The organism is Acidobacteriota bacterium, from assembly GCA_016184105.1.
Classification (GTDB): domain Bacteria; phylum Acidobacteriota; class Vicinamibacteria; order Vicinamibacterales; family 2-12-FULL-66-21; genus JACPDI01.
In genome coordinates this window covers 57,672-115,342 of sequence record JACPDI010000007.1, presented here as the reverse complement: position 1 = coordinate 115,342, position 57,671 = coordinate 57,672, and the positions used below count along the sequence as shown (strand labels likewise).

Below are 57,671 nucleotides of genomic sequence, written 5' to 3'. Positions count from 1 at the left end.
GCGGGCGCGCGCGCGCTGCTCGCGCAGGCCGTGGAGCTGGCGCCGCAACTCGAGACCGCGTGGGCGGCCCTGGCGCACTTCAGTGACGACCCCGCGCAGCGGCTGGACGCGCTCCGCCACGCGGCCGCGGTGGCGCCGCACCGCCAGGAATTCCGCACCAGACTGCACGAGGCGGTGCTGCACCAGGCGGTGTTGTGCGCCAAGACCGCGAAGATCGCCGAGGCGCGCGCGCTGTTCCGCGAGGCGGCGACGATCAACCCGGAGGACCCGCGCGTCTGGCAGGCGCTCGCGCGGCTGGCGGAGCGTCCCGCCGACGCGGTGAGCGCGTGCCGCGAGCTGCTGCGGGTGGCCCCCGCGCATCCCGGCGGCGGCGCCGCGCTGAAGAAGGCGCTCGTCGCCGACGCCACCGCGCTTGGCGCCGCGGGGCAGCAGGGCGAGGCGCACGAGCGCTGGCGCGAAGCGCTGTCGCTCGACGAGCGCGACCCGGACGCCTGGCTCGGCATCGCGTCCACGTCGGCCGACGAGGCCGAGATCCGCAACGCGGTCGAGACCGCGTGCCGCATCGACCCCGCGCACAAGCGCGCCGCCGCGTGGCTCGCGCGGCTCCAGGCGCGTGCGACGGCAGCGCCGGCGCCGGCGCCCGCCGCACCCGCGTCCGCTGCGCGCCGAAAGGGGCCGGCCGCGCGTGCCACCGCCGCGGCGGAGCGGCGCACCGTCATGGTCGTCGACGACAGCGCGACGATCCGCAAGATTCTCGGCATGACGCTCGAGCGCGCGGGCTACGCCGTCGTGGCGGAGCCGGACGGCGAGCGCGCCGTCGAGCGGCTCGCGCAGTTCGTGCCCGACCTGATCCTGCTCGACATCACGATGCCGAAACTCGACGGCTACGAGGTCTGCAAGCGGATCAGGAAGGACCCGCGCACGGCGCACGTGCCCGTCGTGATGCTCTCGGGCAAGGACGGGTTCTTCGACAAGGTCAAGGGACGCATGGTGGGCGCGACCGAGTACCTGACCAAGCCGTTCCAGGCGCCCGCCGTGCTCGCGGTGATCGCGACGCACTGCCCGGGCGGCCCGGAGGTGGCGCATGGCTAGACCGCGCGAATGCTCAAGGAGAGGCCAATGTCCAAGAAAGTGCTCGTCGTGGATGACAGTCCGACGGATCTGCAGATGCTCGTCTCGCTGCTCAAGAAGCACGGGTACGAGGTGACGACCGCGGTCGATGGCGAGGAAGCGATCGACAAGGCATCGGCGACCCACCCGCCGATCGTGGTGCTCGACATCATCCTGCCGAAGAAGAACGGCTTCCAGGTGTGCCGGCAGCTCAAGACGACGGCGGGAACGAGCGACATCAAGATCATCCTCGTCAGCAGCAAAAACCAGGAGAGCGATCGGTTCTGGGGCATGAAGCAGGGGGCGGACGAGTACATCGCCAAACCCTACCAGGATGCCGATCTGCTCGCCGCGGTGGCGAGACAGTCGTGATGGACGACCGACGTCATCACGAGCCGGAGATCGATCCGTCGTCGCTGCTGGAGGACTGGCTGGCGTCGCCCGGCGACGCGATGCCGCCTCCGGCGCCGGCGCCCGGCGAATCGGCGGAAGCGCCGCCGCTTGCCGGTGGCGACGGCGATCGTTCGTTGCTCGACGCGCTGTCGTCCGACGCGGCCGCGCCGCTCGCGGCAGACGCCGCGCCGGCGGAGGCCGCGAGCCCGCGCACGCGGCTGATCCTGTTTGGCGTGGCGGGGTCGATGTACGGCGTCTCGCAGGCGCTGGTCTCCGAGGTCGCGCGCGTGCCCGGCATCACGGCGGTGCCCCACGTGCCCGCCTGGGTGCGGGGCGTGGTGAACCTGCGCGGCGATGTCGTGTCGGTGATCGACCTGAGAGCGCTCCTCGGGCTCGAGGCGGTCTCCCCCTATACCGGACGCCTGCTCGTCGTCCGGCTGGCCGACGAGGAATTCACGGCGGGCCTGCTCGTGGACTCGGTCGAGCAGATCGTCGGCGTGGCGCTCGACTCGGTGAAGCCCCCGTCCGGGCCCATCGAGGGAGCGCTGGCGCCCTATCTCACGGGCGTGTCGCAGGTGGGCGAGCGGCTCGTCGCCGTGCTCGACCTCGAGCGACTGCTGCGTTCGGCGGACATCCGGCAGTTCGAAGATCGGAGAGAGGAAGCATCATGCGAAGCAAGAACCTGAAAATCAGAAGCCGGCTGCTCCTGACGGTCGCCGTGCTGGCCGTCATGCTGGCGGGCGGCACGGCGGCGGGGCTGTGGAGCATCCGGACCGTCGACCAGCAGGCGAGACAGCTCGTGCACAAGGACGCGCAGATGGCGGGCGCCGCCGCGCAGTTCGCGCTGCACGTCGCCGAGCTGGTCCGATTCGAGCGCACGTTCTTCCTGGACGACGCGCCGCGGTCGCGCGAGGCGATGGCCCAGCTGCAGAACTGGAGAACGGCGCACGGACACGCGGTCGAGCGCCTGAAGGAAATCGACTCGCTGGCCACCGAACCGGACGAGCAGGCGACCGCGAAGGCCATTCGCGCCGCGCTCGCCACGTACCAGCAGGAGTTCGAGGGCGCGCGCGAGGCCGCGCAGAGCGGCAGCTTCATGGCGGCGGACCCGACCGGGCCGGAAGCGAAGGCGATGCGCGCCACGGTCGACCAGCTGCAGTCGCTGTCGAGCGCGTTCTTCGTCCGGTACCGCGACCGGATGGCGGCCGGCGGCCGCCAGGTGGAGCAGGGGATCGGCCGCGCGTACGTGGGCGTGATCCTCGCGCTGCTGCTGGCGTTCGTCGTCCTCCTGCCGTTCATGAAGTACTTCGTCCAGGGCCCGATCCTGAATGAAGCGAACTCGCTCGTGAAGGTGTGCGACGCCATCACGGTCGGCGACTTCACGAGCCGCGTCGAGAATCCCGGGAAGAGCGAGCTGGGCATGGTGGGCCGGTCGCTCAACACGATGCTCGACAACACGGTCGCCCTCGTGCAGTCGCGCCAGGAGCGCGACGCGATGCAGGCCGCCATCATGAAGCTGCTCGACGAGGTGAGCGGCGTGGCGGACGGCGACCTCACGGCGCAGGCGGAGGTCACCGCGGACATGACCGGCGCGCTCGCCGACTCCTTCAACTTCATGATCGCCGAGCTGCGGGGCATCATCGGCCACGTGCAGGGGGCGACGCACGACGTCTCCCGCTCGCTCGTCGAGCTGCGGTCGTTCACCTCGTCGCTCGCCTCCGGCACGGAGGCGCAGGCGTCGCAGGCGATCGAGGCGTCGGCCGCGATCGAGGAGATGGCGACGTCGATCAACCAGGTGTCTGAAAACGCGTCCTCGTCGGCGGCGGTCGCCGAGCAGGCGCGCGCGAACGCGGAGCAGGGCGCCCGCGCCGTCGCCCGCACGATCGAGGGGATGAAAGCCGTCCGCGACCAGGTGCAGGAGACCGCGAAGCGGATCAAGCGGCTCGGCGAGAGCTCGCAGGAGATCGGCGAGATCGTCGAGCTCATCGGCGACATCGCGGACCGCACGAGCATCCTCGCGCTGAACGCGTCGATCCAGGCGGCGATGGCCGGCGAGGCGGGCCGCGGGTTCGGCGTGGTCGCCGAAGAAGTCGAACGGCTCGCGGACCGCGCGACCGAGGCGACCAAGAAGGCCGCGATGCTCGTCAAGACGACGCAGAGCGAGACGGCGGAAGTCATGTCGGCGATGGAAGACACGACGCGGGAGGTCGTGAACCGGTCGGCCATCGCGAACGAGGCGGGCGTCGCGCTCACCGAAATCCAGGGCGTGTCGAACCGCCTCGCCGAGCTGATCCAGGCGATCTCCGACGCCGCGCAGCAGCAGGCGCGCGGGTCGCAGCAGATCGCGCGGTCGATGAACGAGATGTCCTCGGTCACGCGCACGACGGCGACGAGCACGAAGGAGACGGCCGTCGCGATCGGATCGCTCTCGGCGCTGGCCGACGGCCTCAACAAGTCGGTCGCGCGGTTCAAGCTGCCGACCAACGGCAACGGCAACGGAAGCGGCTACGTCGTGCCGATGGCTGACGCGGCCAGGCAGGCCGAATCGGCGGCGCGATGATCGGCTTCCCGACGCCGGCCGACACGGAGTCCTGCGGGCCGTGGGGCGACCTGCTCCTGCGGCACTGCGGGCTCGCGCTGCGGGAGCCGCAGCTCTCGGCGCTCGCCGGCCTCGTGCCCGCGCGGATGCGCGCGCGCGGGCTGGCCAGCTGCGACGAGTACTACGAGCTGCTCGAGGAGGAGAGCAAGGGGGGGAGCGAGTGGACGGAGCTGATCGATCAGCTGATCAGCCACGAAACCTCGTTCTTCCGCCACCCGCCGTCATTCGAGGCGCTGCGCACGCACATCCTGCCGGAGCTGCGGCGGCGGCCGGACATCGGGCGGAACCTCCTCAGTTTGTGGAGCGCGGGATGCTCCACGGGCGAGGAGGCGTACTCGCTCGCGATGACGGCGATGTCGGATCCGGCATTCGGCGGAGAGTTCCTGGTGTGGGGGGCCGACATCAGCCGCCGCACCGTGGAAGCGGCGCGGATCGGGCGGTACAGCGAGAAGGCCGTGTCGGCGATCCCGGCCGAGTACCGCCGGAAGTTCGTTCGAGCCGCCGGGGGCGGCGGGGCATGGGGCATCGATCCGGAGCTGTGCCGCCGTGTGCGGTTTCTCGCGATCAATCTCTATTCGGCGTGCGACATCTTTCTCAACCACGACGTCATCTTCTGTCAGAACGTCCTGATCTATTTCGCGCCGCCGGCGGTCACACCGTTCGTCGCGATGCTGGGGTCACGGCTCACGCCGGGAGGGTATCTCCTCCTCGGCCCCGGTGAAGCGCCGTTCGAGTGCCCGGCGGGGTTGGAACCGGTCGCGCTGCCCGGCGTCCGGGCGTTCCGGCGCGTCGGCCGAGTGAGCAGAGAGGTACGGCCATGACGGCGATCACCAGACCGCTCGACATCATCGCGGTCGCGGCATTCTCCGAGGAAGTGCGCTCGAGCGTGCCGCGCGTGCTCGCGGCGCTCGACGTGGCGGAACGGGAAGGCGCGCCGAGTCCCGCGGCGCACGAGGCGTTCCGCCTGATCCACGCGCTCAAGGGCGCGGCATCGATGGTCGGACTGGCCGCCCTCGGCCACGTGCTGAACCAGGCGGAGGAGATGCTCGACGTGCCGGTCAACGAAGGGCGCGCCGTGCCGGAGCCCGTCCTGGCGCTGCTGCGAGTGACGGTGCCGAAGTGTCCCGCGTACGTCGAGGCCGCGTGCCGCGGCGAGTGCGCCAGCGACGTCGCGCTCGAGCTGTCGAAGGCGTACAGGGATTTCGCCGGCTGCAATCCGGAGGAGCCGGACGCGATGCTGCTCGATCTCATCGAGCTGGATCGCCGCGGGCTCGAGCAGCACGCGCCCGCCGCGGCGCCGGCGCCGCCTCCCAGGGGCGATGACGACCTGGACCTGGACCTGGTTCCCGCCGAACCCGTCCCACAGGAGCTCGCCGAGGTATTCGCGCAGGAGGCCCAGGAGAATCTGCAGGCCATCGCGCGCCTGACGGCGCACATCTGCTCGACGCCCGACGATCGGGACGCGCTGCAGGAACTGCGTCGCGCGGTTCATACCATCAAAGGGGCGGCGGGCATCGTGGGCTACAAGGCCGCCTCGCGGCTGGCCCACCGGATGGAGGACCTGCTCGATCGCCTGTACGACGGCACCGCCGCCGCCACTCCAGAGGCGATGCGGCTCATCACCAGTTCCTCCGACGCGCTGGACGATCTCATTGCCTCGCCTCCCGACGATCCCGCGACGCTTCGCGAGATCCTCGTTCGCCTCCTCGCCGAGTACGACCGCACCGTCGGCTGGACGGGCACGGCGCCGGCCGTCGCGACAACCGCCGGCCAGGCGCCCGGCGCGATCGCTGGCAGCGCCGCGCCGGCAGCACCCGCTGTCGCTGCGGAACCCCGCGAGCCCGAGCGCCGTACACGGCCGGATCGCCGCCGCAACGCGGAGGACCGGCGTCGGGGCGGCTCGCAGGTGGTACGCGTGCCGTTCGAACGCCTCGGCGAACTCGTGCGGTCGGTCAGCGAGCTCGTCATCAACCGGTCCTCGTTCGACCAGCACTACGCCGGCCTCGTCGAGCAGGTGGACGAGTTGAAGCTGAGCACCGCGCGCCTGCGCCGCCTCGCGCTCAAGCTCGAGACCGATTACGAAGTGCGCGCGCTGGCGGGCAACGTCGCGGCCTCGGCCGGGCCGGGGGGCCATGGCTTCGACGAACTGGAGTTCGATCGGTACACCGACTTTCACCTGCTGTCGCGGGAGATGACCGAAACGGCGAGCGACATCGGCACGATCAGCACCCGCCTCTCCGAGACGATCGGCAACTTCGACGGCGATCTCACGCGCCTCGGCCGGCTCACGCGCGAAGTCCAGGACAAGGTCATGGAGTTCCGCATGGTGCCGCTCGTCACGCTGGCGGCACGGCTCGAGCGCGCGGTGCGCGTCACCGCCGAGGAGTGCGGCAAGGCGGCCGATCTCGTGCTCGAGGGGGAGAACGTCGCGCTCGACAAGACGCTGCTCGAAGAGATGAGCGACCCGCTGCTGCACCTGCTTCGCAACGCGGTCGATCACGGGATCGAGACGCCGGCCGAGCGCCTCGCCGCCGGCAAGCCGGCGCGCGGGCGCATTGCCGTGCGCGCGTCTCACGAGGGCACCGACGTCCTCATCGAAGTTCAAGACGACGGCGCCGGCCTGGATCTCGAGCGCATCCGCCGCACGGCCGTCGAGCGCGGGTACGCGTCGGAGGCGGACGCCGGGACGCTCTCGGAAGAAGAGCTCATCGCGCTCGTGTTCGAGCCCGGCTTCAGCACCGCGCGCCGGCTGAGCGAGGTCTCGGGGCGCGGTGTGGGCCTCGACATCGTGAAGGCGAAGGTCACGCGGCTCGGCGGCCGGCTGAGCATCGCCTCCCGCCCGAACGCAGGCGCGACGCTGACCGTCCGCGTCCCGATGACGCTGGCGATCACCCGCATCCTGCTCGTGCGCACGGGCGGGCAGACCGTCGGCCTGCCGCTCGGCGCGGTCCTCCAGATCGCGCGGCCTGACGCGCCGGCCATCACCTCGGTCGGCACCGAGCGCGTCGTGGAGGTCGACGGGCGCACATACCCGCTCCGCGACCTGTCGTCGCTGCTCGATCTGCCGCGTGCGGCCGAGACGTCCGTCAATCGCCCCGTGCTCATCGCGAACCTGGGCGGCCGGCGCATGGCGCTCGTCGTCGACGAGATCGTGCAGAGCCGCGATGCGGTCGTGAAGACGCTCGGGACGCATCTCCGGCGCGTGACGGGCGTCTGGGGCGCCACGCTGCTGGGCGACGGCACCGTCATCCTGATCCTCAATCCAACCGACCTGGCCGGCACCGCCGACCAACCGCGCGTGCGCCCCGCGGCGCCGCGCGCCGCCGCCATCGAGCTGCAGTCGTACACGGTGATGGTGGTGGACGACTCGTTGAGCATGCGTCACGTGCTGTCGAACGCGCTCAAGAAGGCCGGCTGGAACCCGGTGCAGGCACGCGACGGCGTCGAGGCGCTCGAGCTGATCCACCGCGCGTCGGATCCGCCCGACCTGATCCTGCTCGACATCGAGATGCCCCGCATGGACGGCTACGAATTCCTGGCGACGATACGCGCGCAGAGCCAGTACCGCTCGGTGCCGATCGTGATGCTGACCTCGCGCGGCGGCGACAAGCATCGCGAGAAAGCCATGGGGCTCGGCGCCACCGGCTACATCGTGAAGCCGTTCCAGGAGGAGGCGTTGATCCAGCAGGCGGGCGACCTGATCAAAGCCTCGCGCGCGGCACAGAGGAAGGCATCGTGATCCGAGTGGCCGTCGCCGACGACTCGGCATTCACCTGCCGCCTGCTGGCCTCGTACCTCGAGTGCGCCGGCGACTGCGAGGTGGTCGGCACCGCGCACAACGCGGCGTCGACGATGGATCTCGTCCGCCGCACGTCGCCCGACGTGCTCACGCTGGACCTCGAGATGCCTGGAGCCGAAGGCCTCGGGCTGCTGCGGCAAATCGTGGCCGAAACCTCCGCCGCCGTCGTGGTCGTGAGCGGCGTGTCGCGCCGCGCGGCCGCGACGACGCTGCGGGCGCTGGAGGTGGGAGCGGTGGACTTCGTCCTGAAGTACACGCCGGGCGCGCCCGTCAGCCCCGCGACGCTGCGCAGGGAGATCGTGAGCAAGGTCATGACGGCCGCCACCGTCCGGCCGCGCCATGCGCGGAAACCGGAACGGGCCGTCGCGCGTCCGCCCGTCCGTCACCCCGACCCGCGCGGGCGCCTGCACGGCCCGAGGACCGCGCCAGGTCACGAAGGGATCATCGTGATCGGGGCCTCGACGGGCGGTCCGGCGGCGCTCCGCGAGCTCCTCGCGCAGCTGCCGTCCGATTTCCGGATCCCCTGCGTGGTGGTCCAGCACCTCCCCGCGACGTTTACGACCGCCTTCGCCGCGGAACTTGGGCGCTATGCCCGCTTGCCGGTCCGAGAGGCGGACGCGGGGGTCGGGCTCGCCCGCGGATCGATCATCGTCACGCCCGGCTCGCGCCACCTGCTGGTGCGCCCCGGAGGCCGGCTGGAATTGCGGCCGACGGCAGAAGAGGAACTGTACCGGCCCTCCATCGACTTCGCGATGGTTTCGGCGGCGGAAAGCTACGGCGCATCGAGCGTGGGCGTCGTGCTGTCAGGCATGGGGCGCGACGGGGCCGAGGGGCTGAAGCGCGTGCGGCAGCGCGGCGGCGACGCGTACGTGCAGGAGCCCTCGAGCTGCGTGATCGACAGCATGCCGACGCAGGCGCTCGAACGCGCGGGCGCCGACTTCGTCGGCACGCCCGATGTCATCGGCTCGATGCTCGCCATGCGGGGGCAGTCGTCATGACAGGTGAACGGAAATCCGGACTTGGTGGCTTCATCTGCTGCGTCGTGGGAATGGAACAGTACGCGCTCGCCGGCGCCGACATCCGCGTCGTCGCCCGCGCGGAATACGTGAAGAAAGGGGCGGGGCCTGCGAACCGCGTCGGCACGTTGCGGTACGGCGCCGAAACGCTGCCGGTCTACGGCCTGTCGGGACTGTTCGGACGCGCGCCCGAGTCGTCGGTCGCCGACCGCTACGTCATCGTGACGCGAGGCGACGGCGAGTCGTTCGGCCTGCTCGTCGATCGCATCGTGCGCACTCCTGCCGGATCGCCCGCGCTGCTGCCGCTCCCCGCGGCGGCCGGCGCGACGCCCTCGGCGTGGTTCGACGGGCTGTTGCGGATGGGGGACGTCGTGTTCTGCCTCGTTCTCTCGCCACGGGGCATCGATCCGCTGGCGCCCGCCGCGCCGCGCCGCGCCACGCCGCCGATCGCGCAGCCAGCGGGCGGGAGGACGGGTGCGGTCGCCTCCGGCATGGCGCTGACGTTCACGAGCGCCGCGTTGCCGAGCGTGCACGCAGCGAGGTACGCCCTGGCCGCGGATCGCGTGGGAGGCATCGTCCAGTCGCTGCCCTGGATCCCGCTGCCGGGTGCGGCGCCGCACATCCATGCGGTCGGATGGTGGCGGGACCACGCCGTGCCGATCCTGCGGTTCAACGGGGAACACGGCGCGGACGTCAACGGCTCGGAACGGTTCCTGGTGGCGCGATCCGGAGGTCGCGGCCGCGGCGGCTTCTTCGCGTTCCGCGTCGGGGCGGACGTCGCGCTCCATCGTGCGACCGCGGCCGATCGGCGGCACGCTGAGGTCGAGCGCCGCGAGTGGTTCACGCGCGGAATCTTCTCGGTCGCGGGCGACGCGGTCGCCTTGCTGGATGTCGACGCCATCATCGCGGGTCCCGGCGCCGTGCCGCAGGACGCGGACGGCCGGGTGGCCGCGGCAGTGTGAACATGGCTCGCGCCCTGGATCGCTCCGATCTCGTCGACAAGGCGGCCCGCCTCGTCACGCGCGGCGACCTGGACGGCGCGGTCACACTGTACGAAAAGTTGTTTCAGAACGATTCGAAGGACTGGAGCATCGGCAACACGCTGGGGGATTTGTACATTCGCACCGGCAAGGCGGACGCCGCCATCGCGCACTTCACGTCGCTTGCCGAGCACCTGGCGGCCGACGGGTTCGCGGCGAAGTCGCGCGCCCTCTATCGGAAGATTCTTCGCATCCAGCCTGACAACGAGACCGCCCGCCGCCGCGTGGACGAACTCGAGCGCAACGAATCGGCCCAGGTCAGCCCGTTCCTCAAACGGGTACTCGAGACCGCGAGGGCCGCACGCGAGAGCGCGGTCGTGGAGCCGGACGCTCCGCCGGAGCCGATGCGCGTCGAGGAGACACGGCTGCCCGCGCCGCCGCCGCCGCGCGACGTTCCGGCGGCGGCGGCGATGCCCGCGAGTTCCAGCGAGTGGGCGGACGAGTGGGCGGCGGTCCTGGCGCCTGATCAGGAGGCGGTCGAGTCCGGTGTCGTGCCGGCGCCGGACCCGTCACCGGCGGTGGCAGTCGATGACGACCTGTACGATTTCCGCCAGGTGATCCTCGCGGCCGACGGCGAAGTGGCGCGTCGCAATTTCACCGGCGCCGTGTCGGCGATCGAGCAGTTCCTCGCCTCGCAGCCGCAGCACATCGAGGCGCTCGAGAAGCTCATCGACGTCGGCGTCGAGGGGCGGCTCGACCGCGCGCTCATCTCGGCGCAGGCGCGCCTCGCGGGCGCGTGCTACGACTGCGGGCGCACGGAACAGGCCTACAACATCGCGGTCGATCTGACCGAGCGCGAGCCCGACGCCGCCGCGCATCGCGGGCTGCTGGCGCGGGTCAGCCGGGCACGAGACGTCAGCGAAGCGGTGCCGGACGTCCCGCCCAAGCCGGCACCGGCGAGCGACGTGGACTCGGCCTTCGAGGAGATTCGCACGGCGCTCATCGAAGAGGCGGCGGCTGCCGCGGAGGAGCGGCTCACGGAGGCGGAGCGCCTGATCGAGTCGCAGCAGTTCGACGCGGCAGTCGCATCGCTCGAGGAAGCCATGTGCGCGCCGCACCTGCGCGCGAGCGCCGGCTCGCGCCTCGCGGGCGTGTACCGCGATCGCGGCGCCCCGATGGACGCGCTTGCGTGCCTCGAGTGGGTCGCGCAGGTGCCGCCAGCCACGGAGGAAGGCGGGCACGAGCTTGCCTATCAGCTCGCCCTGACGCTCGAGGCGATCGGCCAGGAGTCGCAGGCACTCGGTGTCTATCGCGAATTGCTCGCGGAGGTCGGTCCCCAGTTCCGGGACGTGGCCACGAGGGCCGAAAGGCTGGCAGCGGCGTGAACCCGCTCGTCCCGGATCTGGACGCGAATCCGAACCACGGACGTGCCGTGCCAGCGCACGCACCGCGCCGCGGCCACTTGCCGCTCGCAACTGCTGACGGGCAAACAGGTTGTCTGAGTCGATGCCACCGCAAACAGGGAGGCACGGCAGTTGCCCTCCATCCTTCCGCGCTCGCATCGGCCTGCGGCGCGAGGAGCACATCATGACGCCATCCAACACGCCCGCGAGGGCGCACCTGCTTCGGCGGGTGCCGAGCCGTCCGGCTGTCGCGATCGTCGCGGGGGTCATCTGCTGGACTTTTGCCGCGATGGTGAGCCTGGCGTTCTCCGCCCCGCAGACGCCACCGCCGCAGCCGCCGCCATCGGGCCAGGCGGCGCCGAAGCCCGCGCCGTCCGCACCGGAACCGGCGCCCGCGCCGGAGCCGAAACGCAATCCATTTCTCGATCCGGACGAGGAGGAAGAAGAGGAAGAAGAGGGCGCGGCGCCGGGACAGAAGGCGGCCAAGCCGACGAATCCTTTCGAGGCCGATGACGAGGAGCCGGACGCGCCCCGGACGCGCAGGTTCACCTACACGGGCACGGCGAAGTGCGCGCGGTGCCACATGAAGCAGTTGAAGGCGTACCGCGAAGGGCCGCACGGCCGCGAGTGGGACGAGCGGACGCCGGCCGCGTCGCTCGGCTGCGAGACCTGCCACGGCCCGGGCCAGGCGCACGACGACGAGCCGGCGGAGAAAGGGCTCCTGCTGCGCCCGTTCGTCAAGATGTCGCCGCGCGAGGCCAGCGAGTTCTGCCTCTCGTGCCACAACCGCGGCGAGCACGCGCAGTGGCAGGGCAGCGTGCATGCCTCGCGCAACGTGCCGTGCGCCGGCTGCCACAGCATCCACGATCCGAAATCCACGGACGGCCACCTGCGCGGGGCGACGATTGTCGCCACCTGCGCGCGATGCCACCGCGAGAAGGCCGCGAAGCTCCAGCGCTCGGCGCACATGCCGGTGCGCGAGGGCAAGATGGACTGCACCTCCTGCCACGGCCCGCACGGCACGACGAACGTGCGCCTGCTGAAGGCGGGCAACACGATCAACGAATCCTGCCTGAGCTGCCACGCCGAGAAGCGCGGCCCGTTCATGTGGGAGCACGCGCCCGTGCGGGAGAGCTGCGCGACCTGCCACGACGCGCACGGCTCTTCGAACGACCGGATGCTCGTGGCCAAGGCCCCGATGCTCTGCCAGCGCTGCCACATCGTGTCGCGACACCCGGCGACGATCTACGACCGCGTGGCGCTCGCCAACCGCAACAACCGGCTGGTCGGACGCGCCTGCGTCAATTGCCACCCGAATCTCCACGGGTCGAACCACCCGTCTGGCCAGTACCTCGAGCGGTGAGGCGAAGAGAGGACAGCATGCGCACCCCACTGACGTTTGTCGCAGCCGGACTTCTTCTCACGGGCGCGGCGGCCTCGGCGCAGCAGAACGACCCCGGCCAGCAGATCTTCGTTCCCTCCGCCGCGCAGCTCGCCGCGCCGCAGGGCTTCGCCGCGTCGTTCGACGCCGGCAGCCGCTTCACCGATGTCACGGGCGACAAGTACCGCTTCCAGCGGTACCGCGACTTCAGTGACGGCCTCGTGGTCGAGCACTTCACGCTCGATCGCCAGGGGACCGGCTGGACGTTCAATGCCAGCGGCGACCATCTGAGCGCGGAAGACCGGCGGCTGTCCGCCACCTTCCGCAACGGATCGAAGGTCCGCGTGTCCGTCGAGTGGGACCAGATCCCGCTCTGGATCAGCGGCGACACGCGCACGCTCTACACGAGCGAGTCGCCAGGCGTGCTGCGCCTGGACGATGCGATGCGCGCGGCGATCCAGGCGGGACGCGCGACCCTGTCGCAGTCGGCGGGCGCGGCGTCGCCGATGGCTGCCACCTCCCGGCGTGATATCGCCAGGGTCGACCTGGCGTACAGCCCGACACGCGAGCTCACCGTGAGCCTCGGCGTGAAGCACACACGGCGCGACGGGACGTACCCGCAGACCGCGTCATTCGGCTTCGCGGACGTCGTCGAGGTCATGGCGCCGCTCGACACGCGCACGACCGACGTGAGCGGCGGCGTGGAGTGGGCCAACGCGCGCGGCATGGTGCGCGTGGGCTACCAGGGATCGGCGTTCGAGAACAACGTGCCCACGCTGGTGTGGGACAACCCGCTGAAGCTCACCGACTCGACCGCCTCCAACAACTACTCGAACGGGCTCGGCGGATCGCGCGGGCGCATGGCGATGCCGCCCGACAGCCGCATGCAGGGGATCACCGCGTCCGGCACGGCGAAGCTGCCGGCCAACAGCCGCGTGACGGCCAGCATGACGTTCGGCGCGTGGACCCAGGACGCGCAGTTGTTGCCGGTGACGATCAACACCGCGGTGCCCGCGGCGCCGCTGCCCCGCGAGACGCTTGAAGGGGACGCGCGGACGGTGGCGACCAACGTCGGGTTCACCTCGCAGCCGACGCGGTATGTCTTCCTCAGCGCACGGTTCCGATCCTACGACTTCGACAATCGCACGCCCGTGTTCCACACCCCGATCGACGTCGTGTTCGACCAGACCGTGCACGAGGGTGCCGAGACCGAACCCCTGAGCTTCACGCGCTACAACTTCGACGCCGACGCGTCGTTCACGCCCGTGCCGCTCACCGCGATGCGGATCGGGTACTCGCGCAACACCGACGATCGCACCTTCCGCATCTTCCAGAAGACGACTGAGGACCTCGTGCGCGCGTCGGTCGACTCGTCGGCCGGCTTCGTGACCGTCCGCGCGATCCTCGAGCGCTCGCAGCGGCGGGGATCCGGCTTCGACGAGCATCTGCTGCTCTCGGCGACCGAACAGCTCGGGCTCCGCCACTTCGACGTCGCCGATCGCGACCGCGACCGCGTGACGGCGTTGATCCAGCTGGCGCCGGTGGACGCCTTCGGCCTGACGGCGTCCGCGTCGTACGGGAAGGACGACTACCTGAACAGCGCCCTGGGGCTGAGGAACAACGAGAACAAGTCGTACACCGTGACCGCCGACATCACGCCGGGGTCGCGTGTCGCGGCGAGCGTGTCGTACACGAACGAGCGCTTTGCGGCGCTGCAGAACTCGCACTCCACCCTGGTGCCGGGCACCGCGCTCATCGTCGATCACCGGCGCGACTGGGCGACCGACAGCGCCGACCGCACCGAGACGATCGGCTTCTCCCTGGATCTCCTCAGGCTGTTGCCGAGGGTCGACGTCAGCATGTCGTTCGACGACTCGCGCTCGCGCGCGACGTACGTGTATCGGCTGCCGGCCGACAGCACGCTGGTGGCGCCGGTACAGCTGCCGGCGATCACTCACGACCTGACGTCTGCGACCGGCGATCTGCGGTTCCACCTGTCGCGCCGGGTCGCGATCGGGCTGCTCGGCTGGTACGACAGGTACGACGTGGACGATTTTGCCATGAGCCCAGAGACGCTGAACCGGATCGACCTGCCGGGCAGCCTCCTGCTGGGCTACGTCCTGCGGCCGTACACCGCGAAGTCCGCCGCCGTGCGGTTCATCTGGACGTGGTAAGGAGTTGAGGGTGGCCGGACGGCCACCCGTGAGGAGAAGACGCACATGCCCCGGATTCTGTCTGCAGCCGTATTGATAATGGCCCTCGCGATGCCCGCGCGGCTGCTGCTCGCACAGGCACAACAGTCCGGCGCGGCACGACAGATCGATCCGCTGATCGTGCAGTGGGACAGCGGCCCGGGAAAGATCGACGTGTCGAAGTACCCGCCGGACATCAGGAAGAAGTACAAGACCTTCGAAGACCTCTGCGCGCGGTGCCACCCGCTGGCGCGCGCCGTCAACTGCGACTTCGTCCTCGAAGCCGACTGGGAGCGGTACATCAAGCGGATGATGCGCCGCGGCCGCTCGCTCATCACGCCGGCGCAGGCGCTCGAGTCCTACGAGTTCGCGGTCTTTGATGCGAAGGTCCGCAAGCGCGAGCTGTACGAGCGCCGGCTGAAGGAACAGGGATCGGAGTAGCGCACGACCCCGTCAACACATTCACGTTCGGAGGATGACCGTGAAGCAGGTACTGGTGGCAATGGTGTTCGTCTCGATGGTCCTGACGGCCGCCGTGTCGGTCCGGGTGATCGGCTCGCAGATCTACGACGACCGCCCGCTCGACAAGAAGGTGATCTCGTGGGACGCCGGGCCGGACAAGATTGACGTGTCGAAATACACGCCCGAGATGAAGCGCAAGTACAAGATCTTCGCCGACCGGTGCGGCGGCAAGTGCCACCCGCTGGCGCGCGCGGTCAACTGCGACTTCGTGCTCGAGGACGACTGGGAGCGCTACATCAAGCGCATGATGCGCCGGGCGGGGCGCGCCATGATCAGCCCGGCCGACGCCATGGAGATCTACGAGTTCGCGGTCTACGACTCCAAGATCCGCAAGAAGGAACTCTACGAGTACAAGCTGGCGGCGAGCCGCCAGTAGCTGCCGTGGAACCCTCCCTCTCCGTCCCTCGTATTCGAACACAGGGCACCTGGCCCGGTGGCCGGGGCGAGGGACTGGAGAGGGACCGATGACATTCTGGAAACGCCTGATTGGCAGGGGGGAGCCGCCCAAGCGGATTCACGTCTGCGTCGAATGCGGCATGCCCGTGCACGACCATAAGCCGTGGTGCTCGATTCTCCGCGGGCAGCGGGAGATTGACGCCCGGCGCGCCGCGCAGGAAACCTCGCGCGGGTAACGACAGGCCCTGCTTTTGCCTTTTGCGTTTTCCCTTTTTCCTTCTCCCCGTGTCTATAATCCCCCCTGACTCATACGCGGCTCGCAGGCGAGCGCGCGGTGGACGTGCCCGCCACCTGGATCAACGGGCTCGCCATGACCGTGCCCCGATCCGGCGTGGCTGCTGGTGCCTCCGGGCATCTGGCTCGCCATCGCGCTGGCGGTCGCGGCGGGCGTGGCGCTATTCCCCGCACGAGGCGCAAGGGGAGGCGCAGAAATGCGCTTCCTCTTTTTCGCGTCCACATATCCATGCGAACGGCTCTGACGGTGTGCGCGCTTATGCTTGCAGTTGTGGCGGTCAGCGGCCGGCAGCCCGGGGCGACGAAGCAGCTCGTGGCCCATCGCGGCGCGTCCGCGTATGCGCCCGAGCACACGATCGACGCCTACACGCTCGCTCTTTCGCAGGGGGCCGATTTCGTCGAGCAGGACCTCGCGGTCACGAAGGACGGCGTGCTGGTCTGTATCCACGACCTGACGCTCGAGCGGACCACCAACGTCGAAGACGTGTTTCCGAATCGGTTCGTCGAGCAGAAGGGGAGCGGGGCGGCGGTGAGGCGCTGGCTTGTTGGCGACTTCACGCTCGCCGAGCTCAAGACGCTGGACGCCGGTGCCTGGTTCGACAAGAAGTACACCGGGGCACGCATCCCGACATTCCAGGAAGCGATCGATCTGGTGAAGGGAAAGGCCGGCCTTTACCCGGAACTCAAGGATCCGGAGTTCTACCGCCGGCGGGGCGTGAGCCCGGAGACGCTGCTGGCGGAGATCCTGAAGAAGAACGCCCTTCCCGACGCGAAGACACCGATCATCATCCAGTCGTTCGACGATACGACGCTCAAGCACCTTGCCAGGGACCTTCCGGCGATCCCGCGCGTGTTTCTCGTCGATCCGGGTGCGACGCACCGCGTGGACTCGCCCGGGAAGATGAAGGAGATTGCCACGTGGGCCACCGGCCTCGGGCCGAACAAGACGATCGTCTCCGCGCGGCCGGACGTGGTCTCGTGGGCGCACGCCGCGGGCCTCACCGTCACGCCATGGACCTTCCGCTCGTCGAACACGGGATCGTTCCCGGACGTTCGCGCGGAAATGGAAAAGTTTCTGTACGACTATGGAGTCGACGCCGTGTTTACGGATAATCCCGACCAGTTTCCTCGACGCCCGCGGCGTTGACCGCCGGGAGACGGCCACCGACGAGCGCGTCGTACACCCAGCCTCCGGCGACCGCGCCGATGCAGGGACCGACGATCGGCACCCACCACCAGGAGTTGCCTGCGCGGAAGACTTCCATTCCCCAGCCGGCGACGGCCGTGAACAGCCGCGGACCGAAGTCGCGCGCCGGGTTGATCGCGTAACCAGAGTTGAAGCCGAACGAAGCACCGATCCCGACGACCAGCAAACCCACCATCAGCGGCGCGAGCCCTGCGGGCGGCGGCACGTTGCGAGCGTCGGAGATGGCGAAGATGACGCCCATCAGGATCGCCGTGCCCACCACCTGGTCGATGAATCCCCCGGGAAACGTGCTCAGAAAAGGACGCGGGTAGGTGGCGAAGATTCCCGCCGTCCCCTGCGCGCCGAGCACCTGGCGCACGCCGCCATCGAACGCCGCGAACGCCTCGTGATACGTCACAAAGACCACGATCGACGCGACAAACGCGCCGGCTGTCTGCGCCGCGGTGTAAGGCAGGACCTTGCGCCACGGAAAGCCGCGGTGGACGGCGAGCGCCAGCGTGACCGCGGGGTTGAGATGGGCACCAGACACGCCGCCGGCGACGTAGCAGCCCATGGTGACCCCGAGCCCCCAGGCGATGTTGATGGACAGGTAACTTCCGGCGGTCGTGGCGCTCAGGAGAAACTGCGCGACGACCCCCGCGCCGAAGAGAATCAGCACGCACGTACCCAGAAATTCGGCGAGGACCTCTCGGACGATGCTCTGCGGCTGCTGCGCCATTCAACGCTCCGGGATGGGAAAAAGCCGCGCGCAGTATACTCCGCCGGTGCGCTACATCCTCGCGCTCGACCAGGGCACGACCAGCTCGCGCGCCATTCTCTTCGATCATGCGGGCCGCATCGCCGCGGTCGCGCAGAAGGAGTTCCAGCAGATATTCCCGAAGCCCGGGTGGGTCGAACACGACCCCCAGGAGATCTGGGCGACGCAGATGGCCGTGGCCGTCGAGGCGGTCAGCCGGGCGCAGGCACGCCCGGGTGACGTCGCCGCGATCGGCATCACGAACCAGCGCGAGACCACGATCGTCTGGGACCGCGAGACGGGCGAGCCGGTCTACAACGCCATCGTGTGGCAGGACCGCCGCACCGCGGAGTTCTGCGACCGCCTCAAGGCCGAAGGCCATGAGCCGTTCATCACCGGGCGGACCGGCCTGGTCGTCGACGCGTACTTTTCCGGCAGCAAGGTGGCGTGGATCCTCGAAAACGTTCCCGGCGCCCGCGCGCGGGCCGAAGCGGGCCGCCTGGCGTTTGGCACCGTGGACTCGTGGCTCGTCTGGAAGCTCACCAACGGGGCGGTCCACATCACCGACGTCGGCAACGCCTCGCGGACGATGCTCTTCAACATCCACACGATGTCGTGGGACCCGGAGCTGCTGCGGCTGCTCGCCGTGCCGGCGGCACTGCTGCCGGACGTGCGCGCGTCAAGCGAGGTGTACGGCCGCGTCTCGCGGCTGCTCGGCACCGAGGATGTCGCGATCGCGGGCATCGCGGGGGATCAGCAGGCCGCGCTGTTCGGCCAGATGTGCGTGGCGCCCGGGTTCGCGAAGAACACGTACGGCACCGGGTGCTTCCTGCTGCAGAACACCGGCACGGAGCCGGTCGCATCGAAAAACCGCCTCGTGACAACCGTGGCGTGGCGCATCGGCGGCCGCACGGAGTACGCGCTCGAGGGCAGCGTCTTCATCGGCGGCGCAGTGGTCCAATGGCTGCGCGACGGGCTGCGGTTCTTCGATCGCTCGCCGGACGTCGAGAAGCTCGCCACAACCGTGACCGACAACGGCGGCGTCTATCTCGTCCCGGCGTTCGCCGGCCTCGGCGCCCCACACTGGGATCCATACGCGCGAGGGCTGCTCATCGGCATCACCAGAGGCACCACCAGCGGGCACATCGCGCGCGCCGCCCTCGAGAGCATCGCATACCAGGTGGATGACCTGCTCCAGGCGGTGCGACTCGACTCGGGGATCGCGCTTGGCGAGCTGCGAGTGGACGGCGGCGCATCCACGAACGATGCCTTGATGCAGTTCCAGGCCGATCTCCTGGGAGTGCCCGTCGTCAGGCCGGCCGTGACGGAGACCACCGCGCTCGGCGCGGCGTACCTCGCCGGCCTCGCCGTCGGCTTCTGGGATTCAATCGGCGACGTGGCGCGTCAATGGCGCGTCGAGAAGCGCTTTGAGCCGGCGATGCCTCGCGGGGACGCGGGCCGGTTGCGGGAGCGGTGGCGCGAGGCGGTGTCGCGCGCGAAAGGATGGATTCCCTCCGGCGGTGCCGCATGAACCGCGACGAGATGCTCGGGCGGCTCCGGCAGCAGAAACCCGAATGGGACTTCGTCATCGTCGGCGGCGGAGCGACGGGCGTGGGCATTGCCGTGGACGCAGCATCGCGCGGCTGCGACGTGCTGCTCCTCGAGCAGCACGACTTTGGAAAGGGCACTTCGAGCCGGAGCACGAAGCTGGTGCACGGCGGCGTCCGCTATCTCGAGCAGGGAAACATCTCGCTCGTCATGGAAGCGCTCAAAGAGCGCGGCGTTCTCCGGCAGAACGCGCCGCACCTGGTGAGCAACCTGCCGTTCGTCGTGCCGAATTACGACTGGTGGGAGGCGCCCTTCTTCGGGGTCGGCCTCAAGGTCTACAACCTGCTCGCCGGCAAGTACGGGTTCGGCAATTCGGAGATCCTCACGCGCGAGCAGACGCTCGAGCGGCTGCCGACGATCAAGACGGACGGCCTGCGCGGCGGCGTCGTCTATTACGACGGCCAGTTCGACGATTCGCGCCTGCTGGTGAGCCTCGCGCAGACCGCCGCCGAGCAAGGCGCAACGTTGATCAATTACGCGCAGGTCGTCGCGGTCACGCGGGGGAGCGACGGCCTGCTCGACGGCGTCGTGGCGAGGGACCTGGAGTCGGGTGGCGAGCTGCGCGTTCGGGCCAAGGTGGTCATCAACGCGGCCGGCCCGTTCTCGGACGCCGTTCGGAAGCTCTCGGATCCAGGCGCTCCCGCGCTCATCGCGCCGAGCCAGGGTATCCACCTGGTGTTCGATCGGTCGTTCCTTCCGGGCCGCAGCGCCATCATGGTGCCCCACACGCGCGACGGCCGCGTGATGTTCGCCATTCCCTGGCACGGCCACACGCTGGTCGGCACGACGGACACGCCGATCGACGAGCCCACGTTGGAGCCCGTGGCGCGCGAGGCGGAGATCGAGTTCGTGCTGGAGACCGCCGGGCGGTATCTGCACAAAGCGCCCACGCGCGACGATGTGTTGAGCGTGTTTGTCGGAATCCGGCCGCTCGTGCGGAGCGGCGATCCGCGGATCACGGCGGCGCTCTCGCGCGATCACACGATCCACATCGATCGGTCCGGACTCCTTACCACGACCGGCGGCAAGTGGACGACGTACCGGCACATGGCGGAGGACACGGTGAACCAGGCGATCGAGCTGGCGCGCCTGCCCGAGAAGCCGTGCGTGACCAGGACGCTGAACATCCACGGCTTTCACCCCCACGCCGAACGTTTCGGCCCCCTCAGCGTCTACGGGTCTGACGCGCTGGCGATCCAGGATTTGATGCGGATCGATCCGGAGTTGGCCGAGCCGCTGGATGCGGCGCTGCCACACACGGGCGCGGAGGTCGTGTGGAGCACGCGCGTCGAGATGGCGCGAACCGTGGAGGACGTGCTGGCGCGCCGGTGCCGCGCGCTGTTTCTCGACGCCGCTGCCGCCACGCGCATGGCGCCGGAAGTGGCACGGCTGATGGCACGGGAGCTGAAGCGTGACGAAGGGTGGCAGCGCCGCGAGGTCGCGGCGTTCACATCGCTGGCGAAGCAGTACGTGCTCTGAAACGAAGTGGGACAGTCACACTTTCTTGGGCCGCCTCGGAAACTGTGACTGTCCCACTTATTATGGACCCTCCGCACCTCTCGAGGCGTCATTACAGGACGAGGTGTTATGTCTCGCGTCAATTCCGGGGTCAACGGAATCCACCACATCACCGCGATCTCCGGGCCCGCGCAGGAAAACATCGACTTCTACGCCGGCGTGCTGGGGATGCGGCTCGTCAAGAAATCCGTCAACCAGGACGACCCGGGCACGTACCACCTGTTTTACGCGGACGCCGAAGGTCATCCGGGCGCGGACCTGACGTTCTTTCCGTGGGTGCAGCTTGCCCCGCCGCGGCTTGGCCATGGGCTCGCCGTCGAAGTGGGCCTGGAGGTCCCGGCCGGCAGCCTCGAATTCTGGGGAGGCCGGCTCTCGGGATACCGCGTCCCGCTCGGCGAGATCGAGAATCGGTTCGCCGACCGGGCGCTGGCGCTCGTCGATCCGCACGGCCTTCGCGTGGCGCTGGTGGAACCCTCGCCCGCGCCGCCGCGCGAGTTCACACCGTGGGAGCACAGCACGGTCGCACCCGAGCGGCAGATCCGCGGTCTCTACGGGGCTCAGCTGTGGGAACGGGACGCGGAGACGACCGCCCGCTTTCTGACCTCGTCCTTGGGGTTTCAGCGCCTGGGCGCCCACAACGGATGGACGCGGTTTGGCATTGCCGATGCGGCCGGCGTCCTCGACATCCGCGAAGCCCCGGAGGCCCGTCGCGGCGCATGGGGCGTCGGCAGCGTGCACCACCTCGCGTGGCGCGTGGCGGACGAGGAGCACCAGCTGCAGGTACGCGGCTCGGTCGAACACGAGGGGGCGCACGCCACTCCGGTGATCGATCGGTTCTGGTTCAAATCCGTGTACTTCAAGGAGCCTGGCGGCGTGCTGTTCGAGCTGGCCACCGACGGTCCTGGATTCTCCGTGGACGAGGATCCCGCGCATCTCGGCGAAGCGCTGATCCTGCCGCCGTGGCTCGAACCGGCGCGCGCGCGAATCGAGCAGGCGCTGCCCCCGGTGTCACTGCCGGCCGCCGTGCCGGCGAAGTGACGCGATGATCGGGGAGGTCGCCACACTCGATCCACACGCGGGCCAGCCCGTGTTGCACGCCGGCGCGCGCGCTGCGGACGCGCGGCTCGCGATGATCCTCGTGCACGGGCGCGGCGCGTCGGCAGGCGACATGATGGCGCTCGCGCAGGAGTTCTCCGAGCCCGATGTTGCGTACCTGGCCCCGCAGGCGGCCGGCGGCACGTGGTATCCGTACTCTTTTCTCTCGCCGATCGCGCAAAACGAGCCGGGGATCAGTTCCGGGCTCGGGGCAATCGAGAGGCTGCTGGAATCGCTCGCGCAGCAACGCGTCGGCGCCGACCGCGTCATCCTGCTCGGCTTTTCTCAGGGCGCCTGTCTGGCGCTGGAGTTCGCCGCGCGCCACGCGCGGCGCTACGGCGGCGTGTTCGGGCTGAGCGGCGGGCTCATCGGGCCGGATGGAACGGACCGCGGCTATGGCGGCACGATGGAGGGCACGCCGGTGTTCCTCGGGTGCAGCGACCGGGACCCGCATATCCCCGCCGGGCGCGTGGACGAAGCCGGCGGCGTCTTTCGCCGCCTGGGCGCCGCGGTGGACGAACGGATTTACCCCGGCATGGGGCACACGGTGAACGGCGACGAGATTGAAGCGGTGCGGGCGCGGCTGCGTGCCTGATCAGAACTGCAGAGATGCGGTGATCGACGCCGATCGGCCCGGCGCGTACACCCAGCGCGGGTCCGGGCTGGCGTAGTACTTCTCGTCGAACAGGTTCCGCGCCACGGCGCGGAACTCGAGGTAGCGGCTGGCGCGCCAGCCGCCGCCGAGATCGAACAGCGCCGCGCCGGGCGAGACCACTTCGCTCGGCCCCGGCCGGTCGTCTTCAGCGTAGACGGCGAACCGGGCCTGCGCATACGCCCGCTCGCCAAACGATTTGCGTCCCACCACGGACACGCTCGCCGGCGACACGTCGTCGAGATGAGCACGGTCATCGAGCGCGATTCCGCGTGCCGTATGGGCCGCAAGTTCGAGCGAGTAACCCCTGCCCATCTCGGTGCGAGCTTCCACCTCGACGCCGCGCAGGCGCGCGCGCCCTCGATTGCGGAAAAAGAAGAAGTCAGTTTCCGCCTGATACCGCTCCACCAAATCATTGATCCGGTATTGGTACGCGTAGACCGCGACCTGCCCCCGCCCGCGGGTGTAGCGTGCCGCGACGTCGAGCTGGAGGCTCGTTTCCGGATCGAGGTCCGGATTCCCGGTGATGAAACCGCGCCCCGACGGCCCGCGGAAGTAGCGGTCCGACAGGACCGGGTCGCGGAAGCCGCGGGAGATCTGCGCGCTGAAGCTCGCCCCCTCGAAGGGGCCGACAGTCACGGCGCCAAAGCCCGATACCGCAGCATGGGTCGTCGAGTGGTCGCCGAAGTGGCCCCCTTCGCTCCTCGTCGCGACACGATCGACGCGGGCGCCCCCTGAGAGCCGCGTCCAACTGAACGCTGACTCCGCCTGGAGGTATGCGCCTGCATCGACGCGACGGGCGTTATCGACCGACACGTTGACGGCGTCTTCGACCAGGGCGCCCGAGAGGTCGTAGACCTCGACCATGTCGGTCGCTTCGAGACCGAAGCGCCCGTTCACATCCACGCCAAACTCCAGCCTTGACTGTCCGGCCAGCTTCTCCGCGCTGCCCTTCACGTGGAAATCATTCGCGGTCACGTCAGCGCGCTCGAGGGTCCGCCCCTTCGTCGCGGTGGCGAATTGCTCCTGGTCCGTGCGCTGATCGGAGGTGCCGAAGAAGCCCGTCAGCGAGATCTGCTTGAGCCCTGCCACGTCCGCAACTTCATAGGAGGCGGTGAGGCGGTGCGAGTTCTCGAACGGGTAAGAGACGCGCACCTGGCGCGAGTTGTTCCGGGGCCGCTCGACATCGCGGCCGTAGTCGCTCTGCCAGCCCGCCGAGAACAATCCGCCGGCCAGCTCGTGGTTGACGTGCAGCAGGAAACCGCGATCTTCCCACCCGGAGTTGAAGACCGTTCCGGCAGGGGTGTCGTAATCCTCGGCGTTCCGCACGTGCGCGTGCATGAGCACGCCGCCGCGGGCGATCCCTTTTGACAGTTCCAGCGAGCCGCGCTGTTCGGGGCTGCCGGCCGCATACGTGCCGCTGAGGCGCGCGCGCAGCGGGCTGCCCGGCTCGGCGCGGCGCGTGCGTACCGAGATCACGCCGCCGAGCGCATCGGATCCGTAGGCGACCGATCCCGGGCCGCGGGCGACGTCGATGCCCTCGACGACGGATGGATCGAGAAAGGTTGCGCTCGGCCCGACGCGGCGTTCGGCGGTGACGCGCGCGCCATCGACGAGCAGCAACGTGCGCCCGCGCGCCAGGCCGCGCAGCGCTGGCACCGCGGCGTGTCCCTCGGACACCTGGTTGACGCCGGGAACCGTTTCGAGCGCCTGCATCAGGTGCTCGGGCGTCCGCTGCGCGATCTGAGAACTGGAGAGGATCGTCGTGCCCGAAGCCGGTGTCGTATCAACGCTCGGCGCGGCGCCGAGCACCGTGACGGATTCGTCCGCGAGCGGGTTGACCGGGATCGTGATTTCGTCGGCCAGCGATTCCACGAGCACGGGGCGCGCCACCTGTCCGCCGGGAAGGATCACGATCACCTGGAACGGGACCGCGGGGCGTGGCAGCCACGTGAAGCGGCCGTCTTCCGCGGTCCGCACCGAGCCGGTGAGACCGACGATCGAGACCGAGGCTCCGGCCACCGGCACGCTGGTCCGCTCGTCGACGACTCGCCCGTGGAATCCCGCGGCGTCCTGCGCCGACACGGGTGACGGACCAAGAAGGATGATCAGGATGAGAACAGGGAACAAGATGCCCGCCGGCCGCGACTGACGCATGAAGGACTTGAGTCTACGGACGGGATTCGATCTACTACCAGCGATCGTACGTTATGGGTGCGCCGACAGAAAGGACAAGACGACCCGGTTGAACTCCTCCGGCCGTTCCCAGCAGGACGCGTGACCGGCGCCGGCTATGACGCGGAATTCCGAGCCGGGAATCGCGCGATGGATGCGCGCGGCGTGATCGGGCCCCTTCAACCGATCCTGGTCGCCGACGAGAACGCACGTCGGCGCGGTCACCTCGCGCAGCCGGCCGGTGAAATCCACCGATGTCAGGAAGGACTCGCACAGCCGTGCGACAGCAGGGAAATCGAGCGCATCGTAGCGGCGCCGCGCGTCCGCGAGCAGGTCCGCGTGCGTGTCGATGAACGCCCGCGAGAAGTTCCAGCCGACCGTCACGTCGAAGAACCGCTCTGCGTCCGCGGTGCGCGCGACCTCGAGCCACTCGCCGATGATCTCCTGGAGATCGGGCGTGACCTCGCTCACGGTATCCGCAAGGACCAGGCTCCTGACGCGATCCGGGTGAGCGAGCGCAAACGCCTGCGCCACCTCGCCGCCGTACGAGATGCCGGCGATGTGCGCGCGAGGGATCCGGAGATGATCGAGCAGCGCTGCCAGATCGTCGGCGTGCAGCGCCATGGTGTAGGGGCTCTCGGGATGGTCCGACTGTCCCTGCCCGCGGCAGTCGTACAGGATGAGGCGAAACTCGCGGGAGAGCACCGGCACCTGCAGCGGCCAGCTCGCCGTGGTCATCAGGATGCCGTTGTTCAGGACGAGAGCAGGAGCGTCGCCCGGGCCGTGGAGCTCGTAATAAAGGCTCACGGCGTCGGGGCGGCCCGGGTGAATCGACGCGCGGGGCACGCGTTACTGCTTTGCCGTCATCGCGGCAGCCACGGCTTCCGACGCCTTTTCGACGAGCGGCGTCAGCAGATCCTCGCCGTCGGTCCGCGCCTTCATCTGTTCCGTCTTCGGTCGCAGGATGGGCCGTCCATCGGCGGTGTCGAGACGGTACTCGAGACGGAACTCGTCTCGCGCGCGTGTGGTGGAGGAGACGGTGGAGATCGCGCGCGCCCCCGCGACCGCCGCCGAGCGGGCGGCGGCGCTGCCGGCGGAGTAACCGCCCGGCACGTGCCAGAGCGCCCCCTCGGCGGCTTCTCCGACGACCTTGCCCAGCCGGCTCGGGCCCTTGCGCTTCTGCGTGAGCGAGGCGAGGAGCACGCGCTCGCAGTTCTTCACGCGCGCTTCCTCCATCGCCTGCGACGCGAGGCGCGCCTCGAGCGCCACGGACTTGAGCGTCGGTCCCGTCAGGTAGCTCGCGAACATGTCGCGCAGGCCCGCCGCGGCGGTTGCCGCATCGCCCTGGACGATCTGCACCCGTGGCATGGCAATGCAGACCGACGCCTCCGTCTGCGACGGGAGCGAGGACGCAACGTGGAGCATGGCGACGACCAGCGCGGTGGTGAGCAGCATCGGGGTATTCTAGGTGGAATAAGGGGGACAGTCACACTTTCCTGGGCCGCGACTTCGGAAAGTGTGACTGTCCCCCTTATCCCCCCCGGCTGGAGAGCGAATGCGCGAGAGTTTTCCCGATCCGATCGCCGATATCCCCCTCGCGGCCGCGAGCGGAAGCGAGGCGGCCGCCGTGCTCGCCGGCGGCTGTTTCTGGTGTGTGGAGGCGGTGTACCTGCAGCTCGACGGTGTCGCGTCGGTGGTCTCCGGCTACGCCGGGGGCACCCGCGAGACCGCCAACTACGAAGCGGTGTGCAGCGGCACCACGGGACACGCCGAGGCCGTGCGGATTCGCTACGATCCTTCACGGATCACGTACGGCCAGATCCTGAAGGTGTTCTTCTACATCGCGCACGATCCCACGCAGCTCAACGCGCAGGGGGCGGATCGCGGGACACAGTACCGGTCCGCGATCTTCTACGAGGACGCGCAGCAGAAAGATGCCGCCGCGGCCTATATCCGCCAGCTCGACGCGGCGCGGGTCTTTCCCGCGCCGATCGTGACGACGCTCGAGCCGCTCACGGAGTTCTACGAGGCCGAGCCGTACCACCAGAACTACGCGGCGCGTCATCCCTCGCAGCCGTACGTCGCGTACGTCGCGGCGCCCAAGGTCGAAAAGCTGCGCGCGCGACTGCCGGATCGCCTGAAGAGAGGACATGGATGACCGAGCGCACGTGGTGGGAGAAGGTCAACGCGCAGGGCAACGAGCTCGTCGAGGAGCTCAGGAGAATCATCCACGAAGGCAACGTCCGCCGCGTCGTCGTGAAACAGGGCGCCCGCACGATCGCGGAATTCCCGCTCACGGCAGGTGTCGTGGGCGCGGTGTTCGCGCCGGTGCTGGCGGCAATCGGCGCGCTCGTCGCCATTGTGAACGACTGCACGATCGAGGTGGAACGCGAGGGCCGGGAATGACGGTCGGCCTCGTCGCGTGCCTCGTGCCCGCCGCGCGCGCGACGCGCATCGCGCCCACAGACGCGCTGCGCGCCGAATGAATAGGGCGCCCGCGTCGTCTAAGCGGCGCCGGGACCGAAAGCGGCGCGTGCCGTCGCCGGCTCGATGAGGAGCAGCGCCAGGAACGACGCGACGGCCGCGACGATAAAGAGGGGCGCGGCCCCAAGGTCGGCGTTCGCGGCCGACAGCGCCGTGAGGAGAAGCAGCGCGGCGTACACGAAATCGAGCACGAGCAACGGCCGCCGCACGCGGGCGCGATGCACGGCCAGTCCCTCGTGATCGTACCGCGACGTAAACCACAGGTGCAGCCGCATCGTCACCGCCGCGGTCTCGACGGCGAGCGCCGTGTAGAACACGACGTTCCCCCACGGCGGTGGGAACCAGCCGCGTGCGAACCACAGCGCGACCAGCATCGAAGAATGAAAGACCGATACGGCGAGCTGGTGAAACTGCCACCACCAGAGGCGGATTGACCGAGCCGCGCCGGCCGGAAGGCTCTCGCGGCCTGCCGCGAGCGCGGCCAGCAGATCGAGTCCCGAATCGAACCGCTCGTCGGGGTTCGGGCGCAGGCAGCGCCGGATGACGGCGTCCAGCTGCGGGGCCATGGGGCGCGACGGCGCCGCATCGCCGGGGCGCTCGCCGGTGGCCAGCTCGTGCAGCACGACGCCGAATGCCCAGATGTCGGCGCGGCGATCGGCCGGCTCGCCGCGGAGCTGCTCGGGCGCCATGTACCCTGGCGTGCCGAGCAGTCCACCCGAAACGGTGAGACGCGTCAGCGTGGGTGCCGATTCGAGCCCGATCATCCGGGCGAGGCCGAAGTCGAGCACCTTGATCTGCCCATCCTCCCGCCGCACGATGTTCTCCGGCTTCAGATCGCGGTGGACGATGCCCTGCGAGTGGGCGGCCGCGAGCGCGCCCGCGATCGCGCGCGCCGTGTCCATCAGGCGCCCCGACGGCAGGGGGCCCGCCGTGAGCTCCTCACGAAGCGTATGGCCGGGGACGTACTCGCTTGCAATGAACAGCTCGCCGTCGCTCTCCTCGAGCGCGTACACGGTGGCGATGGCGGGGTGCGACAGGGAAGCGGCCGCGCGCGCCTCGCGCCGGAGCCGCTCCCGCATCCGATCGTCGCGCGCCAGTTCGGGAGCGACCGCCTTCAGCGCGACGGTACGGCCGAGGCGCGTATCCTCCGCGCAGAAGACGACGCCCATGCCGCCGCGGGCGATTTGCGAGCGGATGACGTACGGTCCCACCCGGCGTCCGACGGGAACGCCCAGGTTGGGATCGAGCGCGGCGGCAGGCCGTTCCAGGAAACCCCCGCTCGACGCGCGCTTGTGCGCCGCGAGCAGCGTGCGGAGTTCGGCGGCGACGTCGGGCTCGGCGCGCGCGAGCTCGGACAGCCAGCGCTCGCGCTCCCCGGACGCGCGGTCGAGCGCCTGGGCGAGGAGATCGCTCACCCGGCGCCATCGCGCCCGATCGGCATCGCTCATACGGGGCGCGCCAGCTCGCGCGCGAGCCACGCGCGCGCGACCGCCCAGTGCCGCTTGACCGTAGCCGCCGACACGCCGAGGGCTTCGGCGGTTTCCTCCACGCTCAACCCCCCGAAGAACCGCAGCTCGACGATCCGCGCCTGCTGCGCGTCGAGCGCCGCGAGGCGGGTGAGCGCCTCGTCCAGCGCATCGAGGTCCACGGGCGATTCAGGGCTCGCCGCGAGCCCCTCGACCAGCGTCACGCGCGGCGCGCCGCCCCCGCGCTTCTGCGCGTGGCGGGCGCGCGCCCGCTCGACCAGGATCTGCCGCATCGCGTTGGCGGCAATCGCGCAGAAGTGCGCGCGGTTGTGAAAGCGGGGGTGCTGCCCGGCCAGCCGGACGTAGGCCTCGTTGACCAGCGCCGTCGGCTGCAGCGTCTGGCCCGGGCGTTCGCGCCGGAGATACGCCGCGGCCACCCGCCGGAGTTCCGCGTACACGGCGGGCAGCATCTCGTCGAGCGCGCCGCGATCGCGATCGTCCACTACTTCACGCGTTCGATGGTGACTGTGTTCATCACGACCGGCTTCACCGGTCGATCGTTGCGGTCGGTGGGGACCTTGCCAATCTTCTTCACGACGTCGAGCCCCTCCACCACCTCGCCGAAGATCGAGTGGCGGTTGTCGAGGTGCGGCGTGGGCGCGAGCGTGACGAAGAACTGGCTGCCGTTCGTGTTCGGTCCCGCATTCGCCATCGACAGCAGTCCGGCGCGCTCGTGCCGCAGCGACGGGTGGAACTCATCGGCGAAGTTGTACCCCGGGCCGCCGTAGCCCTGTCCCAGCGGATCGCCCCCCTGGATCATGAACCCGTCAATCACGCGGTGGAAGACGATCCCGTCGTAGTACGGCCGCTTGGCGGCGGCGCCGGTCTTCGGGTCGCGGAACTCTTTCGTTCCCTCCGCCAGCCCGACGAAATTCGCCACCGTCTTGGGGGCTTCCTTCTCGAAGAAACGGACGGTGAACCGGCCTTCGGTCGTGTCGAAATGCGCGTAGAGCCCTGGAGTCATGCCCTCACTTTATCCGATCCGGGTACAATAGGCCGATTCCCAGCTTCAATTCCATGCAGCCGATGCACGCGTCGCCCGAGGACCCCTGCCCGTCGCCTTCGCACTGTGACACGGAAGTCCGCTACCGCACGCTGCTCGAAGAAGCGTCGGACGGCATCGTGGTGTTCGACGACGACGGCCGGTACGTCGAGGCGAATCCCTCCCTGTGCGCGATGCTCGGATACACGCGCGACGAGATTCTCGCGATGCGCGCCCCCGACATCATCGATCCGGCCGACCTCGAGCGGGAGCCGATCGGCTGGGACACGCTCAGGGCCGGGCTCGTTCGCATCGTGGAGCGCCGTTTCGTCCGGAAAGACGGGTCCATCGTTCCCGCCGAAACGAAGACCAGGCGGATGCAGGACGGCCGCTATCTCGCGATCGTCCGCGACATCACCGAGCGGCGGAAGACCGAAGAAGCGCTCGCGGCGCTCCGGGATCGCGAGGAACAGCTGCGGCAGGCACAGAAGATCGAAGCGATCGGGCGGCTTGCCGGGGGAGTGGCACACGACTTCAACAACGTGCTCACGGCGATCATGGGTTACACCGATCTCCTGCTCGACGATTTCCCCGACGAAGACGACCAGCATCGCCGGGACCTGACGGAGATCAAGAAGGCGGCGGAGCGCGCCGCCGGGCTGACGCGCCAGCTGCTCGCATTCTCGCGCAAGCAGGTGCTCCAACCGGTGCTGCTGGATCTCAACGCGATCGTTGGCGGGGTCGACAAGCTCGTGCGCCGGCTCGTCAGCGATGAGATCGTGTTCGCCTTCGAGCAATCGCCGGATCTGGGCAAAGTGGTCGCCGACCCGGGGCAGATCGAGCAGGTGCTGATCAACCTGGCGGTCAATGCCCGCGATGCGATGCCGGAAGGGGGGCGTCTCACCATCCGCACGCGCAACGTCACGATGACGCCCGCCGATGCGCACCGGCTGGTGCCGCTGACCCCCGGCGCGTACGTGGCGCTCGAGGTCGCCGACACGGGTCATGGCATCCCGCGCCACGTGGCGCCGCACATCTTCGAGCCGTTCTTCACCACGAAGCCGCAAGGCAGGGGCACCGGCCTCGGCCTGGCGACCGTCTACGGCATCGTCAAGCAGAGCGACGGCTTCATCTTCGTGGACTCAGTCGAGCAGCAGGGAGCGACGTTCACCATTTATTTCCCGCGTGCGGCGGAGCCGGATGCGGCCGCCGCCCGTGCGACCGGGGAGGCACCCGCGGATGCTGTCGTGCTGCTGGTGGAGGATGAAGCCGCCGTGCGGGCGCTTGCGGCGGGAGTGCTGCGCCGCCAGGGCCTGACGGTCCTCGAGGCGCCGAACGCCGCGACGGCGCTGCAGGTGGCGGAGAACCATCACCGCATCGACCTGCTGCTGACCGACATCATCATGCCGGGCGGCAGCGGGCACGAGCTGGCGCAGCAGCTGCGGCGCCAGCGTCCCGGCATCAAGGTCGTCTACATGTCTGGCTATACGAACGAGGGCGTGCGGCAGGCCGCGGCCGCGGGCGGCATTCCGTTCGTCCAGAAGCCGTTCAGCACACACGCCCTCGTCAAGATCGTGAACGAAGCGCTCAGGACTTCTGCTTGAAGCCGGCGGGCACCTGCACGTCGTTTGGCGTCACGCTGGTCCCGACGCTGAGCACCTGGTGCGTGAGGGTCATGACCGTGGATTCCGCGCCGGCGGCCTGATCCTGCTTCTTCTTCATCATGCGCCGCGCGAGCATGCCTCCCAGCCCGCCGCCGCCTGATTCTTCCTCGTTCGCCTGAGACAGCTGTTCGGGGCTCTTGACGCCCTTGACGACCATGACGCTCTCGAGCGGCGTTCCGTCCAGCTTCGAGCCCTCCGCCTGCATCCGCGCGAGTCCGTTCTGCAGCCCGGGGTACATCGCGAGCGCTGCCGCAAGCTGCTCCATCGAGACCCCAGCCGCGCCGGAGGCATCCAGCTTCTTCGCATACCGGACCTCGAAGTCGGCGATCTCTTTCATCGCCGGAATGCGCGGCGCGAGCCAGCTGTCCTGCGTGATCACCATTCCGCCGCCCTGTTCGAGCGTCTTGCCTTTCTCGCGGATCGTGATGGTCACGATGACCTCGCGCGTGCTGTAGCCGGCGATCGCCTTCGTCTGGCCGGTTTCCTTCACGTCGAAATCGATCTCGTACTCCTTGCCTTTCTCCGCCGGCTGCCCGCCCCCCTCTTCCTTCGCGTCCTTGTCCGCCTTCTCGCGCGCCTCGCGGATCCGCCGGCGGATTTCCTCGAAGGTCGTCACCGTGTAGGTCTTCTTCCTCACGTCGAGGTCGTAGATCTGCTCCTCGGCCAGGTCGATGATCTGCCCCGTGTTCTCGTTCAGCGTCGCCTTGCGGTCGCCCTTCACGGCGACATCGGACACAACCCCTTCTTTGGCTGCCTTGCCGCCGAACAGGTTCACCATGCGGCCGAGCATCCCTTCGAACTTGACGTGGCCCTTTTCCTGCGTCTTGACGTCGCCACCGAGCGGGACGGCTGACACGGTGCCAATCGCCACCGCCAGCAGGGCCACTGTAAGTGCACGTGTTCTCATGAGCCGAACCTCCGATGTGGGGAACTGGAGCAGTGTATACCAGGGCGTTGACGCCGGGCGCGCGGGGTCGTCTTCATGAATGAGCTGCCAGACGTCGCGACGGACCGGGCCGCGCGCCCAGGTCGATGACCTGGTCCAGGACGTGTTCGTCGCGGCCTGGCGAGTTGCCGGAGGCTTATCGCGAGACGCTGGTCCTGCGGCTGGTGGAGGGATTGACGGAGGTGACGCCGCGATGCGATAGACTTCTGCGCGATGCTGAATGGCTCGCTGGCTGCCGCGCTTGCCGCCGCAGCCGCAGGAGTCCTCGCCGTGACGTCATCTTCGTTCTCGCAGCCTGACAGACGTTCGCTCCCCCTCTCTCCAACAGTCACCGCCGGCGGCCTCGTCTATGTATCCGGCATGCGCGCCGGGGAAGAACCGGCGGCGCTTCCGGCCGACATCACGGCGCAGACGCGCGCGACGCTCGAGCGGGTGAACGCGGCGCTTGGCGTATCGGGAATCTCGCTGCACGAGGCGGCTTCGGTCACGGTGTACCTCAAGCGCGCTGAAGACTTCGCGGCGATGAACGAGGTGTACCGTACGTTTGTCGGCGACGCGCCGCCGGCACGCACGACCGTCGTCGCACAGATGATGCGTGAGGACGCACTCCTCGAGATTTCGGTCGTGGCCGCGGCACGCGGCACCGCGCGCCGCGTGCTGCATCCCAAGGCGTGGCTGCGCTCGCCGAACCCCTACAGCTACGCGGTCGAGGCGGGCGACACCGTGTTTCTCTCCGGCCTCATCGCCCGCAACGCGGCGGACAACTCGTTTGCCGGCGGCGACATGACGGCGCAGTCGAAGGCGGCCCTCGAGAACGCGCGCGCGATCCTCGCCGAGGCCGGACTCGGCTTCGAGCATGTCGTCAGCGCGCGCGTGTACATCACTGACCGCGCGCAGGTCCACGCCATGAACGCCGTGTACCGCACGTACTTCACCGCGGATCCGCCGGCGCGGGCGACCGTCGGTGCCGCGCTGATGCAGCCCGCGTACCTCGTGGAGATGACCTTCGTGGCAAGCCGGTCGCCGAAGCGGGTCATTGCGGGCGATGGTGCGCCGAACTCGAATTGCAGCCCCGCGATCGTCGCGGGATCGAGGCTGTATCTGTCCGGGGCGCGTGGGGTGACGCCGGAAACGCGCAACGACGCAGGTGCCCAGACGCGGCAGGCGCTCCGCCGGCTGCACGACCTCATCGCGCGCGCCGGCTTCAAGACGACCGACGTGGTGGACAGCGTTGTGCACCTCAGTCAACGGCAGCACTTCGCGGTGATGAACGCGGCGTTTCGCGAGGCGATGTCGCCGCCGTTTCCGGCGCGGGCCACGGTCGAGACCGCCCTCGTGGCGCCGGACGGGCTGGTGGAGATCGCGTTGACGGCCGCGCGGAAATAAGGGGGACAGTCACACTTATCTCACGATCGGATGATAAGTGTGACTGTCCCCCTTATTTCTCGCCGAGGGCGCGGGAGCAGCATGCCCATCGCGGACGAGACGAAGCCCGCATCGCGCAGGTACGGGCCGAGGGGATGATCTTCCGCGCGCACGGCATCGATGTCCGTGACGAGCAGTCCTCCGCCTCGCCCCTTGCCCTCGCGCGCGATGTCCGCCAGGCGCGCCGCCAGCGCGCGCGCGGCCACGCTGCGCGCAGGCTCGTCGCCGGGAAGGGAGGAGAGAATCTGCCGGCCGCCCCGCCCGATGAAAGCTGCGAGCGCGCCATTCACGATGAGCACGCTCGCGCCGACGGTGCGCGTGGGTTTGCCCTGAGCGAGTCCGCTCGTTGATCCGGCGGGCGAGTCGAAGGGCCATTTCAGCAGCGCCCCGTACGGATTGGCTGGATCGGTCGCTGCGAGCGCGATCGCCTCAGGTTCCTGCGGCTCGTCGCGCAGCGATCGCAGCAGGTCGAGCGCCGGCGGCACAGCAAACTGCGTGGCGGCGAGGCCGGCGATGAAATATCCGCGCCGGACCCGTCCCGTGTCCTCGAGCGTCTTGAGGACCTCGTAGATCGACGAGAACCCGCCCGGAATCCCTTCCGCGGTGACCGCCTCGCGCGTGAGCACGCCGTAGCGCGCGAGTAACTGCTGCGCGAGCGCCGCCGCGCGTTCGGTGGGGGACACCCTGCGGCCCGCGCGCGCCTCGACGAGCGACCACCGTCCTTCCGCGGACGCGGGCGTCGTCCGGCGACTGCGGAAGCGCGTGCCGGCGCGCGCCGCCTTGCGATCGCGGCTGCCGCCGGCGGTTAGGTAGGCGCGCAGCGCGTGGGGCGTGTCGTTGGTGACGAGCCCGCTCCAGACGAGCGTCCAGATGGCCCCGACGGTGTCTGCGGGGTATCCGCCCCCGGCCGCTTCGTGCAGCGCCGGAAAGAAGGACGCCCCTTCGCGCTCGAGGTGCTCGAGAATCGCGCGCTCGCGCGGCCCCAGGTCTTCCGCATTCACCCGAGGCGCCCACAATCGAGGCAGGGAATCGGCCAGGAACAGCGCGACGCGTCCATCGCGCTCGCCCAGTGGGTCCACGCCGGTCCAGACCACCTCGCCGGCGGCCATGAGCGCGTCGAGATCGGCGGGCGAGTAGCCGTCAACGCGTGCGGGCAGAATCTCGCGCTCGAGAACGGAAGCGGCGACCGGCGCGCCCTGGAGCAGCTCGATCGAATCGAGCAGCGCGTCGAGCCCGCGCCGCGGGCGCGCGGCCCCTTGCCACGAGGCGAGCAGACGGCCGAGGGCACGGGGCTCGACCGGCTCGACCTGCTTCCGCAGTCTTGCCAGCGATCGGCGCCGGATGATCGCGAGGTTCTCCGGATCGCACCATTCCCGCTCGCGGCCGCCGGGGCGGAATGCGCCCTCCAGGAGCTGTCCGGCCGCCATCAGCCCGGCGAGCGTGCCGTGCGCGATTGCGGCACCGAGGCCGTATCGTCCGGCGAACTGCGCCGCCGTGAATGGACCATGCGTGCGTGCGAAGCGCCGCGCGAGATCCGCGAGCGCGTGTGGCGCCGGCGCGAGCAGCGACTCGGGCACGCCGGCGGGCAGCGGCACCCCCAGCGCGTCGCGATAGCGCGCGGCGTATTCCACCGGAATCCAACGCCGATCGCCGGCAACGCGGACCGGGAGCAGGCGGCGCGCCGCCGCAAGCGCCGCCGTCGCGTCCGCGGCGTCGAAGCCGGCCGCCGACCGCGCGGCGATCTCCGGCGCGTTGAGGTCGCCCAGCCGCAGCAGGGCGTCATGCAGCGCATCGGCCGAGCGGACCCGCGCGCGCGCTTCGAGGTGCTGGCGCTGTCGCTCGAGTTCGTCGATGGCGTCGGCGTCGAGCAGCTCGCGCAGCTCCGCACCGCCCAGCAGCTCGCGGAGTTGTGACTGATCGATGGCGAGCGCCTGCGCCCGGCGCTCCGCGAGCGGCGCGTCGCCGTCGTACAGGAAATTGGCGACGTAGCCGAACAGCAGCGACCCGGCGAAGGGCGAGGGCGTCTCCGAATCGAGCGTGATCGCCCGCATGCGGCGATCGCGCACGAGCCTCATGGTTTCCACGAGCGCCGGCATGTCGAACACGTCACGGAGGCATTCGCGATACGCCTCGAGGACGATCGGGAACGATCCGTACCGCGCCGCGACCGCGAGCAGGTCCGCCGCGCGCTTGCGCTGCTGCCACAGCGGCGTGCGCGCGGCGGCGCGGCGGCGCGGCAGCAGCAGCGCGCGCGCCGCCGACTCGCGGAACTTGGCGGCAAACAGCGACGAGGCTCCCAGCTGGCTGACGACGAGCGGCTCGACCTCGTCGGGGTCGATGAGGACGAGCGAGGTGTCGGGCGGCGCGTCGCTGTCCGGGAAGCGGATCACGAACCCATCATCGCTCCACATGGTTTCGACCACGAGGTCGCGCTCGCGGCGGAGGCGCTCGGTGACGGCAAGCGACCACGGCGCGTGCACCCGTCCGCCGAGCGGCGACAGCACGCAGACGCGCCAGTCGCCCAGCTCGTCGCGCACGCGCTCGATCACGAGCGTCTGCTCGTCCGGCACGGCGCCGGACGCCTCCTGCTCGCGCAGGTACGCCACCAGATTCTCCGCGGCGCCGCGATCGAGATCGTGGTCTCGCACCAGCCGATCGATCGCGGCCGGCGCGGGCAGCTGGCGGAGCGTCCGCACGAGGGTGCCGATCTCCCGCCCGAGCTCCAGTGGTCTGCCCGCGCCCTCTCCCTTCCAGAACGGCATCTTGCCGGGCTCGCCCGGAGCGGGGGAGACCATCACGCGGTCGTGCGTGATCTCCTCGATGCGCCACGTCGAGGCGCCAAGCAGGAACGTCTCCCCCACGCGGCTTTCGTGGACCATCTCTTCATCAAGCTCGCCCACGCGCGCCGCGCCCTTGCCGGCGCCGGCCAGGAACACGCCGTACAGGCCGCGGTCCGGGATCGTTCCGGCGTTGGCAACGGCAACCCGCGCCGCTCCCTCGCGCGCCTCCACCGTGCCCTTCACGCGATCCCACGTGACGCGTGGCTTCAGCTCCGCGAACTCGTCGGACGGATAGCGGCCGGCAAGCATGTCGAGCACGCCCTCGAACACCGCGCGACTGAGTTCGGCGTACGGCGCGGCCTGCCGGACGAGCGCGAAGAGGCCGTCCACGCCCCACGCGCGCGTGGAGGTCATCGACACGATGTGTTGGGCGAGCACGTCGAGCGGGTTACGGGGGTACCGGCTCGCCTCGACGCGCCCTTCGCGCATCGCGCGCGTCACGGCGGCGCACGCGACCAGGTCGCCGCGGTACTTCGGGAAGATCACTCCGCGGCTCGGCGCGTCGATCTGGTGGCCGGCGCGGCCAATCCGCTGCATGCCGCTCGCCACCGATGGAGGCGCCTCGATCTGCACGACGAGATCCACCGCGCCCATGTCGATGCCGAGCTCCAGCGACGAGGTGGCGACCAGGCCGCGAAGCGCGCCGGCCTTCAGCCGATCCTCGACGTCGAGCCGCTGCTCGCGCGCAAGCGAGCCGTGGTGCGAGCGGACCAGCGTGTCACCCGCCAGCTCGTTGAGCGCCGCCGCCATCCGCTCGGCGAGGCGCCGGCTGTTCACGAAGATCAGCGTGGTCCGGTGCGCGCGGACAAGCTCCAGGAGCCGCGGGTGAATGGCGCTCCAGATGGACGGTGCGGACGGCCCCAGCGATGCGGGCCCGCCTGGGATGTCCGGCGCTGCGAGCCGCGCCATGTCCTCAACGGGCACCTCGATGCGCAACTCCAGCCGCTTCCGCTCGCCGGTGTCCACGATCGCGACCGGCCTGAACGCCGGCGCCGCGCGCCGCGCGGCGAACTCGTCGTGCAGCACACCGGCGGCCGAACCCTTCGAACCAATCGAACCCTTCGAACCCCTCGAACCTTTCGAACCCTTCGAACCTTTCGAACCATCCACTCCCCCCAGGAACCTGGCGACCTCCTCCAGCGGCCGCTGTGTGGCCGACAGTCCCACGCGCTGCAACGTGCCGCCGGTCAGTTCCTCCAGGCGCTCGAGCGAGACCGCCAGGTGCGCGCCGCGCTTGGTCGGCACCAGCGCGTGGATCTCGTCGACGATCGCCGTGTCCACGCCGCGCAATGCGTCGCGGGCGGCCGACGTGAGCATGAGGTACAGCGACTCGGGGGTGGTGATCAGGATGTCGGAGGGCTCCCGGCGAAAGCGCGCGCGCTCGGACTGCGGCGTGTCGCCGGTGCGGATCGCCACCGTGGGAACCTGGTGCGCGTCGCCGCGCGCGCCGGCCACGCGCGCGATCCCGGCGATCGGCGCGCGAAGGTTCCGCTCCACGTCGACCGCGAGCGCCTTCAGCGGAGAAACGTAGAGGACGCGACAGCGGCGCCCGGGGGACGGCGGTGCCTCGAACATGAGGCGGTTGATGCACCAGAGAAACGCGGCGAGCGTCTTCCCGCCGCCGGTCGGCGCGAGGATCAGCGTGGACTCGCCACGTGCGATCGCCGGCCAGCCGAGCGCCTGGGCCGAGGTGGGCGCCTCGAACGACGCCTCGAACCACGCGCGCACGGCGGGATGAAATGCCTCGATCGCCTTCCCCTGTCGTCCCACAGCCGAATCTTACGTTATAGTGGAAATTGTCATGGGTGATTCCGGCGAAGGCCTTATCGACGCTGAAGCACGTATCCAGGAACGCATGGACGAACGGGCCGCTGAACGTGAGCGGCGGCTGAACACGGTGACGATCGATCCCGAGCGCCACCGCGAAATTGAATCGCTGCGGCTCGCGCGCGCGCAACTCCAGCAGCAGGCGGAAGCGGCCGCGCACCCGGTGCGCCGCCAGCAGGTCGAGCTCGCGCTGAAGGAGATCGACGAGCGCCTCGCCGCGCTCACCGCCGCGGCGGTTTGACCATCGGCACGAACCGGACGGGGATCGTCGTCTCGCGAACAAGTCCCGTCGGCGTCCGGCGGATGGCAATCAGCTCCTGGTACGCGCTCCCCACGGGGACCACCATCGTTCCGCCGACGGCCAGCTGATCGACGAGCGCGCGCGGTACCTCCGGCGGCGCGGCCGTCACGATGATCCGCGGAAACGGCCCCCGCTCCGGCCAGCCGGCGTAGCCGTCACCGGCACGCACCTGCACGTTTCGATAGCCGAGGCGCGCGAGCGTGCCTCGCGCGCGCTCCGCGAGGTCGGGAATCAGCTCGATCGTCAGCACTTCGCTGGCCAGTTCTGCCAGCACCGCAGCCTGGTAGCCCGAACCGGTGCCGATTTCCAGCACCACGTCGGACGGCGTCACCTGCAGCAGCTCGGTCATGAACGCCACGATGTAGGGTTGTGAGATCGTCTGGCCGTGCCCGATCGCGAGCGGGCGATCGGAGTACGCGTCGCGCGCCTGTCCCGGCGGAACGAACTCGTGGCGCGGCACGCGGCGCATCGCGGCGAGGACTCTGGGATCGCGGACGCCGCGCGCCTCAATCTGCGCGCTCACCATGCCGTCGCGCTCCGCGCGGCGGGCGCCGGCGCGCGGCGGGTCGCTGACGGGCTGCCGGGAAACGTCGAGCTGAGGGGCGAGCGGGCAGCCGAGCAGAACGACCAGGAGCGGAAGGTATCGCACGAGCAGGCCCCTTGCGGCGATCATACCGCCGTATGCTGTGGATCCTCGTCATCGGCGCGGTGCTCAAGGCGCTGTCCCACACGGCGCCGTTTCCGTTTCTGCTGGAGCGGTTCGCGCCGGCCCAGGCGCTGTGGCGAATGCCCGCGGGCGCGACGCCCACCGTCTACCTGACGTTCGACGATGGCCCGAACCCGGCGGCCACCCCTGAGCTGCTCGACGTCTTGCGCCGGCACGGCGCCACCGCCACGTTCTTCCTGATCGACGACCACCTGAATGCATCCACGGCGCCAATCGTGCGCCGGATGGCGGAGGAAGGGCACGCCGTCGCCATTCACGCGAACACGCGGGCGCTGATGCTGAAGACGCCGGGCGAGTTCGCGCGTTTTCTCGAGCAGGCGGCGCAGCGCATCGAGCAGCTTGCCGGCGCGACGCCGTGCCGCCTCTTTCGCCCGCACGCCGGCTGGCGCGGCGGATCGATGTACGCGGGCGCCGCGCGCGCCGGCTATCGAATCGTGGGATGGGGTTGGGGATTGTGGGACTGGAACTGGTATCGCGCGCGCGATGCCGAGTCGATCGTCGCGCGCATCACGCGCCGCGCATCTCCCGGCGACATCATCGTCCTGCACGATGGACATCACCGGGATCCGCGCGCCGATCGGCAGTATGCGATCGCGGCCGTCGATCGACTGGTCCCCGCGCTGCGCACGCGGGGGTTCAGCTTCGGGAATCTCTGTACCCCGGTGCCGCGATGACGGTGCAGAACCTCTGCACCTCCGCGCGTCTAGATCCCGTTCTGCGCGAGGACGGCGCGGATGTTCTCCGCGTCGAGCGTCTCGGTCTGCAGCAGCGCTTCGGCAAGCGCCTTCACCGCATCACGATGCCGCTCGAGCAGGGCGCGGGCAACCTGGTAGGCGTCCATGACGATGCGCTCCACCTCGCCGTCAACGCGCTGGGCCGTCGCCTCGCTCGACTGGTGCGGGCGCTCTCCCTCTTGCTGCGGCCCTTTGCGCGGGAACTTCAGCGGGCCGAGCGGCGACATCCCGAACTCGCACACCATCCGCTCGGCGATCTCCGTCGCGCGCTCGATGTCGTTCGACGCGCCGCTCGTCATGTGGTTCATGAAGAGCTCCTCGGCGACGCGCCCCCCCATCAGGATGGCCACGGATGTCTCGAGATAGGCCTTCGTGTAGGCGTGCCGGTCCATTTCCGGCAGCTGCATCGTGAGCCCCATGGCCCGGCCGCGCGGGATGATCGTCACCTTGTGAAGCGGGTCCGCGCCCGGCATGAGCGCCGCCACCACCGCGTGCCCGGCCTCGTGGTACGCGCAGTTCACGCGCTCCGCCTCGCTGAGCACGATCGACCGCCGCTCGGCGCCCATCATCACCTTGTCGCGCGCCGCCTCGAAGTCGGGCGCCGACACGCTGGGACGTCCCTCGCGCGCCGCGAGCAGCGCCGCCTCGTTCACCAGGTTCGCGAGATCCGCGCCCGAGAAGCCCGGCGTCCCGCGCGCGATGGCGCGCAGGTCCACGTCGGGATCGATCCGCACGCGCCGCGCGTGCACGCGCAGGATCTCGTCGCGCCCTCTCAGATCCGGGTTGCCGACCACCACCTGGCGATCGAAGCGCCCCGGCCGCAGCAGCGCGGGATCGAGGATGTCCTGCCGGTTGGTCGCCGCGATGACGACGATGCCCTGGCGCGCGTCGAACCCGTCCATTTCGACGAGCAGTTGATTGAGCGTCTGCTCGCGTTCTTCGTGGCTCAGCGAGTGGCCGCCGCGTTTGCGGCCGACCGCATCCAGTTCGTCGATGAACACGATGCACGACGTGTGTTTGCGGGCCTCCTTGAACAGCTTGCGGACGCGCGACGCGCCGACGCCCGCATACATCTCCACGAAATCCGAGCCGCTCGCGAACAGGAACGGAACGCCCGCCTCTCCGGCGATGGCGCGCGCCAGCAACGTCTTGCCGGTTCCCGGTGGTCCCACGAGGAGCACACCCTTGGGAATGCGCCCGCCGAGCGCCGCGTATCTCCCGGGCTCGCGCAGGAACCCAACGATCTCTTTGACCTCGTCCTTCGCCTCGTCCACGCCGGCAACGTCCGTGAACAGGATGGCGGCATCTCCCCCCTCCGCGACCCGCGCCCGCTGCTCCATCGAGGGGATCCGCCCCGCGGTCACGCGATAGACTGCAAAGCCAACGAGGGCAATCGCGAGCACGCCCGCGACGATCGGCGTGAAGATGGCAATCGCCGACTCCCGTTCGGCCACCACCGTCACGCGCACGCCTTTGCGCGCCAGGTCGGTGAGGAACGCGCCGTTGGTCGTGAAGAACGACGGCGGCGCGATGGTACGTTCGGTAGGTCCGGCGTTCAGCACGATGTCCACGGCCGTGCCGGCGATCGTCACCTGCTTCACCGCGCCGGATTCGGCCTGCCGGACGAACTCCGAGAAGGGCACCTCCGTCAGCGCCGGCACAGCGTTCTGCCGCCAGACGGCCGTCCCGAGCACCAGGATTGCGAAAATGCCGGCTGCCAGCGCCAGCTTGCGGAAATGCCGTGAGATGCGGGAAAACAAGACGGCCCCTTCAGCCGCGCGCCGGGAAGCGCGGCGGCGTACGTCCACCGCAGCCGCGAGGACGTTGATGAGTTGTTAGGAAGCGCCGCGCCGGGGAACGAGGCGTGTACTGATTTTACACGACGCGAATATGGGTGTAAACCTCTGACAAAACGAACCTTAGCTCTGCCGTATCGCGGTGCGTTCGCCTGGCTCGTGCATGCCTACACGGCTTTGGGAGCCGTCATGGCGTTTCTGGCCCTGCTCGACGCGATTCGCGGCGACACGCGGATGACCTTCGCCTGGCTGGCTGTCGCGACCTTCATCGACGGGACTGATGGGGCGCTCGCGCGGGCGGCGCGCGTGAAGACGTACGCAGCGACCCTCGATGGCGCCCGCATGGATGACATCGTCGACTACCTGACGTTCGTCTTTATCCCCGCGTTCATCGTCTATCAGATGAGGATGGTGCCCGACGGCCTGGCCATCGCGGTGGTGGCAGCGATGCTGCTGTCGAGCGCCTTTGGCTTCACGCTGCAGGATGCGAAGACAGAGGATCACTTCTTTACCGGGTTTCCCTCGTACTGGAACATCGTCGTGCTGTACATGATTGGGCTGGGCACCACCGCCGGGCTGAATGCGGCCCTGCTCCTGCTGCTGGCGGCGCTCGTGTTCGTTCGCGTCGGGTATATCTACCCGTCCCGCACGCCGACGTGGCGCGCTGCCACCCTTGCGCTCGGCGCCGCATGGGCGGCTGCGATGATAGTCGTTGTCTGGACCCTGCCCGCGCCTCCCCGCGCGCTGGTGATCGGCTCGCTCGTCTTTCCCGTCTACTACATTGTGCTCTCCCTCCTGCTGCAGGGGCGGCGAACGAAAGCCGGCGAAGCCCGCCGCGAAACCTGATGACGACCCGCACGCAACGCCGCGCGGGCGCGGTGCTCCTGGTCGTGGTCGCCGCGATCGGCGTGCTGTCGGCCGGCTGGGTGTTGCGCTACGGCTGGGCGATCCGCAAGCTGACGCGCGGCGTCGGCGACACCGTGTTCTACGACCGGGCCGGCCGCCCCTGGTTCCGGATGGACGAGCAGCGCCAGGACGTGCCGCTCGCGCGCATCTCGCGGCACCTGCAGCATGCCGTCATCGCGGTGGAGGACCACCGCTTCTATCGCCATCCGGGCATCGACCCGCTGGCGCTCGGCCGCGCGGTTGTCCGCAATGTCGCGGACGCGGAAGTGGTGGAAGGGGGCAGCACGCTGACCCAGCAGCTCGCGCGCACGCTGTTTCTGAGCAACCGCCGCACGTGGGGACGCAAGGCGCGCGAGGCCGGCATCGCGCTGCTGCTCGAGAGCGAGCTGACGAAGGACCAGATCCTCGAGCTGTATCTCAACCGCATTTACATTTCCGCCGGGCACTACGGCGTCGAGACCATGTCGCGGCACCTGTTTGGAAAGCCCTCGCGCGATCTCTCGCTCGCGGAGGCTGCGCTCGTCGCCGGGCTCATCCGCGCCCCCGGCGCGCTCTCCCCCTGGAGCAATCCGGACGGCGCAGTCCGTCGCAGCCACGTCGTGCTGGCGAGGATGCGCGAGCAGGGATTCATCAGCGCGGCGCAGGAGGCGCAGGCAAGGCGCGCGCGCGTGCGCATCCGGCCCTATCCCGCGGCGCAGCAGGCGCGCGCCGGCTACGCGAAGGAATACCTGCGCCAGCAGTTTCGCAACCGCTTCGGCGGCGACCATCCGCCAGACTGGAAAATCGAGACAACGTTCGATCCCGAGCTGCAGGACCTGGCGGAGCGCGCCGTGCAGCAGGGGCTCGCGCGCGTCTCGCGGCGCCGTGACCTGCAGGCGGCGCTCGTCGCGATCGATCCGCGTACGGGAGACATCCTCGCGCTCGTGGGCGGCCGCGACTTCTCAACGTCCCAGTTCAATCGCGCGGTGCGCAGCCGGCGGCAGCCCGGGTCGGCGTTCAAGCCGTTCGTGTATGCCGCCGCGCTCTCGCGCGGTTACTCGCCGGTGTCGGTGCTGCAGGGCCTGTCGTCGATACCACCGCAAGGACCGGACGAGTGGTCGCCTCGAAACGCCAGCGACGACAGCAACGCGGACGAACTGACGATCCGCGCCGCGATTGTCGAGAGCGACAACCGCGCGGCGACCGCCATGCAGCAGAAGATCGGCGCACGTCCCGTGTTGCGGCTGGCGGATGCGCTCGGCATGCGCGATCTGCCCGACGTGCCATCGCTGGCGCTCGGGTCGGGCGAGGTGACGCCGCTCGAGCTGACCGCAGCCTTCGGCGTCTTCGCCAACCTGGGGACTGGGGCCAGGCCGCGGGCGGTCAAGCGGGTGCTCGATGCCGATGGCGGCGTGGCGCTGCGAAACGACGTCCGCCAGGAGCGAGTGCTGGAGCCGGACGTCGCGTTCCAGATGCAGTCCATGCTGCGCGACGTGATCGATCGCGGGACCGGGTCGCCGGCCCGGCAGTGGGGCGTGAATTTTCCGGCCGGTGGCAAGACCGGCACGACTGATGATTTCCGCGACGCCTGGTTCGTCGGATTCTCCAGCGAAATTGTCGCCGGCGTCTGGGTGGGCTTCGACCAGCCCGCGACGATCGCGGACCGCGCGTACGGCGCGCGCTTCGCGCTGCCGATCTGGTCGGACTTCATGCGTCGCGCCGCCCGGAAGTATCCGCCGCAGGACTTCGACCGCCCGGCCGGTCTCACCGAGGAGCCGCTCTGCCGCGACTCGTACCTGCGCCCCGTCGAGGACTGCCCGCTCTACACGGAGTACTTCAAGGAGGCAGACGAGGTGCCGTCCAAGCTGTGCCCGCTCCACGAGGGCAGCCTGCGCCAGCGTGCGCGACGGGCGATGCAGGAGCTTCTTGCCGAGCTGGGCCGAGCCCTCAAAGGGGTATTTCGCTGAAGGAAAAGGGGGACTGTCCCCCTTAACATCGAGGGGGACGCGACGTTCCCTTCGCCGCCTGGATCCGCTCGAGATTCGCTTCGTAAGAGAACGTTGGGCCTTCGGCCCCGGCCGCGAGCGGCGGATACACGTGCCGCGAGTAAACCGGGTACGCCTCCGTCCGCAGGTGCGCCAGCATGTGGTGCCCGGTGCGCACCTCGCGCTCGTGCCGCAACGCGCCCACGTCTATCGGCGCCACCACGATCCGCTCGCCCGGTCCCGGTGACGCCTCCGCGAGAATCCGGCCGTCGAAGTCCACGACCTGGCTGCCGCCCGGCCACGAGTATGGCGGGTAGTGCCGCAGGCTCGCGCCCTGGTTCGCGGCGACGACGAACGCGATGTTCTCGAGCGCGCGGCAGCGGTTCACGAGCGTCCACCAGTTCATCGGCTCGGTTGCGCCCCACGGATCCATGTACGCCGACACGCGCACGAGCACTTCCGCGCCGTTCGCGGCGAGCTGCCGGATCGCCTCGGGAAACAGCCAGTCGTAGCAGATCGCGCAGCCGATCCGGCCGATCGGCGTGTCCGCGACCGGGAAGAGCGGCTCGTCGTACCCCGGGAGGTCGTGCGGGCTCGCGTGCACCTCGTAGGGAATCCACGGATTGACCTTTCGATACTTGTACAGGATCCCTTCCGGGCCGATCAGGCACGTCGTGTTGAAGACGACGCCGGGCCATCGCGCGTCCGTTTCGAGCATCGACCCGCTCTGGATGTAGATGCCGTGCTCGCGCGCCTTTCGCGCGAGCCGCTCGGTGTGCTCGTTGGGAACGGGGACCGCGAGCGTCTCCAGCAGCTCGCGGGCGGTGGCGTACATCGGCGCCGCGTGCGCGAACTCGGGAAACACCACGAGCTTCACGGGCAGGAACGGCGCGCTGCCCGCCACGGCGGCGTCGATCATCGCGAGCATGCGATCGGTGTTCGCCCGCATCGCGGTGCGATCGGCCGGATTGGGCATGTCGGTCTGGCAGGCGGCGACGGCGTACCTCAGCGTGGTCTTCATGGTTGTCGGATGTGGTGGCCACGAATCAGCTCGAGCGGGGGCAGCGCCTTCGGCACGATGCGGGTGTTGTACCGCTCGACGTACTCCCGGTGCCTCCCCTCGTCCGGGTACCGCTCCGGAGCGGCGTAGGGATACTGCGTCATGCGGTGGAAGGGGAGCGGCCCGAGCGTGTCCGGGCTGGACGAGTGCGGATCCATCTCCTTGCTGTAGCCGTTTGCATAGAGCAGGAACGTGCGCGCCCAGCCGTGGCGGAGGGGCGGCACGGCGCTCGCGTCGAACGCGAGCGCGATGTCGTCGCCGGGGCGCGACACGACGAACAGATCGTCGACCCCCGTGAGCAGCTCGCGCACGTCCCCCTCGCGCGTGTAACGGCCGGGCAGCAACTTCCACGGGGATATGGGCGAGGTGCGCGCGTAGTCGTAGCCGAACGGCTCGCGGCCATCGGGCGACAGCTCCGCAGAAAAACCGCGCCAGCGGAGCGAGGCGCCCACAGGCTCGAGCCGAACGACGTCCACCGGCGCCGGCAGGCCGGACGTGTCCACCAGGATCCGATCCCAGTAGATCCGCATCGCCGTCGAGACGCGCACTTCGTTTGCAGCGGGAGGCAGCAGGCCGGTGAGATCCACCGGCACGGTCTGGGGCCGCCCGACCGGCACGCCAATGTCTTCGATCGCGGTGCGCCAGCGGCCGTCGGGCCCGCGCCATTCGAGCGACGGCGCGACGAGCCGCAGTCCCGCCTGGGACGCGGCCACGTTGTCGCGTGAGAAGGCGTAATCCGTCCAGCCGGTGAGCAGGAGGAGCACGCGCGCGTTCGCGGCGCGTGGCGGCAGCGTGAGCGTCACCGAGTGCGGCGCGGCGTAGCCGCGGATCCGCTCGAGCGCGAAGTCGTCCGGGTAGCGGCGATCGATCGCCGAGACGCGCTCGAGGACGTCATGCCCGTGTTCGTCGGCCGCGGCGGCGGGCGGCTGCGCCCCGCGCGTGGCGTACAGCTCGAACGGGGGAGGCGTCGCTCCCATCCCTTCGCGCGGATAGACTGCCGTTCCCTCCGGGTGATCGACGGCCAGCAGCTGCACGCGGTCCAGGAACACCGCCTCTTCCAGCTCGTTGGTCACACGCAGCTCGTACCGCCCATCGCGGGGACGCAGCTGCGTCGATTCGATCCGCACGTATTCGTCCGGGTCCGGCGTGCTCCGCACGCCGGGTGCGACCCAGTACCCCAGCTCCCCGCCGCCGAGGAAGTCCGTCACGAACTCGAAGCGCGTGCCGTTCCACGTGAAGAGGTACGGGCACGACGAAGGCTTGCGATCGAGTTCGCGGATGGTGACGAGCGCAGACGGCGGCGGCTCCGCCGACTCTTCAGCGACCTCGGCCTGCAGGATGCCCGCGGGCCACAGAACGCGGACGACATCCGCGCTGCGGCGATGGCCGAGACCGAACACGATGTCTGATGCGGTGGGCGCCGGAGTGGCGCTGACGGTTTCGATCTGCTGGCGCAGGCTGCCGGCGCGGATCTCCACGCGCGCGCCCACGGCGGACCGGTTGCTGACCCGCGCAGAGAGGCGGACGCGGAGCGAGCGCCGATGACCGCCGCTGTTCCGAAAGACCCGGACGCCGTTGGCGCCGGCCGCGATCAGTTCCGGCGTGCCGTTGCCGTCGAGGTCTCCGGCCGCCAGCGTGGCATCGGTCCCCGCGGCGCCGCGCGCCTCGCCCACGGCCCGCGCGGTGGCGTCGATCCACGCGGTGCCCGCGTTGCGAAGGACGTGCAGGCCGTCGGGGCCGGACGTGACAAGGTCCAGCAGCCCGTCGATGTCGTAATCGACGAGCAGCGCGGCCGCAGCGTTCGTGGTGCCCGGGTGGGCCTCCGACACCGCGAAGTGTCCGCGTCCGTCGCTCGAGGCCCAGAGGCCAGGCGCGCCTGCCCTGCAGAAGAACGCGTCGGTGAATCCATCCTTGTTGACGTCGCCGACCGCCACGCACGCGGCAGCGGTCGCCGCGTCGAGCCGGGCCTCCGCCGCGGCATCGGCAAAGGTTCCGTCGCGCATGTTGCGCATCAGTCGCGCCGGCTGTCCCGCCGGGGCGACGAGCACGTCCACGTCGCGCCGGTTGTCGTAGTCGGTCGGGACGACGGCGAGCGCCCGCGGTGCGATCGCCAGACCCGAAGCCGCGGCGATGTCCGCAAAGGTGCCGTTGCCGTTGTTGCGAAGCAGCAGCGGCGGCGCGAGCAGATCGAGGTCGCCGTCGTGATCCGCGTCCAGCCAGGAGGCAGTGGTGGTGCCGCGCGCGGTGGCCAGCGCCGTTCCGGCTGTCGCGTCGGTGACATCCGTGAATCGCCCGCCCGGCTCCTGCCGGAAGAGCGCGGGGCGGGCCGGGGACAGCACGAAGAGGTCCGCGCGATCGTCGTTATCGTAGTCGCCGAAGACCGTTCCCGTCGCGTCCTTCGCGCCCGAGAGGCCCGCCTGCGCCGTGACGTCCGTGAAGCGGCCCGCGTCGTTCCGGAACAGCAGCACGCCGACGGCGCCAGCCACCGCCAGGTCGAGGTCGCCATCACCGTCGACATCGAACAGCGTTGCGCCGCGCGCGGCGCCGGCGTGCGGGCCCGGGAGCGCGGTCGCCGTCGCGTCGGTGAACGTCACCGCGGGAACTCCCGGGTCGACCAGCTCCGGCTCCGCCCCCGTGGAGGCCATCGCCACCGCGTACCGTCCCTGCTCGAGATAAACCTGTGAGAAGGATGTCGCGTGGCCGCTCGCGCGCAGGCGCTGGAAACGCGCCATCGCGGCGGCTCCTTCTTCACGCGCGCCGCTGCGGAGGAGCGCGGTCGCGAGCCCGTACGCGGCCGTGGCGTGGTACGGCTCCAGCCGCGTCGCGCGGCGGAACGCATCGACCGCCTCGGCAAACCGCTGCTCCTGCGTGAGGAGTTGCCCGAGGTTGATTGTCGTGCCGAGGTCGTCCGGATCGGCCCGCTGCACGCGGGTGAACGCCTCGATGGCGTCGGCGGTCCGGTTCCCGGCGCGCGCGACCAGGCCCAACACGTAGTCCGCGTGCAGCCGCGTGGCCGGGGTTGCGCGCACCGCTTCCGCGGCACGCCGTGCGGGCTCGATCTCTCCCGCGTAGAAGAGCGCGATCGCCAGGTTCAGCCGCGCGATCGCGAGGTCCGGCGCCAGAGCGATCGCCTGGCGAAACGAGCGCGCCGCCGCGGTGAAGTCGAACTGTTCCAGGTACGCGACGCCGATGTTGTTGGCGCGGTGGGCGGATTCCATCGTCAGCGCCGGCCGCTCCGCGCCGGCTTGGGCGTCGGGGCGCCGAGCGGCGCTCGGGAGGACCGCGGCTGCCGCCGCCAGCGTCGCGGCCGCGGCCGCCAGCCGGAAGGTCACCGCGCGCCCCGGCTGCGAGCCGGCGACCGCGACGTGACGCCCTTTCCCTCGATGATGGCGAGCTGCTGGTTGGCCTCGGCGCCCGGCAGCGTCTCGGTGCGGCCGTTCGGCCAGCGGACGTCGATCCTCTCGACCCGCGCGGCGCGGCCGAGGCCGAAGGTGAGCGGCAGCTCGCTCTGGGACGCGTAGCTCGATCCGGTCTTCACCATGGCCCACGGCGACGCGGAGCCGCCCGGCAGGATGACACGCGCGAAGGCGCCGATGGCATCGCGGCTGGCGCGCGTGCCCGCGAGTTGCACGCGCAGGTACCGGTTGGCGTTGCCTCCGTCGTTCCGCAGCAGGTGCGCCGGGCCGTTGTTGGTGCTGAGGAGCACGTCGAGATCTCCGTCGCCGTCGTAGTCGCCGTACGCGGCGCCGCGGGCCACCAGCCGCTGCGCGAGGCCCGCGCCCGCCGTCGCGGTGACTTCCTCGAACCGCCGCGAACCCCTGTTCCGGAACAGGTGAGGACGTTGCGCGTACGTGACGCGCGGCTGCACGGCGGCGATGTCGCCGGCCACGTGACCGTTGGCGGCGAACACGTCCAGCAGGCCGTCCAGATCGTAGTCGAAGAAGAAGCAGCCGAAGGTGAGTGTCAGCAGCGAGGCGCGGCCGATCGTCGCGCGCGGCGCCTCGTCGATGTAGAGGCCGTTCCCTTCGTTCGTGTACAGCGCCATCATCTCGTTCGAGAAGTTGCCGATGATGAGGCTCTGGCGCCCCGAGCCGTCGTAATCGGCCGCATCCACGCCCATGCCGGCGCGGGCGACCCCCGCCTCGTTGAACGCGACCCCCGCGGTCAGCGCCACGTCCACGAACGTCCCGTTGCGCCGGTTCTCGTACAGCTGGTTCGGCTGCGTGTCGTTGGCGACGAACAGGTCCATCCAGCCGTCCCCGTTGTAGTCGGTGAGCGCGACGCCGAGCGCCTTCGACTCGGGGTCGGCCACCCCGGCGCGCGCCGTGACGTTCTCGAACGTGCCGTTGCCGCGGTTCCGGTACAGCGTGGGGCTCTGCCCTTTGTAGGATTCCGGCGTGCAGTACGACTTCGTGCGGCCGTCCAGCGTGCAGAACAGGTCGTTTTCCGGCGTCCACTCCACGTAATTGGCGACGAAGAGATCCAGCCGCCCGTCGCGGTCGTAGTCGAACCACGCCGCGCTCGTCGAGAACCCAGGGTCCCCCACGCCGGCGCGCGCCGTCACGTCCTCGAACACCAGGCCGCCGAGATTGCGAAACAACCGGTTTCTGCCGAGCGCCGCGATGTAGAGATCCACCCGCCCGTCGTTGTCGTAATCCGCCGCGGCGACGCCGATGCCGTAGATCGGCACCGCGAGCCCGGCGCGCGACGTCACGTCGGTAAACGTGGCGTTCCCGTTGTTGCGATAGAGCGCCATCACCGCCCGCGACGCGCGGGCGCCTGGGAACGAGGTCGAGTTGACGAGCAGGATGTCCTGCCATCCGTCCCCGTCGGCATCCAGGAACGCGCCGCCCGAACCCATCGTCTCCGGCAGGTACTTCTTCCCGAAGGCGCCGTTGGTGTGCGTGAAACGGATCCCGGCCTGCGCCGTCACGTCCGAGAATCCCGGCGCGGCCGCGTCTGCGGCGGCGACCAGGATTGCGAGAGCGGCGAGGAGAGGGCCGGCGGAACGAAGCGCCTTCGGCGTCATCGTCATCGCGGCACGCGCCCGGACACGGCGGTCATCGTCGCCTCGAGCGGCGCCGGCGAGCGGTGCTCGTGGATCGGCTGCCGCTCGTTGTTGTCGTCCGGGTGAAGCTGCCGGTACGGGCCGGTGATCGCCTGCGCGCTCTCGTCGGCCTTGAACCGGCGGTAGAGCGTTTCCTCGCGCGCCGCCTGCGCGTGCTCGCCGAGCCCGCGGTAGCACAGCATCAGGTTGTAGTGCGCCTGGAGGTCTTCGGGATCGATCGCGAGCACCCGGCGGAACGACTCCACGGCGTCCTTGTACTGCCGTTGCAGGAACTGGACGCGCCCGAGCTGGTTCAGCACGACGCGATCGCGCGGGTACTGCGACCCCGCGGTCCGCAGGTGTTCGAGCGCTTCGTCGTACCGGCCGAGGCTCTTGAGCGCGGTGCCCAGGAAGAAGTGCGTCTTGGCGAGCGTGGGGTTCAGCGCGAGCGCCTTCCGCAGCGCGTCCTCGGCGCCCGTCATGTTGCCTTCCTGGATCCGCGCGCGCGCGACGTTCACCCATCCGTCGGCATACGCCGGCTCGATGCCGGTCACCTGCAGGAAGGCGGCCTCGGCCCCCTTCAGGTCTCCCTGCAGCAGCAGCCCGATCCCGTAGTCGTTCCAGCGCTCGCGCGCCCGGCTGATCTCCACCGGCCTCGCTCCCGAGGCGGGATACTCCGTGACGGCCGGCACCGTCGCGCCCGCGGGCACCACGCGCAGCGTCGTCTCGCGCTGCGCCATCACGGTCGTTGGAATGTCGGGAATCCGCTTCATCGCGCCCGACACGCCCGACGTGTCCCCGGTGAACACCCATCGGCCGTCGTCGTGGGCCGGCGTCACCGAGTAATCTCCCTGCTGCGGGTCTCTCACGCCGGCATACGCCCATTGCGTGGTCCACCACGCGAACTTCCGGTAGTTCACCTTCGCCCGCAGCGTGATCGCGCGCGCGTCGTCCGGCACGCGCACGCGGTAGTGGACGGTATCCGCCGCGCCCGGGGGAATGAGGCGGACGTAGGCGACCGAGCGCGTCATCCACGCGTTGCGCTTGTTGATCGGGTTGCCGTTCCCGTCGAGCATCAGGCTGCGGTAGAAGTGCGCCGCCGGATCGACCGGGCCGCGGCCGCCGCCTGCCGCCTCGCCGCTGTGAAACACCGTGCGCCCCTTGTCGTCCACCCCTTCCAGTTCGACCCACACGTCGAAGGCGTCCACCGTCCCGCCGGGGAAGAAGTGACCGACCTTTCGCGTGCGCACGACCACCTCGACGCGGACCGACTCGCCGGCGCGCAGCGACGGCATCGTCTCGTCGATCGTGCCGATCACGGGCGCGGCCGGCCGGATGAACGCCTGCTGCGCGCCGAAGCCCATCGACTCCTCGCCGACGGCGAACGTGCTGGCGATCGCGGGCTCCGCGGCGGCAACGCGCCTGCGCGCCGCCGGCGCGCCCTCCTCGCCGCGCACGATCCCGAAGATATCCACCGACACCTGGCCGTCCTGCAGGAACTGCTGCACCGCGCGGAGCTGCTCCGTGTCGCCGTTGACATACGGCACGGCGGTGTTCGCCGCCGCGAAGCGGTGCGAGCGGACGAAGCCGTTCTTCGCGGCCGGATCCGTCGACGGCACGAGCGGCATGTGGCAGTCCATGCACGTCTGCGGCTGCGCCGGGTAGTAGAAGGACCGCGCCCCTTCGCCGGACACGCCGGAGGCCTGCCAGTTGTCGTACTCGTTGAAGCCCCTGAACCACCGGTAGCCGTTGACCGGGACGTCGAGGTGCACCTTGTGGCACGACGAGCAGAACTCCGCGGACTGCTCGCGGTGAAACGGCTTCAGGAACGTCTCACGGTGCGGCTGCGGATCCAGGTAGAGCAGGGCGTCGTGCGCCTTCCGCAGGACAGGGTGATCGCTCGCCGCCAGGTCGTGCAGCGGCGGGTACTCGATCACGAAGTCTCCCTGCCCCATCGTGCTGTTGACGCGTGTGATTGCGTGGCACGAGGTGCAGGAGAGTCCCGCCTGCGCTTCCGGCGTCTCGATCTGGTCCCTGATGGGCCGATCGAAACGGCCGTTGAAGAACACCGCATGATCGTGGCAGCCGGCGCACCACTTGGACGGCTTCGTGCCCACCACGTCCTGCATGTACTCGATCGACTTGCGGTACCACTGGTTGTTGAAGGACGAGAAGTGGTGCATCGACGATCGCCATTCTTCGAAAAGCTCACGGTGGCACCGGCCGCAGCTTTCGCTCGTCATGAAGAAGTTCGAGGGGATGAGGCCGCCGACGTTGGTATCGGCAGACGAGGGGAAGAACGGGCTGGACGCGCCCGCACCTTCCTCCTCCATCCGCGCCGGCACGACGTGAGGGTTGACGATCCTGCCGAGCACTTCCGCGTCGCTTCGCTGCCTGACGGCGACAGCCGACGTCCACCCCACGGCCAGCAGCGCGATCAGCATGGCCCCTGCCGTGGCGGGACGCGGCCGGGGAAGCCCGGGCCGGACGCGGGCGGCCACGGCCGCAAGGGCGGTCGCCGCGCCAAGCGTGGAGACCGCGAGGTGCGCGACCAGCAACCCGCGGTAGGGGCGCGTCGCGCCTGTCACGAGCAGCGAGGCTCCGAGCAGCGCCCCCGCGGCGCAGAGCGCGACGGCGACGCGCCAAAGCAGGGACATCGACCCGGCGCGCCGCTGGATCCAGCGCAGCGCCAGAGCGCCCGTGACGAGGCCGAGCACCGGGTGCAACGCGACGTTGGCGAAATAGAACAGCGACGGGGTTGCGAACGCCGCCAGATAGGCCGAGTTGACGAGTAGAACCGCGACGCACCAGCTCAGCCGGCGCGACGACGAGAATGCTGAGAGCATAGGCCTGCCCGGCAGCCGCGGCGCCGCCGTCAAGTAGAGGAAGCTAGGCTAAGTCACGGGCGGGTCAGGGTCAAGGCTGCGCCGCGCTCGCTGTCAAGGCGCTCGCCACATCGATCGGAACTAATTGAGCCAGGACTGGCGGCGGCGCTGCTGCTCCTGCGTCGCATCCGGCAGCACGCGCAGCTCCCAGTCGTCCACCGGCGGCGGCCCGACCTTCAGGGTGAATCGCATCAGCTCCTCGCGCCGCGCGGCGAGCACCGAGACGGCCGCCCCCTCGCGGAACGTCTCGAGCCGTCCCTCCCACTGGTCAGGGCGCACGCGGAATTCGTCCAGCGCCACGATCTCATCGTCCACGTTGATCCCCGAGTCGTACGCGGCGGTGCCGCGCCGCACCTGAGTGACGAGCAGGCGGTTGTTGTCGTTTCTCAGCCGCAGCCCCTGCCACGCCAGAGGTCCGGCCGTCCTCGCGACAGGAACCGTCGTGAAGCGCAGGCCGTACCAGTCGAGCGCCTCCTGGTACTCCAGCTCCTCGGTCGTCTCGAGCGCGCGCCGCATCCACTCGCCAAGGTCCGCCCCCGCGACTTCGTTGACGAGGTGACGGAAGTCCTCGGTGGTGAAGCCGCGCGCGCCGGCGAACCGGCGGTAGGCGAGGCGCATCACGTCGTCCAGCGATCGCTGGTTGCCGCTCGCGCGCCTGATCTTCGCGTCGAGGAGGAAGCCGATGACCGCCCCCTTCGTGTAGTAGCTGATCGCGACATTCGGCGAGTTCTCGTCCGATCGATACTCCTTGATCCACGCGTCGAACGACGCCATCTCCGCCGGCTGCACGAGCCGCCCCGGCGTCGTCTGGAGCGATTCGATGTCGTTCGACAGCATGCCGAGATACGCCTCGTCTGACACGAGGCCGGCGCGGCGCAGCGCGAGGCCGCCGTAGTAGTCGGTGAGCCCTTCGGAAATCCAGAGTCCCCTGGTGTAGTTCTCGCGCTCGTAGTCGAACGGCCCGAGCTCCGCCGGCCGCAGGCGCTTGACGTTCCACAGATGAAAGTACTCGTGTGACACCAGTCCCAGCCAGTTCGTGTAGCGGCGGTGCGTGCTCGTCGCCCAGCGGCTCGCCATCAACGTCGTCGAGTTGAGGTGTTCGAGGCCGCCGCCCCCCTCGTTGAGAATGTTCAGGAAGACGTACTTGTCGTACGGCAGATCGCCCCACATCCGGGCGTACTCCTCGACGATCTTCCGGACATCCGCGACCGAGCGCTGCACGTCCCAGAACGGCGGCTCGTTGACGTTCACGAGGAAGTGCCGCTTGCCCTGCACGGCGAACTCATGGACGGCCGGGTTGCCCGCGACGATCGGCGAGTCCACGAGCAGGTCGAAGTTCGCGGCGGCGAAGGTGTGCGGCCCCCCGCCGGAGGGCAGGCCGGAGATCGACGTCTTCCACGCCGGCGGCATCGCGAGCGTGACGTGGTGCGGGCGCGCCAAGCCGTCGCTCGGCGTGATGAACGTGCCCGCGCCGGTGATGTGGGCGTACCGCGACTCCACCCAGTTGGTGCGGACGCTCATTTCGCGCGAGTACACGCGGTAGGTCACGCGCACCTGCGGCGCTCCACCGGTCTGCACGCGCCAGCGATTCTTGGAGGACTTCGCGACGTCGAGCGGGCGTCCGTCGGGCGCCGAGGCGGCCATCGCCTCGACGTTGCGCGAGTACTCGCGCACCAGGTACGAGCCCGGCGTCCAGACCGCCATCATCAGGTCGATGTGCGGCCGCCCGCCCGTCGGGTAGGAGGCCTCGACTTCGATGTAGTGATGGGCGGCGTGGGGGAACGACAGCGTGTATCGGACGGCGTCCTGCGCCCGGGCGCTGCCGCCGCAGGCGAGGAGGACGAGAACCGCGGCCGCGGTCCTGGCCGCGGCCCTACTCATGGACGTACACCAGGCTTTCTCCCCTTTTCGCGATCAGCTTGGCGATCGCCTTCTCCATGCGGTCGCGGCGCGCAAGGATGGCGTCGATGCACCGGCGCTCGACCCACGGGCCGAGTGCTTCGTGCAGGCGGGTTGCATCGAGCGCCTTCATCCGCGCCCAGAGCGACGCGTCCACTTGCGCGAAGGCGGCCGGCGGCTCCTTGTAGGCGACAAACGCGCGCGAGTGATCGATGAGGTAGACGGTCCAGTTCTCGTCCACCAGGATGTTGCCCGCATTGCGGTCGATGTTCCCGATGAGCGCGTCGAACATCTTCATGCGAACCATCTGCGCGCTCCACTCGCGCGTGACCGGCTTGCGCGACCCGAGATCGCGCCACATGCGCGTATTGTCGATCCACATGATCACGGCCCCGGTGATCCCATTGAGCTTGCGCTCGACGGCCGGCGGCACCATCCGCAAATCGAGGAGCCTGTCCATCCGGTAGGCCGCGATCTCCGACTTGTAGCTTTCGTAGAAGCCGCGGTATACGCCGGGGCGCAGCGGCTTCCACGCGACGCTGCTGACCAACGCACCGGGCGCGAGCCACGCGCGCGTCGGCCGCGTGACGCCCAGCGAGATGTCCTGGTACTTCGCGATGTCGGTCGTCCGCAGGCACGCCTCGATTGCCGCCTCCTGTCCCGCGTAGACGCGCGTCTGCGCGGCGGTCTGCGCGCCGAGCGACGCGGCGGTGAGGACCAGGTAAACGGCAGCGGCTCGCAGCGTGCGCATGGCGGCCTTACCTTACACCCGGCGGGCTGCCCTCCGGGAGTACTTTGAAGAGAAAGGAGAAGATGTCCGCGTCCTCCTCGATCATCTTGGTGACCGGCTTTCCAGCACCGTGGCCCGCCTTCGTGTCGACGCGGATCAGGATCGGCGCCGGCCCTGCCGTGGCCGCCTGCAGCCGCGCCGCAAACTTCTTCGCCATGCCGGGCGCGACCCGGTCGTCGGTGTCCGCGGTCGTGACGAGCGTCGCCGGATACGCCACGCCGTCCTTCACGTTGTGGTACGGGGAGTAGGCGAGCAGATACGGAAACTGCTTCGGGTCATCCGCCGATCCGTACTCTGAAATCCAGAACCGCCCGACGGTGAAGAGGTGGTAGCGCAGCATGTCCGCGACCGGCACGCGGCAGATGACGGCGCCGAACAGATCCGGACGCTGCACCATCGCGGCACCGACCAGCAGCCCGCCGTTGCTCCCGCCTTCGATCGCCAATCGCGGCCGGCTCGTGTACTTGTTCGCGATGAGCCACTCGGCGGCGGCGATGAAGTCGTCGAAGACGTTCTGCTTCTTTTCGAACATGCCCGCCTGGTGCCAGCGCTCGCCGTACTCGCCGCCGCCGCGCAGGTTCGCCAGCGCGTACACGCCGCCGCGGTCGAGCCACGCGATGTTCGACGGGTCGAAGCCGGGCGTCATGTTGATATTGAAACCGCCGTAGCCGTAGAGCAGGGCCGGGCGGCTGCCGTCGAGGGGGATGTCCTTGCGGTGCACAAGGAACATGGACACCTTCGTACCGTCCTTTGACGGGTACCACACCTGTTTCGTTTCGTAGGCGCCGGGGT

The 57,671-nt window shown here is 69.7% G+C and carries 46 protein-coding genes (1 of these 46 only partly in view); 28 read left to right on the top strand and 18 right to left on the bottom strand.

Annotation, left to right across the window (positions count from 1 at the left end):
• Positions 1–717 precede the first annotated feature (717 nt).
• From HYU53_01980 to HYU53_01910, 15 genes are all read left to right on the top strand, one after another.
• On the top strand, positions 718–1,092 hold the full coding sequence (locus tag HYU53_01980; protein ID MBI2219960.1) for a response regulator: 375 nt from the start codon (positions 718–720) through the stop codon (positions 1,090–1,092).
• A 27-nt stretch (positions 1,093–1,119) separates the two neighbouring features.
• The gene (locus tag HYU53_01975; protein ID MBI2219959.1) at positions 1,120–1,482 is read left to right on the top strand and encodes a response regulator; all 363 of its coding nucleotides are present in this window, start codon (positions 1,120–1,122) and stop codon (positions 1,480–1,482) included.
• The gene (locus HYU53_01970; protein ID MBI2219958.1) at positions 1,482–2,189 is read left to right on the top strand and encodes a purine-binding chemotaxis protein CheW; all 708 of its coding nucleotides are present in this window, start codon (positions 1,482–1,484) and stop codon (positions 2,187–2,189) included. Before HYU53_01975 ends, HYU53_01970 begins: the two co-directional genes overlap by 1 nt.
• On the top strand, positions 2,171–4,063 hold the full coding sequence (locus HYU53_01965; GenBank protein ID MBI2219957.1) for a methyl-accepting chemotaxis protein: 1,893 nt from the start codon (positions 2,171–2,173) through the stop codon (positions 4,061–4,063). Before HYU53_01970 ends, HYU53_01965 begins: the two co-directional genes overlap by 19 nt.
• Entirely contained in the window at positions 4,060–4,923 is an 864-nt protein-coding gene (locus tag HYU53_01960; protein ID MBI2219956.1) for a hypothetical protein, read from the top strand. The genes HYU53_01965 and HYU53_01960 overlap by 4 nt, the downstream gene beginning before the upstream one ends.
• The gene (locus HYU53_01955; GenBank protein ID MBI2219955.1) at positions 4,920–7,841 is read left to right on the top strand and encodes a response regulator; all 2,922 of its coding nucleotides are present in this window, start codon (positions 4,920–4,922) and stop codon (positions 7,839–7,841) included. The genes HYU53_01960 and HYU53_01955 overlap by 4 nt, the downstream gene beginning before the upstream one ends.
• On the top strand, positions 7,838–8,899 hold the full coding sequence (locus tag HYU53_01950; GenBank protein MBI2219954.1) for a chemotaxis protein CheB: 1,062 nt from the start codon (positions 7,838–7,840) through the stop codon (positions 8,897–8,899). The genes HYU53_01955 and HYU53_01950 overlap by 4 nt, the downstream gene beginning before the upstream one ends.
• Positions 8,896–9,879, top strand: a complete 984-nt coding sequence (locus tag HYU53_01945; protein ID MBI2219953.1) for a chemotaxis protein CheW — start codon at positions 8,896–8,898, stop codon at positions 9,877–9,879. The genes HYU53_01950 and HYU53_01945 overlap by 4 nt, the downstream gene beginning before the upstream one ends.
• A gap of 2 nt (positions 9,880–9,881) precedes the next feature.
• On the top strand, positions 9,882–11,282 hold the full coding sequence (locus HYU53_01940) for a tetratricopeptide repeat protein (protein ID MBI2219952.1): 1,401 nt from the start codon (positions 9,882–9,884) through the stop codon (positions 11,280–11,282).
• A 202-nt stretch (positions 11,283–11,484) separates the two neighbouring features.
• Positions 11,485–12,663: a DmsE family decaheme c-type cytochrome gene (locus HYU53_01935; protein MBI2219951.1), complete on the top strand. Its 1,179-nt coding sequence runs from the start codon at positions 11,485–11,487 to the stop codon at positions 12,661–12,663.
• 17 nt (positions 12,664–12,680) lie between these two features.
• Positions 12,681–14,855: an MtrB/PioB family decaheme-associated outer membrane protein gene (locus tag HYU53_01930; protein MBI2219950.1), complete on the top strand. Its 2,175-nt coding sequence runs from the start codon at positions 12,681–12,683 to the stop codon at positions 14,853–14,855.
• Between the two features lie 78 nt (positions 14,856–14,933).
• Entirely contained in the window at positions 14,934–15,314 is a 381-nt protein-coding gene (locus HYU53_01925) for a hypothetical protein (protein MBI2219949.1), read from the top strand.
• Between the two features lie 40 nt (positions 15,315–15,354).
• Positions 15,355–15,771 (top strand): hypothetical protein, encoded by a 417-nt coding sequence (locus tag HYU53_01920; protein ID MBI2219948.1) that lies wholly within the window; start codon positions 15,355–15,357, stop codon positions 15,769–15,771.
• Positions 15,772–15,859: 88 nt separating this feature from the next.
• The gene (locus HYU53_01915; GenBank protein ID MBI2219947.1) at positions 15,860–16,027 is read left to right on the top strand and encodes a hypothetical protein; all 168 of its coding nucleotides are present in this window, start codon (positions 15,860–15,862) and stop codon (positions 16,025–16,027) included.
• A gap of 317 nt (positions 16,028–16,344) precedes the next feature.
• A complete protein-coding gene (locus tag HYU53_01910) occupies positions 16,345–17,232 on the top strand; it encodes a glycerophosphodiester phosphodiesterase (protein MBI2219946.1) in 888 nt (295 codons plus the stop codon).
• Here HYU53_01910 and HYU53_01905 read toward each other — a convergent pair.
• Positions 17,189–18,010 (bottom strand): MIP family channel protein, encoded by an 822-nt coding sequence (locus HYU53_01905; protein MBI2219945.1) that lies wholly within the window; start codon positions 18,008–18,010, stop codon positions 17,189–17,191. The genes HYU53_01910 and HYU53_01905 overlap by 44 nt on opposite strands.
• Before the next feature lie 13 nt (positions 18,011–18,023).
• Here HYU53_01905 and glpK point away from each other — a divergent pair, with 13 nt between their 5' ends.
• From glpK to HYU53_01885, 4 genes are all read left to right on the top strand, one after another.
• Positions 18,024–19,559 carry a glycerol kinase GlpK gene (gene glpK / locus HYU53_01900; protein ID MBI2219944.1) on the top strand — a complete coding sequence of 512 codons (1,536 nt, stop codon included), beginning with the start codon at positions 18,024–18,026 and terminating at the stop codon, positions 19,557–19,559.
• Positions 19,556–21,115: a glycerol-3-phosphate dehydrogenase/oxidase gene (locus HYU53_01895; protein ID MBI2219943.1), complete on the top strand. Its 1,560-nt coding sequence runs from the start codon at positions 19,556–19,558 to the stop codon at positions 21,113–21,115. The genes glpK and HYU53_01895 overlap by 4 nt, the downstream gene beginning before the upstream one ends.
• A 108-nt stretch (positions 21,116–21,223) precedes the next feature.
• Positions 21,224–22,192, top strand: a complete 969-nt coding sequence (locus tag HYU53_01890) for a ring-cleaving dioxygenase (GenBank protein MBI2219942.1) — start codon at positions 21,224–21,226, stop codon at positions 22,190–22,192.
• Positions 22,193–22,196: 4 nt separating this feature from the next.
• Positions 22,197–22,844 (top strand): dienelactone hydrolase family protein, encoded by a 648-nt coding sequence (locus HYU53_01885; protein MBI2219941.1) that lies wholly within the window; start codon positions 22,197–22,199, stop codon positions 22,842–22,844.
• On the opposite strand, the gene HYU53_01880 is transcribed toward HYU53_01885, so the two are convergent.
• The 3 genes from HYU53_01880 to HYU53_01870 are packed head-to-tail and all read right to left on the bottom strand — an operon-like array spanning position 22,845 to position 26,531.
• On the bottom strand, positions 22,845–25,058 hold the full coding sequence (locus tag HYU53_01880) for a TonB-dependent receptor (protein ID MBI2219940.1): 2,214 nt from the start codon (positions 25,056–25,058) through the stop codon (positions 22,845–22,847).
• A 51-nt stretch (positions 25,059–25,109) separates the two neighbouring features.
• Positions 25,110–25,922, bottom strand: coding sequence for an alpha/beta fold hydrolase (locus HYU53_01875; GenBank protein ID MBI2219939.1), 813 nt, complete (start codon positions 25,920–25,922; stop codon positions 25,110–25,112).
• Positions 25,923–25,925: 3 nt separating this feature from the next.
• Positions 25,926–26,531, bottom strand: coding sequence for a hypothetical protein (locus HYU53_01870; GenBank protein ID MBI2219938.1), 606 nt, complete (start codon positions 26,529–26,531; stop codon positions 25,926–25,928).
• Positions 26,532–26,631: 100 nt separating this feature from the next.
• Between HYU53_01870 and msrA the strand changes: the two genes are divergently transcribed.
• Complete coding sequence (msrA, locus tag HYU53_01865) at positions 26,632–27,234, top strand: peptide-methionine (S)-S-oxide reductase MsrA (GenBank protein ID MBI2219937.1); 603 nt, start codon at positions 26,632–26,634, stop codon at positions 27,232–27,234.
• Positions 27,231–27,482: a DUF4342 domain-containing protein gene (locus tag HYU53_01860; protein ID MBI2219936.1), complete on the top strand. Its 252-nt coding sequence runs from the start codon at positions 27,231–27,233 to the stop codon at positions 27,480–27,482. The genes msrA and HYU53_01860 overlap by 4 nt, the downstream gene beginning before the upstream one ends.
• A 98-nt stretch (positions 27,483–27,580) precedes the next feature.
• Here the strand turns inward: HYU53_01860 and HYU53_01855 are convergent, their stop codons facing one another.
• The 3 genes from HYU53_01855 to HYU53_01845 are packed head-to-tail and all read right to left on the bottom strand — an operon-like array spanning position 27,581 to position 30,050.
• Positions 27,581–29,008, bottom strand: a complete 1,428-nt coding sequence (locus HYU53_01855; protein MBI2219935.1) for a serine/threonine protein kinase — start codon at positions 29,006–29,008, stop codon at positions 27,581–27,583.
• Positions 29,005–29,496, bottom strand: coding sequence for a sigma-70 family RNA polymerase sigma factor (locus HYU53_01850; protein ID MBI2219934.1), 492 nt, complete (start codon positions 29,494–29,496; stop codon positions 29,005–29,007). The genes HYU53_01855 and HYU53_01850 overlap by 4 nt, the downstream gene beginning before the upstream one ends.
• Positions 29,497–29,528: 32 nt before the next feature.
• Positions 29,529–30,050 carry a peptidylprolyl isomerase gene (locus HYU53_01845; GenBank protein ID MBI2219933.1) on the bottom strand — a complete coding sequence of 174 codons (522 nt, stop codon included), beginning with the start codon at positions 30,048–30,050 and terminating at the stop codon, positions 29,529–29,531.
• A 53-nt stretch (positions 30,051–30,103) separates the two neighbouring features.
• Here HYU53_01845 and HYU53_01840 point away from each other — a divergent pair, with 53 nt between their 5' ends.
• On the top strand, positions 30,104–31,672 hold the full coding sequence (locus HYU53_01840; protein MBI2219932.1) for a PAS domain S-box protein: 1,569 nt from the start codon (positions 30,104–30,106) through the stop codon (positions 31,670–31,672).
• On the opposite strand, the gene HYU53_01835 is transcribed toward HYU53_01840, so the two are convergent.
• The gene (locus tag HYU53_01835) at positions 31,656–32,639 is read right to left on the bottom strand and encodes a hypothetical protein (protein MBI2219931.1); all 984 of its coding nucleotides are present in this window, start codon (positions 32,637–32,639) and stop codon (positions 31,656–31,658) included. The genes HYU53_01840 and HYU53_01835 overlap by 17 nt on opposite strands.
• Positions 32,640–32,718: 79 nt before the next feature.
• On the opposite strand from HYU53_01835, the gene HYU53_01830 reads away from it, so the two are divergent.
• Positions 32,719–32,880, top strand: coding sequence for a sigma-70 family RNA polymerase sigma factor (locus tag HYU53_01830; GenBank protein MBI2219930.1), 162 nt, complete (start codon positions 32,719–32,721; stop codon positions 32,878–32,880).
• Between the two features lie 68 nt (positions 32,881–32,948).
• Positions 32,949–34,064, top strand: a complete 1,116-nt coding sequence (locus tag HYU53_01825; protein ID MBI2219929.1) for a RidA family protein — start codon at positions 32,949–32,951, stop codon at positions 34,062–34,064.
• 20 nt (positions 34,065–34,084) lie between these two features.
• Here HYU53_01825 and HYU53_01820 read toward each other — a convergent pair whose 3' ends face one another.
• The gene (locus HYU53_01820; GenBank protein ID MBI2219928.1) at positions 34,085–38,713 is read right to left on the bottom strand and encodes a DEAD/DEAH box helicase; all 4,629 of its coding nucleotides are present in this window, start codon (positions 38,711–38,713) and stop codon (positions 34,085–34,087) included.
• Between the two features lie 85 nt (positions 38,714–38,798).
• Here HYU53_01820 and HYU53_01815 point away from each other — a divergent pair, with 85 nt between their 5' ends.
• On the top strand, positions 38,799–39,011 hold the full coding sequence (locus HYU53_01815; protein ID MBI2219927.1) for a hypothetical protein: 213 nt from the start codon (positions 38,799–38,801) through the stop codon (positions 39,009–39,011).
• Here HYU53_01815 and HYU53_01810 read toward each other — a convergent pair.
• Positions 38,992–39,597 carry a protein-L-isoaspartate(D-aspartate) O-methyltransferase gene (locus HYU53_01810; GenBank protein MBI2219926.1) on the bottom strand — a complete coding sequence of 202 codons (606 nt, stop codon included), beginning with the start codon at positions 39,595–39,597 and terminating at the stop codon, positions 38,992–38,994. The two genes, HYU53_01815 and HYU53_01810, sit on opposite strands and share 20 nt — an antisense overlap.
• A 155-nt stretch (positions 39,598–39,752) precedes the next feature.
• On the opposite strand from HYU53_01810, the gene HYU53_01805 reads away from it, so the two are divergent.
• On the top strand, positions 39,753–40,472 hold the full coding sequence (locus HYU53_01805) for a polysaccharide deacetylase family protein (GenBank protein MBI2219925.1): 720 nt from the start codon (positions 39,753–39,755) through the stop codon (positions 40,470–40,472).
• A 29-nt stretch (positions 40,473–40,501) separates the two neighbouring features.
• Here HYU53_01805 and hflB read toward each other — a convergent pair whose 3' ends face one another.
• Entirely contained in the window at positions 40,502–41,872 is a 1,371-nt protein-coding gene (gene hflB, locus HYU53_01800) for an ATP-dependent zinc metalloprotease FtsH (GenBank protein ID MBI2219924.1), read from the bottom strand.
• Between the two features lie 645 nt (positions 41,873–42,517).
• Here hflB and HYU53_01795 point away from each other — a divergent pair.
• Together HYU53_01795 and HYU53_01790 are read left to right on the top strand one after the other, a co-directional pair.
• Positions 42,518–43,174, top strand: a complete 657-nt coding sequence (locus HYU53_01795) for a CDP-diacylglycerol O-phosphatidyltransferase (GenBank protein MBI2219923.1) — start codon at positions 42,518–42,520, stop codon at positions 43,172–43,174.
• Positions 43,174–45,180: a PBP1A family penicillin-binding protein gene (locus tag HYU53_01790; GenBank protein ID MBI2219922.1), complete on the top strand. Its 2,007-nt coding sequence runs from the start codon at positions 43,174–43,176 to the stop codon at positions 45,178–45,180. Before HYU53_01795 ends, HYU53_01790 begins: the two co-directional genes overlap by 1 nt.
• A 22-nt stretch (positions 45,181–45,202) precedes the next feature.
• Here HYU53_01790 and HYU53_01785 read toward each other — a convergent pair whose 3' ends face one another.
• The 7 genes from HYU53_01785 to HYU53_01755 all read right to left on the bottom strand — a co-directional run.
• Positions 45,203–46,219, bottom strand: a complete 1,017-nt coding sequence (locus HYU53_01785) for a nitrilase (GenBank protein MBI2219921.1) — start codon at positions 46,217–46,219, stop codon at positions 45,203–45,205.
• Entirely contained in the window at positions 46,216–49,590 is a 3,375-nt protein-coding gene (locus HYU53_01780) for a VCBS repeat-containing protein (protein MBI2219920.1), read from the bottom strand. The genes HYU53_01785 and HYU53_01780 overlap by 4 nt, the downstream gene beginning before the upstream one ends.
• Positions 49,587–51,293: a CRTAC1 family protein gene (locus HYU53_01775; GenBank protein MBI2219919.1), complete on the bottom strand. Its 1,707-nt coding sequence runs from the start codon at positions 51,291–51,293 to the stop codon at positions 49,587–49,589. The genes HYU53_01780 and HYU53_01775 overlap by 4 nt, the downstream gene beginning before the upstream one ends.
• Positions 51,290–54,151, bottom strand: coding sequence for a tetratricopeptide repeat protein (locus HYU53_01770; protein ID MBI2219918.1), 2,862 nt, complete (start codon positions 54,149–54,151; stop codon positions 51,290–51,292). The genes HYU53_01775 and HYU53_01770 overlap by 4 nt, the downstream gene beginning before the upstream one ends.
• Before the next feature lie 120 nt (positions 54,152–54,271).
• A complete protein-coding gene (locus HYU53_01765) occupies positions 54,272–56,071 on the bottom strand; it encodes a M61 family metallopeptidase (protein ID MBI2219917.1) in 1,800 nt (599 codons plus the stop codon).
• On the bottom strand, positions 56,064–56,840 hold the full coding sequence (locus HYU53_01760) for a hypothetical protein (protein MBI2219916.1): 777 nt from the start codon (positions 56,838–56,840) through the stop codon (positions 56,064–56,066). The genes HYU53_01765 and HYU53_01760 overlap by 8 nt, the downstream gene beginning before the upstream one ends.
• 7 nt (positions 56,841–56,847) lie before the next feature.
• Positions 56,848–57,671, bottom strand: partial view of a S9 family peptidase gene (locus tag HYU53_01755; GenBank protein MBI2219915.1) — the 3' portion only. 1,327 nt of this gene lie beyond the right edge of the window; only the last 824 of its 2,151 coding nucleotides appear in the window; the start codon falls outside the window, past its right edge; it ends in the stop codon at positions 56,848–56,850.

Bases quoted from the DNA above. Each gene is read 5' to 3' on its own strand.
- HYU53_01815 (MBI2219927.1), top strand. From the start codon at position 38,799: ATGGACGAACGGGCCGCTGAACGTGAGCGGCGGCTGAACACGGTGACG.
- HYU53_01945 (MBI2219953.1), top strand. From the start codon at position 8,896: ATGACAGGTGAACGGAAATCCGGACTTGGTGGCTTCATCTGCTGCGTC.
- HYU53_01760 (MBI2219916.1), bottom strand. From the start codon at position 56,840: ATGCGCACGCTGCGAGCCGCTGCCGTTTACCTGGTCCTCACCGCCGCG.
- HYU53_01790 (MBI2219922.1), top strand. From the start codon at position 43,174: ATGACGACCCGCACGCAACGCCGCGCGGGCGCGGTGCTCCTGGTCGTG.
- HYU53_01915 (MBI2219947.1), top strand. From the start codon at position 15,860: ATGACATTCTGGAAACGCCTGATTGGCAGGGGGGAGCCGCCCAAGCGG.
- HYU53_01930 (MBI2219950.1), top strand. From the start codon at position 12,681: ATGCGCACCCCACTGACGTTTGTCGCAGCCGGACTTCTTCTCACGGGC.
- HYU53_01845 (MBI2219933.1), bottom strand. From the start codon at position 30,050: ATGACTCCAGGGCTCTACGCGCATTTCGACACGACCGAAGGCCGGTTC.
- glpK (MBI2219944.1), top strand. From the start codon at position 18,024: ATGGGAAAAAGCCGCGCGCAGTATACTCCGCCGGTGCGCTACATCCTC.
- HYU53_01960 (MBI2219956.1), top strand. From the start codon at position 4,060: ATGATCGGCTTCCCGACGCCGGCCGACACGGAGTCCTGCGGGCCGTGG.
- HYU53_01895 (MBI2219943.1), top strand. From the start codon at position 19,556: ATGAACCGCGACGAGATGCTCGGGCGGCTCCGGCAGCAGAAACCCGAA.
- msrA (MBI2219937.1), top strand. From the start codon at position 26,632: ATGCGCGAGAGTTTTCCCGATCCGATCGCCGATATCCCCCTCGCGGCC.
- HYU53_01980 (MBI2219960.1), top strand. From the start codon at position 718: ATGGTCGTCGACGACAGCGCGACGATCCGCAAGATTCTCGGCATGACG.
- HYU53_01880 (MBI2219940.1), bottom strand. From the start codon at position 25,058: ATGCGTCAGTCGCGGCCGGCGGGCATCTTGTTCCCTGTTCTCATCCTG.
- HYU53_01905 (MBI2219945.1), bottom strand. From the start codon at position 18,010: ATGGCGCAGCAGCCGCAGAGCATCGTCCGAGAGGTCCTCGCCGAATTT.
- HYU53_01925 (MBI2219949.1), top strand. From the start codon at position 14,934: ATGGCCCTCGCGATGCCCGCGCGGCTGCTGCTCGCACAGGCACAACAG.
- HYU53_01775 (MBI2219919.1), bottom strand. From the start codon at position 51,293: ATGACGATGACGCCGAAGGCGCTTCGTTCCGCCGGCCCTCTCCTCGCC.
- HYU53_01860 (MBI2219936.1), top strand. From the start codon at position 27,231: ATGACCGAGCGCACGTGGTGGGAGAAGGTCAACGCGCAGGGCAACGAG.
- HYU53_01850 (MBI2219934.1), bottom strand. From the start codon at position 29,496: ATGCTGCCCGCCGTGTACGCGGAACTCCGGCGGGTGGCCGCGGCGTAT.
- HYU53_01870 (MBI2219938.1), bottom strand. From the start codon at position 26,531: ATGCTGCTCACCACCGCGCTGGTCGTCGCCATGCTCCACGTTGCGTCC.
- HYU53_01810 (MBI2219926.1), bottom strand. From the start codon at position 39,597: ATGGTGAGCGCGCAGATTGAGGCGCGCGGCGTCCGCGATCCCAGAGTC.
- HYU53_01785 (MBI2219921.1), bottom strand. From the start codon at position 46,219: ATGAAGACCACGCTGAGGTACGCCGTCGCCGCCTGCCAGACCGACATG.
- HYU53_01765 (MBI2219917.1), bottom strand. From the start codon at position 56,071: ATGAGTAGGGCCGCGGCCAGGACCGCGGCCGCGGTTCTCGTCCTCCTC.
- HYU53_01885 (MBI2219941.1), top strand. From the start codon at position 22,197: ATGATCGGGGAGGTCGCCACACTCGATCCACACGCGGGCCAGCCCGTG.
- HYU53_01840 (MBI2219932.1), top strand. From the start codon at position 30,104: ATGCAGCCGATGCACGCGTCGCCCGAGGACCCCTGCCCGTCGCCTTCG.
- HYU53_01770 (MBI2219918.1), bottom strand. From the start codon at position 54,151: ATGCTCTCAGCATTCTCGTCGTCGCGCCGGCTGAGCTGGTGCGTCGCG.
- hflB (MBI2219924.1), bottom strand. From the start codon at position 41,872: ATGGAGCAGCGGGCGCGGGTCGCGGAGGGGGGAGATGCCGCCATCCTG.
- HYU53_01855 (MBI2219935.1), bottom strand. From the start codon at position 29,008: ATGAGCGATGCCGATCGGGCGCGATGGCGCCGGGTGAGCGATCTCCTC.
- HYU53_01940 (MBI2219952.1), top strand. From the start codon at position 9,882: ATGGCTCGCGCCCTGGATCGCTCCGATCTCGTCGACAAGGCGGCCCGC.
- HYU53_01890 (MBI2219942.1), top strand. From the start codon at position 21,224: ATGTCTCGCGTCAATTCCGGGGTCAACGGAATCCACCACATCACCGCG.
- HYU53_01965 (MBI2219957.1), top strand. From the start codon at position 2,171: ATGCGAAGCAAGAACCTGAAAATCAGAAGCCGGCTGCTCCTGACGGTC.
- HYU53_01910 (MBI2219946.1), top strand. From the start codon at position 16,345: ATGCTTGCAGTTGTGGCGGTCAGCGGCCGGCAGCCCGGGGCGACGAAG.
- HYU53_01830 (MBI2219930.1), top strand. From the start codon at position 32,719: ATGAGCTGCCAGACGTCGCGACGGACCGGGCCGCGCGCCCAGGTCGAT.
- HYU53_01935 (MBI2219951.1), top strand. From the start codon at position 11,485: ATGACGCCATCCAACACGCCCGCGAGGGCGCACCTGCTTCGGCGGGTG.
- HYU53_01955 (MBI2219955.1), top strand. From the start codon at position 4,920: ATGACGGCGATCACCAGACCGCTCGACATCATCGCGGTCGCGGCATTC.
- HYU53_01795 (MBI2219923.1), top strand. From the start codon at position 42,518: ATGGCGTTTCTGGCCCTGCTCGACGCGATTCGCGGCGACACGCGGATG.
- HYU53_01835 (MBI2219931.1), bottom strand. From the start codon at position 32,639: ATGAGAACACGTGCACTTACAGTGGCCCTGCTGGCGGTGGCGATTGGC.
- HYU53_01975 (MBI2219959.1), top strand. From the start codon at position 1,120: ATGTCCAAGAAAGTGCTCGTCGTGGATGACAGTCCGACGGATCTGCAG.
- HYU53_01970 (MBI2219958.1), top strand. From the start codon at position 1,482: ATGGACGACCGACGTCATCACGAGCCGGAGATCGATCCGTCGTCGCTG.
- HYU53_01805 (MBI2219925.1), top strand. From the start codon at position 39,753: ATGCTGTGGATCCTCGTCATCGGCGCGGTGCTCAAGGCGCTGTCCCAC.